The sequence below is a fragment of the Burkholderia ubonensis subsp. mesacidophila genome, from assembly GCF_002097715.1.
Classification (GTDB): Bacteria; Pseudomonadota; Gammaproteobacteria; order Burkholderiales; family Burkholderiaceae; genus Burkholderia; species Burkholderia mesacidophila.
Genome location: NZ_CP020737.1, coordinates 622,320 through 678,873, shown reverse-complemented (window position 1 = coordinate 678,873; position 56,554 = coordinate 622,320). Strand labels below are relative to the sequence as shown.

The window sequence follows — 56,554 nt, the reverse complement described above, 5'->3', positions numbered from 1 at the left end:
CTGATCGCCGGGATCCTGCTGCTCGACGTCGGCGTGCAGGGGATGCACATCTCGAACCAGAGCGTGATCTACGCGCTCGCCGGCGACGCGCGCAGCCGCGTGACGACGATCTACCTGACGAGCTATTTCATCGGCGGCGCATTCGGCTCGTTCGCGGCGAGCGTCGCGTTCGGCGCCGACGGGTGGCGCGGCGTCTGCATCGCGGGCGCGGCGCTGGCGGGCGTGCTCATCGTGTTGTGGGTCGCGTCGCAGCGGATCGGCGCCCGGCAGGCGACGCAGTAACCCGTTCTACGAAGACGTCACGCCGCCTCGTCCGCGAAATCGATCAGCACCTTCATCGCGCGCCGCCGGTCGCCCGCCAGCTCGAACGCGCGGCCCGCGTCGCGCATCGGGAACACGCCGGTCACGGCGGGCCGCAAATCGACGCGGCCTTCGTTGATCAGCTGCACGGCCAGCGCGAACTCCGAATGGAAGCGGAACGACCCGCAGATCGACAGCTCCTTCGCGACCACGACGTTCTGCGGCAGGCTCACGTCGCCGCCGAGCCCGAGCTGCACGACGACGCCGCGCGGGCGCATCACGTCGAGCCCGTCGCGCAGCGCGCGCGCATTGCCCGAGCATTCGAGCATCACGTCGAACGTGCCCTTGTCCGCGCCATGGCGCGCAACCCACTCCGTATCGGTCGCCGCGTTGATCGTGCGGTCGGCGCCGAGCGCGCGCGCGATCGCGAGCGGCTCGTCGACGACGTCGGTCGCGACCACTTCCGCCGCGCCGTGCGCACGGGCGGCCGCCACGGCCAGCGCGCCGATCGGCCCGCAGCCGGACACCAGCACGCGCCGGCCGATCAGCGGACCGGCGCGCGACACCGCATGCAGGCCGACCGCGAACGGCTCCGCGAGCGCGGCGAGCGACAGCGGCACGTGGTCCGCGACCTTCACGCACTGGCGCGCGTCGCACACCAGCGCATTGCGAAACGCGCCCTGCACGTGCGGCATGCGCATCGCGCTGCCGTAGAAGCGCATGTCGAGACACTGGTTCGGCAAGCCTTCCAGGCAATAGCGGCACGCGCCGCACGGCCGGCTCGGATTGACGGCGACGTGGTCGCCGACCTGCACCGACGTCACGTCCGGCGCGACCGCGGCCACCGTGCCGGCCACCTCGTGCCCGAGCACCATCGGCTGCTGCAGGCGCACCGCCCCGAAACCGCCGTGCCGGAAATAATGCAGGTCGGACCCGCAGATGCCGCCCATCGCGACGTCGACCCGCACCTGGCCCGGGCCGATCTCGCCCGGGTCCTGCTCCTCGAGCCGCAGGTCGTTCGGCCCGTGGATCACGAGACACATGCAACGCATACGCATGATGTTTTCCTCAGACAACCGGGGTCAGCAGCGGCGCGCCGGCGAAGTGCGCGCGCAGATTGTCGCGCACGCGCCAGCCCATTGCCTGGCGCGTCTCGACGGTGCCGCTCGCATGATGCGGCTGCAGCAGCACGTTCGGCAACGCGAGGAAGCGCGGGTCGATGCGCGGCTCGTTCCAGAACACGTCGAGCGCGGCGCCGGCAATCGCCCCGCGCTCGAGCGCGTCGATAAGCGCGGGCTCGTCGACGGTCGTGCCGCGCGACACGTTGATCAGGTAACCGTACTGCCCGAGCGCCTCGAGCACCGGCGCATCGACGAGATGGCGCGTCGACGCCCCGCCCGCGAGCGTCACGATCAGCACGTCGGACCAGCCGGCGAGCGCGCCGAGATCGCCGAAAAAGCGATGCGGGGTGTCGTCGCGCGGCGCGACGTCGAAGTAGCCGATTTCGACGTCGAAACCGGACAGCCGCCGTGCCAGGGTCGAGCCGATCCGGCCGAAGCCGACGATGCCGACGCGCTTGCCGTACAGGCGCGTGACGAGCGGCATATCGCCGTCGCGCCAGGCGCCTGAGCGCACGTACGCATCGCCGGCGCCGATCCGTCGCAGCAGCGCGAGCGCGAGCCCGACGCCGAGATCGGCGACGTCGCCCGTCAGCACGTCGGGGGTATTCGTCACGCGGATGCCGCGCTCGCGCGCGGCGGCGAGATCGATCGCATCGGTGCCGACGCCGTAGCACGCGATGATCTCGAGCTTCGGCAGCGCGGCGATCAGCGCCGCGTCGGCGCCGAGATCGCCGCGCGTCGCGATCGCGCGCACGCCGGCGCCATGCTCGGCCAGAAAGGCCGCGCGGTCGCGCGCCTCCCACAGGCGGAGAACGTCATAGCCGGCCGAAAGCCATTCGTTGTCCCAAGGCTGGTAAGGGCCGGTCATCAGCAGTCCGGGCCGCTGGGTCGATTCGTGCGCCATCTGCGCTTGCTCCTGTCGAGGTGAGGTTGAGGATGTCGGGCCGCGTCCGCCGGCGCGCAGCGACGGCTCACGCATGCCGCGCGAGCGCGTCGGCAGCCGGCGCGGGCGATGCCTGCGCGGCGTCGAGCGGATCGTCGAGATCGCGGTTCAGCGTTTCCGGCATCCGCGACGTGGCGAACAGCGTGATCAGGGTCAGCACGGCCAGATACGCGGCGATCGGCAACCATGCGCGCACGCCGGCCGCGTGGCTGCCGCCGTGCAGCGCGATCGCCGTCGCGATGATCGTCGCGCCGACGAGCGGCGCGACGCCGCCCGCCAGCACGGCGGACACCTCGCGCGAGAACGACACGCCCATGTAGCGATGCCGCGCGCCGAACAGCTCCGGCAGCAGCGCCGCCTGCGCGCCGAGCATCCCCCAGTTCGCGAAGCCCTGCGCGATCGAGATCGCGATCACGCTCGCGACCACGTTGCCCTGGCTGAAGATCCACCACACCGGAAACGCGAGCGCGAGCTGCAGCCACGCGAAGGCGCGGTACACGCGCACCCGGCCGAAGCGGTCGCCGAGACGGCCCGCGAGCGGCACCGTGGCCGCGCCGACGGCTGCCGCGCACACCAGCGCGAGCGCGCCGATCGGCCCCTTCATGCCGATCACGCCCGCGAGATAGCTGATCGCAAGCGCCTGGTAGATCGACGAGCCGCCGTTCTCGGCCATCCGCAGGCCGATGCCGATCAGCAGCGAGCGCTTCGAATGCGTGACCACGCTCTTCAGCGGATTCGCCGCGAGCTGCGCGCGCTTCTCGAGCCGCACGAAGGTCGGCGACTCGTGCAGCTTCATCCGCATGTAGATGCCGACCGCGACGATCACCGCGCTCAGCAGGAACGGCACGCGCCAGCCCCAGCTGTCGGTCACGCGGTCGAGGTTGGCGAGCAGCACGAAATACACGGCGGCCGCGAGCACGGTGCCGAGCTGGATGCCGAGGAACGGCAGCGATGCATACAGGCCGCGCTTGCCCGCGGGCGCGTATTCGGTCATCAGCACCGCCGCGCCCGCCTGCTCCGCGCCGGCGCCGAGCCCCTGCAGGATGCGCAGCAGCACGAGCAGCGCGGGCGCCCAGTAGCCGGCCGTCGCGAAGGTCGGCAGCGCGCCGATCAGCGTGCTCGCGACGCCCATCAGCAGCACGGTCGCGGTCAGCACGAACTTGCGGCCGATCCGGTCGCCGAGCATGCCGAATACGACGCCGCCGAGCGGCCGCACCGCGAAGCCGACGAAGTACGTGCCGAAGCTCGCGATCAGCCTCATCTCGGCCGTCTGCGCGGGAAAGAACAGCGGCCCGAAGATCAGCGCCGAGGCGAGCGTGTAGAGCGCGAAGTCGTAGTACTCGAGCGCGCTGCCGAGCGAGCAGGTCCATGCGGCGCGGTTGAGTTGCCGCGTGTCGATGCTGCGTCGCGCGTCGGTGCCGGCTGGCGTGCCGGGATCGATTGCGGAATGCGCGTCGCGGTCGGCGAGCGGCGGGGAAATGCGGGCCATCGTTGTCTCCTGTCTCCGTTCCGGATTCCGGATGCGTGGACGCAGCCGGGTCATCGGCCCGCTCGTGCGGCGGGCTTCGTGGATTCGGGCGCGTTGCTTGATCGCGTGTTGCCGTCGCCTGCGCGTGGCGCCCTGCACGCAGGCGGGTGAACGCTGCCGACGACCGGTCAGACGGCGCTCGTCATGCCGCCGTCGACGAACAGCGTCTGGCCGTTCACGAAATCGGACGCCGCGGACGCCAGAAAGATCGCCGCGCCGCACAGCTCGTCGACGCGTCCCCAGCGGCCGGCCGGCGTGCGCTTGCACAGCCAGTCGGAAAACGCCGGATCGTCGACCAGCGCGCGGTTCAGTTCGGTTTCGAAATAGCCGGGCGCGAGGCCGTTGGCCTGGATGCCGTGGCGCGCCCAGTCCGCGCACATGCCCTTCGTCAGCATCCGCACCGCGCCCTTGGTGGCCGCATACGGCGCGATCGACGGCCGCGCGAGCTCGCTCTGCACCGAGCAGATGTTGATGATCTTGCCGCGCCCGCGCGCGATCATGTGGCGCGCGACCGCCTGCGCGACGTTGAACACGCCGTCGAGGTTCACGCGCATCAGCGCATGCCAGTCGTCGGGATCGAACGCGTCGAGCGGCGCGCGGCGCTGGATGCCGGCGTTGTTCACGAGGATGTCGATCGCGCCGACGCGCGCCTCGAACTCGTCGATCGCCACACGCACCTGGCCATGCTCGGTCACGTCGAACACCGCGTAGTCGGCCTTGAAGCCCTCCTCGCGGAAATGCCGCGCGAGCGACGCCGCCTTGTCCTCATTACGATCGTTGATGACGATCGCCGCACCCGCTTCGGCCAGGCCGCGGGCGAGCGTCAGCCCGATCCCGCGCCCCGATCCGGTGATCAGCGCGCGGCGGCCGTCCAGGCGGAACCGGTCAAGCGCGTTCGTCATGTCTGTCTCCTCGTGCCAGTCGAGCCGGCCGCCCGTCGCAGCCGGTCTCGTGTTGCCCCTATCTTCGGCGCTCGGCCGGGCGCCGCGCCAATGGTCTTTTTTGATGTGGTTATCATGGAATCCGATCACCGGAATCCGCCGCCAGCCGGCCCGCCGCCCATGGAACTCAAGCAACTGCGCGCCTTCGTCACCCTCGCGGAAGAACTGCATTTCGGACGCGCGGCGCAGCGCCTGTTCATCGTGCAGTCCGCGCTGAGCATGCAGATCAAGGCGCTCGAGGAGGAACTCGACGCGCGGCTGTTCGAGCGCGACCGGCACAAGGTCGAACTGAGCGACACCGGGCGCGTGTTCCTGCCGGAGGCGCGCGCGACGCTGCAGCAGGCCGCGCGCGCCGAGCAGATCGCGCGGCTGTCGAGCCGCGGCGAGATCGGCACGCTGCGCATCGCGTTCGTGTCGTCGGTGCTGCCGGTGCTGCTGCCGGCGGTATTGCGGGAGATGCGCTCGCGCTATCCGCTGATCACGCTCGAACTGAAGGACATGCCGACGCCCGACCAGGTCGCGGCGCTGCGCGACCGCCGGATCGACTTCGGGATGATCCGCCTGCCGGCCGCGTATGCGGGCATCGACACGCGGGTGGTGCTCGAGGAAGGGTTCATCGTCGCGCTGCCGCTCGAGCATCCGCTTGCCGCGCGCGACGCCATCGCGCCGGCCGACCTGCGCGGCCATCCGGCGTTCGTGCTCGCGCGGCGCTATGCGCCCGGCTTCCACGACGACATGCTGCTCGCGCTGAGCCGCGCGGGCACGACGCTCGAGATCGCGCAGGAGTTCGGGGAATTCACGACGATGCTCGCGCTCGTCGCGGCGGGAATGGGGATCGGGCTGATCCCGGCGGAAGCGGCGAGCGCGCTGCCGCCGAACGTGCTCGCGCGGCCGCTCGATCTCGGCGGGCACCGCACCGGCATCGGCCTCGCGTGGACCGATCTCGACAGCCCGATCAAGCGGGCTTTCGTCGATACTGTCGAGCAGGTCGTGCCGAACGCGGATCGCTGACGGCGATGCGGGCATGGCCTCGGCGCATCGCCCCCCGAATGCAAAAAGGCCCGGCCGGCCAGAAGCCGAACCGGGCCCGAGCGCCACGCCAGCCGCCTTGCGGCGACCGTGCGCGTGCGGGATTACTTCGCGTTCGCGAATGCGACTGCCGTATCCAGCATGCGGTTCGAGAAGCCCCACTCGTTGTCGTACCAGCTCGACACCTTGACGAGACGGCCCGACACCTTCGTCAGCGTCGCGTCGAACGTCGACGAAGCCGGGTTGTGGTTGAAGTCGATCGACACCAGCGGCGCGTCGTTGTAGCCGAGGATGCCCTTCAGCGCGCCTTCCGACGCTTCCTTCATGATCGCGTTGACTTCCTCGACCGTCGTGTCGCGCTTCGCGATGAACGACAGGTCGACGATCGACACGTTGATGGTCGGGACGCGGATCGCGTAGCCGTCCAGCTTGCCGTTCAGTTCCGGCAGCACGAGGCCGACCGCCGAAGCAGCGCCCGTCTTCGTCGGGATCTGGCTGTGCGTAGCCGAACGCGCGCGGCGCAGGTCTTCGTGGTAGACGTCCGTCAGCACCTGGTCGTTCGTGTACGCGTGGATCGTCGTCATCAGGCCGGTTTCGAGGCCGATCTTGTCGTTCAGCGGCTTGACGAGCGGCGCGAGGCAGTTCGTCGTGCACGATGCGTTCGAGATGACCGTGTGCTCGGCCTTCAGCACGTCGTGGTTCACGCCGTAGACGATCGTCGCGTCGACGTCCTTGCCGCCCGGCGCCGAGATGATGACCTTCTTCGCGCCGCCCTTCAGGTGCGCGCTCGCCTTTTCCTTCGTCGTGAAGAAGCCCGTGCATTCCATCACGACGTCGACGCCCAGTTCGCCCCACGGCAGTTCTGCCGGGTTGCGGTTCGCCAGCACGCGGATCTTGTCGCCGTTGACGACCAGGTAATCGCCGTCGACCGACACTTCGCCCGGGAACTTGCCGTGCGCGGTGTCGTACTGGGTCAGGTGCGCGTTGGTCTTCGCGTCGCCCAGGTCGTTGATCGCGACGATCTCGAGATCGTGCTTCTTGCCGTTTTCATAGAACGCGCGCAGCGTATTGCGGCCGATGCGGCCGTAGCCGTTGATTGCGACGCGGATCGTCATGTCTATCTCCTGATGGCTGAAAAAATTCGTTTCGTGCAGCTTCACGGTGCGGCGCGCGCGTGGGGAGCGCGCGCGCCGCGAGTATTTTTAGGCCAGCACGGCCTTGGCCGTCTCGACGACCTTGTCGACGGTGAAGCCGAAGTGCTTGAACAGCACGCCGGCCGGCGCCGATTCGCCGAACGTGTCGATCCCGACGACGCCGCCTTCCAGGCCGACGTACTTGTGCCAGAAGCTCGTCACGCCCGCTTCGATCGCGACGCGGCGCACGCCGTGCGGCAGCACGCGTTCACGGTACTCGGCATCCTGGCGGTCGAACACGTTGGTCGACGGCATCGACACGACGCGCGCCGCGATGCCCTGCTGCGCGAGCGTCTCGACGGCCTTCATCGCGAGCTCGACTTCCGAGCCCGTCGCGATCAGGATGATCTTGCGCGCGACGATTTCCTCGTCCCAGTCGCGCAGCACGTAGCCGCCCTTCTCGATGTTCGCGATCTGCGCGTCGGTGCGCGGGTTGAACGCGAGGTTCTGACGGCTGAAGATCAGGCTCGACGGACGATCCGCGGCAACTGCGTGGGTCCACGCGACGGCCGTCTCGACCGTGTCGGCCGGACGCCACACGTCGTGGCTCGGAATCATGCGCAGGCTCGACACGTGCTCGATCGACTGGTGCGTCGGGCCGTCCTCGCCGAGGCCGATCGAGTCGTGCGTGAACACGTAGATCGACGGCACCTTCATCAGCGCGGCGACGCGCAGCGCGTTGCGGCTGTAGTCGGAGAACGTCAGGAACGTGCCGCCGAACGGCTTGTGGCCGCCGTGCAGCGCGAGGCCGTTGATCGCGGCGCTCATGCCGAACTCGCGCACGCCGTAGTTGATGTGGTTGCCAAGCTGGACGCCCGGGCCTTCCGCATTCGCGCGGACCGCCTTCGACGCCTTCCAGTTGGTCAGGTTCGAGCCGGTCAGGTCGGCCGAGCCGCCGAGCAGCTCGGGCAGCGCCGCGGCGAGGCCTTCGATCGCCTGCTGCGACGCCTTGCGGGTCGCGACCGTTTCGCCGCGCTCGTTCGCGCCGGCGATGATCGCCTTCGCCTTCTCCGCCCAGTCGGCGGGCAGCTTGTTGGCCATCCGGCGTTCGAATTCGGCCGCTTCCGTCGGATACTTCGCGCGGTATTGCGCAAACACCGCGTCCCAGTCGGACTCGGCGCGCTTGCCGGCTTCCTTCGCATCCCACGCCGCGTAGACTTCCTGCGGAACCACGAACGGCTCCCACTTCCAGCCGAGCGCCTCGCGCGTCTTCGCGATTTCTTCCGCGCCGAGCGCCGCGCCGTGCACGTCGTGGCCGCCCGCCTTGGTCGCCGCGCCCTGGCCGATCACCGTCTTGCAGCAGATCAGCGTCGGCTTGTCCGACAGCTTCGCCTTCGCGATCGCCGCGTCGACCGCGTCGACGTCATGGCCGTTCACGTTCGGGATCACGTTCCAGCCGTACGCCTCGAAACGCTTCGGCGTGTCGTCGTGGAACCAGTTCACGACGTCGCCGTCGATCGAGATGCCGTTGTCGTCGTACAGCGCGATCAGCTTGTTCAGCTTCAGCGTGCCCGCGAACGAGCAGGCCTCGTGCGAGATGCCTTCCATCAGGCAGCCGTCGCCGAGGAACACGTACGTGTGGTGATCGACGATCTTCGCGCCGTCGCGGTTGAACTCGGCGGCCATCAGCGCTTCGCCGAGCGCCATGCCGACCGCGTTCGCGAGACCTTGGCCGAGCGGGCCGGTGGTCGTCTCGACGCCCGGCGTGATCCCGTATTCCGGGTGGCCCGGCGTCTTCGAGTGCAGCTGGCGGAAGTTCTTCAGCTCTTCGATCGGCAGGTCGTAGCCGGTCAGGTGCAGCAGCGAGTACAGCAGCATCGAGCCGTGGCCGTTCGACAGCACGAAACGGTCGCGGTCGGCCCAGTGCGGGTTCGTCGGGTTGTGCTTGAGGTGGCGCGACCAAAGCGCGACGCCGATTTCGGCCATGCCCATCGGCATGCCGGGGTGGCCGGAGTTCGCTTGCTGGACGGCATCCATCGCGAGCGCGCGGATCGCGTTGGCCATCAGGGTGGTAGAGGCGGGAGACGAGGTCGTCATGTCGAGTCCGGAGATCGAGTCGAGAAAACGGGGCACGTGCGGTATCCGGAAGCTCGCTAGTCAGCCGCTCCCGGCGCGCAGTGCGGCGCCAGGGTGGACGCGAAGCGGACGGAGCCAACGGACGGGGCTGCAAAGCTCGACATTTTACCAGATGGGCCGACATTTCCCTTCCGATCGGTCAGCGTTCCGGCACGGTTTTCCGTCAAACTTCCCGCTGTCCGCTTCGCACCCTCCGTACGCCCTCTATAATTCAGACGTTGGAACTGCCCGCCCCCGCGCGGCCCGCCCGTGAGCACGACGCTTCTCTTTCACCCGACGCCTGACTCCGCCTACGGCTTTCCGCATGCGCGGCGGCTTGCGCACGTCGCATCCCCGCACCAGCAGATCGAGGTATGGGAGACCCCGCAGCTCGGCCGCCTGTTCACGCTCGACGGCCGGCCGATGACGTCGGTCGGCGACGAGTACATCTACCACGAGTGCATGACGCACCCTGCCGCGCTCGCGCATCCGTCGCCGCGCAAGGCGCTCGTGCTCGGCGGCGGCGACGGCGGCGCGGCGCGCCAGCTTCTCAAGCACGCGTGCATCGAGCGGATCGTGGTCGCGGAGCTCGACGACGAGGTCGTCGGCATGGCGCGCCGCTTCCTCGACGACGTGCACCAGGGCGCGCTCGACGACCCGCGCGTCGAGGTCGTGATCGGCGACGCCGCGCACTTCGTCGAGTCGACCGTCGAGCATTTCGATCTCGTCGTGTTCGACCTCACGCCGCCGGATTCGCCGGCGGCCGGCCTCTACACGCGCGACTTCTACACGCATCTCAAGCGGATCCTGACGCCGTGCGGCGCGATCACGATGCATCTCGGCTCGCCGGTCTTTCACGCGCCGCGCATCGCCGCGCTGCTTGCCGACCTGCGCGCGAGCTTCGCGGTCGTCGATCCGTTGTCCGCGCACGTGCCGCTGTACGGCTCGGTGTGGCTGATGGCGATCGCGAGCGACACGCTCGACGCCGCGTCGCTGTTCATGCACGACATCGAGGAACGCCTCGCGAGCCGCGGCGTCGAAGGGCTGCGCTACTACGACGCGCGGCTGCACCCGGCGCTGTTCGCGTTACCGCGCGCGCTGCGCGATACACTGGGCGCGCGCCGCTGATCGCTCGCGCCGTTCCGCTTTCCCCCTGCAGGAGACTTTCATGGCCGATCCACGTCCGGCCGACGTGCCTTGGTTGACGCCTTACCTCGCCGTGCGCAACGCGCACGCCGCCATCGATTTCTTCAAGGCCGCGTTCGGCTTCGAGCTGCGCGACGTGCTCGACGAGGACGGTGCGATCATGCACGTCGAGATGGTCTATCGCGGCCAGCTGATCGTGATGTTCGCGCCCGAAGGCGCCTTCGGCTCGACCGCACGCACGCCGCGCAGCGCAGGCGAGACGGCGCCGCAATCGTTCTATCTGTACGTCGACGACGTCGACGCGACCTGGCAGCGCGCGCTCGACGCCGGCGCGAAATCGTTGAGCGCGCCGCAGGACCAGTTCTGGGGCGACCGCTTCGCGCAGGTCGAGGATCTCGACGGTTACCGCTGGGCGCTCGCGCGCCGTCTCGAATCATGAGCGAAGCCACCACGACCGCGGCCGTGCCGCGCTTTTTCGTCGAGTCGGCGCTGAGCGCCGGCGCCGTGCTCGCGCTGCCTGCCGACGTCGCCCGTCATGCGCAGGTGCTGCGGCTGCAGCCGGGCGATGTGCTCGCGCTGTTCGACGGCACGGGCGGCCAGTACCGCGCACGGCTCGTCGAGATCGACAAGCGCAGCGCGGTTGCGCAGCTCGACGCGTTCGAGCCGGCGGAAGCGGAGCCGCCGTATCGCGTGACGCTCGCGCAGGGGATCGCCGGCGGCGACAAGATGGACTGGGTGATCGAGAAGGCGGTCGAGCTCGGGGTTGCCGCGATCGCGCCGCTGTCGACGTCGCGCGGCGTCGTGCGGCTGTCGGGCGAGCGCGCGGAGAAGCGTGTTGCGCACTGGCGCGGCATCGTGCGCGCGTCGTGCGAACAGTGCGGACGCAACCGCGTGCCGGATGTCGCGCCGGTGCGCGGCTTCGACGCGTGGCTCGATGCGCTGCCGGCCGCGCCGGCCGACGGCGAGCTGCGGCTGCTGCTGTCGCCGCGTGCAAGCATCCCGTTTGCGTCGCTGCCGGATACGCCGCCCGCGGCGCCGGTCACGCTGCTGATTGGACCGGAAGGCGGGTTGTCGCCCGACGAGGAACACGCGGCACGCGCGCACGGGTTCACGGCGCTGTCGCTCGGGCCGCGCGTGCTGCGCACCGAGACGGCCGGCGCGGCGGTGCTGGCCGCGCTGGCGGCGCGCTGGGGCGGGTGGTGACCGACGACGGCCGCGCCTACGCCTGCAGCACCCAAGCCGGCCGCGTCATTCGCCGCTACCCTCCATCCGCGGCATCCTGGCCGATTTGAAAATCGAGTCGGCCACGGCCTGGTACATGTCGCCGAAATACGGACTCGTCCACGAATAGCGCACGATGAAAGCGTCGACGGGCTCGCGGCGCGGGCAACGCATCGCTGCCCGCGCCGCAGACGCAAAAAAGCCCGCTCGAAGGCGGGCTTTCTTGTGCGGCCGACGCGTGCCAGGCGCTTATGCGAACGAATAGAACACGCGGAACGCGACCTTGCGCTCGGCCCAGAACTCGGCCGCCTCGCGGAACACGTCGAGCAGCGTTTCGCGGCCTTCCTTATCGAACTTCTGCGCGATCGGCAGCCCTTCGAGCACGATCACGAAACCGGGCTGCGCCCCCGCCTTCGCGACGAGATCGGTCAGGCAGTCGTACAGTGCGTCGTAGTTCTTGCCGAAGTGCTTCGGGAACAGGAACGACGTCGCGATCGTCTCCATCACTTCCTGCTTCGACTGGGCGGCGCCGCAATACGCATACAGGAAATGCTGGCCGAGCCGGCTGGCTTCGTCGGCGAGATCCTGCACGCGAAACGCGCGGATCGACTGCACGAGATTGGGTCGCACGGTCGTGAAAAGGCTCATAGGCTCCTCGTTCGATGAAAGCCCGGGGCTGGCTTCATGCTCCGCCGGCGCGTCGCCGGCCTGTACCGCCGCGCGCAGCTGCATCACGCGCTGAAACAGATTGCCGTCGCCGGCCGCGAACAGATCCGCCGCCGACGCCGCGTCGTGCGTGTAGATGGAGTCGCTCATGCCGTTCATCCCGAAGTCATTCAACAATACGTTTAAAACTGCTGTAGTGGTCGTCCGTGTAATAACAGTTGTCGACCCGGCGCAGCGGCCCGCCGCAGACGATCCGGCGCGCACCGCGATTGCGCGCGCGCGGGGTCGGCACGGTGTACTCGTGATAGAAGCCGCGTTTCGCCTTCGGCAGGATCCGCTCGCGGTTGCCGAACACGACGCCGTCTTTCTCGTACGGATAGGGACCGCCACCGGCGATCAGGCCGAGCGTGGTCACGGCCTCGCGCGGAAGACGGGCGGTCGGGATCGTGTCGAACCCGCCGGCGGCCACGTCGGCCGTAACGGCCTGCCGTGCGTAGGCGGCGGAAACCAGACTGCCCGTCGGCGTGCCGACGATACCCATCGCGAACAACGCGAAGACGGACGCGAGCGCGCCGTTGCGGAGCCACTTGCGTGCCATGAACCAGGGTTCCCGCTGTTAAATCAAGTAGTTGACGACCAACAAAGGCGTTAGCGTAGCGCTATTGTCCGCGCGAATCAATGTTCGTTTGGGGATTGAAAGCCTGACGGGATCGGGCCCCGGGCAATTTCTACCGAAACATGGTTACTTTTATCTTACATGAGATAAAATGGCGTCGGCATCTCTCGCATGGCAAGACCCTGCCTCCTTGCCACGCTCGAACCCGGAGTGGAGAGATGCTGCTGTTGCTTATGGGAAGCGCATGCGCGCCCTGCCCGGCGGCGTGCCCATTGCGGGCACGCCGTTTTTTTCTTTTATTTACAAATTCGCTTAACGCGTCGCGTTCACGTCGGCTACGAGCAGTGCAGCCATGTTGACGATCCGGCGCACCGTCGCCGATTCGGTCAGCACGTGCACCGGCTGCGCGGCGCCCAGCAGGATCGGCCCGATCGCGATGTTGTTGCCCGCGGCAGTCTTCAGCAGGTTGTACGCGATGTTCGCGGCGTCGATGTTCGGCAGGACCAGCAGGTTCGCTTCGCCTTCCAGCGTCGAATCCGGCAGGATCTCCTTGCGCAGCGCCGCGTCGAGCGCGACGTCGCCGTGCATTTCGCCGTCGACCTTCAGGTCCGGCGCGCGTTCCTGCAGGATCGCGAGCGTATCGCGCATCTTCTGCGCGGACGGCGCATTGCTCGTGCCGAAATTCGAGTGCGACAACAGCGCGACCTTCGGCTCGATGCCGAAGCGGCGCACTTCCTCCGCCGCCATGATCGTGATCTCGGCGAGCTGTTCCGGGGTCGGATCGACGTTCACGTGCGTGTCGACGAGGAAAATCTGGCGGCCCGGCAGCACGAGGCCGTTCATCGCCGCGTACACGCTGCAGCCCGCCCGCTTGCCGATCACCTGGTCGATGAAGTGCAGGTGGCGGTGCGTCGTGCTGATCGTGCCGCAGATCATCCCGTCCGCTTCGCCCTTCTTCACCAGCATCGCGCCGATCAGCGTGGTGCGGCGGCGCATCTCGACGCGCGCGAGCTGCTCGCTGATGCCCTTGCGCGCCATCATCTTCGCGTAGTCCTGCCAGAACTCGCGGTAGCGCTCGTCGTGCTCGGTGTTGACGACGGTGTAGTCGACGCCCGGCGTCAGGCGCAGGCCGTAACGCTGGATACGGTGCTCGATCACGGCCGGACGGCCGATCAGGATCGGTTTCGCGAGTTTCTCGTCGACGACGATCTGAACGGCGCGCAACACGCGCTCTTCCTCGCCTTCCGCGAACACGACGCGCTTCTTCTCGGCCGGCACGCTGCGCGCGAGCTGGAAGATCGGCTTCATCGTCGTGCCGCTGTGGTACACGAACTGCTGCAGGTGCTGCTTGTACGCGTCCATGTCCTCGATCGCGCGCGTCGCGACGCCGCCGTCCATCGCGGCCTGCGCGACAGCCGGCGCGATCTTCACGATCAGGCGCGGATCGAACGGCTTCGGAATCAGGTATTCGGGGCCGAACGACAGGTCTTGGATCCCGTACGCGGTCGCCACGATGTCGCTTTGCTCCTGCTGCGCGAGCTCGGCGATCGCGTTGACGGCGGCGATCTCCATTTCACGCGTGATCGTCGTCGCGCCGACGTCGAGCGCGCCGCGGAAGATGAACGGGAAGCACAGGACGTTGTTGACCTGGTTCGGATAGTCGGTGCGGCCGGTCGCGAGCACGGCGTCCGGCCGCACTTCGAGCGCGAGCTCGGGCAGGATTTCCGGCGTCGGGTTCGCGAGCGCGAGGATCAGCGGGCGCGCGGCCATGCCCTTGACCATCTCCTGCTTCAGCACGCCGGCCGCCGACAGGCCGAGGAAGATGTCCGCGCCGTCGATCACCTCGCCAAGCGTGCGCGCGTCGGTTTCGCGCGCGAAACGCTCCTTGTCCGGGTCCATCAGCTCGGTGCGGCCCTTGTAGACCACGCCGGCCAGGTCGGTCACCGTGATGTTCTCGAGCGGCAGGCCGATGTCGACCAGCAGGTCGAGACACGCGAGCGCGGCCGCGCCCGCGCCGGACGCGACCAGCTTGACTTCCTTGATGTCCTTGCCGACCACCTTCAGGCCGTTCGTGACGGCCGCGGCGACGACGATCGCGGTGCCGTGCTGGTCGTCGTGGAAGACCGGGATCTTCATCCGCTTGCGGGCTTCGCGCTCGACGATGAAGCAGTCCGGCGCCTTGATGTCTTCCAGGTTGATGCCGCCGAAGGTCGGCTCGAGCGCGGCGATCACGTCGACCAGCTTGTGCGGGTCGGACTCGTTCAGCTCGATGTCGAACACGTCGATGCCCGCGAACTTCTTGAACAGCACGGCCTTGCCTTCCATCACCGGCTTCGACGCGAGCGGCCCGATGTTGCCGAGGCCCAGCACCGCGGTGCCGTTCGTGACGACGCCGACCAGGTTGCTGCGCGCGGTGAAGCGGGCCGCGTTCAGCGGATTCTCGACGATCTCCTCGCACGCGAACGCGACGCCCGGCGAATAGGCGAGCGCCAGGTCGCGCTGGTTGATCATCTGCTTGGTCGGCGCAATCGCGACCTTGCCGGGGGTCGGGAATTCGTGGTAATCGAGAGCGGCTTCGCGGAGCTTGGCTTTGGAGGAGGCTTGCGTGGACATGTGTCTCGTGGCGTGCGGATTAGAATACCTAGTCGACGCATTGTAGCGCCAATCGATGTCGACAAACCCTCGATTCAGGTGCAACAGCCGCGACAAAAATGTACCGAACGGTGCAGGAACGCCGCCGTTCGCCTCGTACAATGCCGTTCACTCAACTGCTTCGGGTCCGTCCGCCGTGCCAGCCTCCCTCTCCGAGTTTTCGTTGATCGACCGCTTCTTCGCGCGCCGCGCGGCGCAGGGCGCACGCGCCGCGACGCTCGGGATCGGCGACGATTGCGCGCTGTTCGCGCCGCGATCCGGGAAATTACTCGCCATTTCGACGGACATGCTGGTCGAGGGCCGCCACTTCTTCCCCGATGTCGCGCCGCACGCGCTCGGCCACAAGACGCTCGCGGTCAACCTGTCCGACCTCGCGGCGATGGGCGCCGAGCCGCGCGCGTTCACGCTCGCGTGCGCGCTGCCGCGCGCCGACGCCGCGTGGCTCGAGGCGTTCAGCGACGGGCTGTTCGCGCTCGCGGAGCGGTTCGGCTGCGAGCTGATCGGCGGCGACACGACGAGCGGGCCGCTGAACCTGTGCGTGACCGTGTTCGGCGAAGTCGCGCCCGACGCCGCGCTGCGCCGCGATGCCGCGCGCGACGGCGACGACGTCTGGGTGTCCGGCACGCTCGGCGACGCGCGGGCCGGGCTCGGCGTCGCGCGCGGCGAATGGGCGGCCGGCGCGCAGGAGGCGGCCGCGTTCCGGGCGGCGCTCGAGCGCCCCGAGCCGCGCGTCGCGCTCGGCCTCGCGCTCGCGGGCGTCGCGCACGCGGCGCTCGACCTCTCGGACGGCCTCGCCGGCGACCTGCAGCACATCCTCGAGCGCTCGCGCGTGCGCGCGGACATCGACGCCGACGCGGTGCCGCGCTCGGCCGCGCTCGCGACGCTGCCGCCCGACGTGCAGCGCCGCTGCACGCTCGCCGGCGGCGACGACTACGAACTGTGCTTCACCGCGCCCGCGGCCGCCCGCGCGGCGGTCGAGGCGGCGGGCGCCGGCGCCGGCGTCGCGGTCACGCGAATCGGTACAATACGCGCGTTGTCCACGCCGTCGGAGCGGCCCGCGATCGCGTGGCGCGACGCCGCCGGCGCGCCCCTGGCCCTCACGTTGCACGGTTTCGACCACTTCCATGCAGACTGACCCGACGCCCCCGCGCGCCGCGGCCGACGCCGGCGCAACGCACCACGCGCCGACACGCGCCACCGTGCGCTTCATGTTCTCGCATCCCGCCCACCTGCTGTCGCTCGGGTTCGGCAGCGGGCTCGCGCCGCTCATGCCCGGCACGTGCGGCACGCTGTTCGGCTGGCTGACGTTCGTCGCGTTCAGCCGCTACCTGACGGTGCCCGAATGGTGGGCGCTGATCGCGGCCGGCTTCGTCGCCGGCATCTGGCTCACCGGTTTCACCGCGAAGAAGCTGGGCAACGCCGACCCGGGGCCGGTCGTCTGGGACGAGATCGTCGCGATCTGGATCGTGATGCTGTTCGTCACGCCGGCGACGTTCATCGGCCAGCTCTGGGCCTTCGTCGTGTTCCGCTGCTTCGACATGCTCAAGCCGCCGCCGATCCGCTACCTCGAACGCCGGATGAAGGGCGGCCTCGGCATCATGGCCGACGACCTGATCGCCGCGTTCATGTCGCTGCTCGTGATCGCACTGTGGCGCTCCTTCGCCGGCTGACCTTTCCGACTCCTGCCCTCCCCTTTCGCATGCCAACCGATTCCGTCGTCCATCAGCTTGCGATCCGCGCAGGCAACAAGCTGCGCGACGAGCACCTGCTGCTCGCGACCGCCGAATCCTGCACCGGCGGGATGATCGCCGCGGCGGTCACCGACATCTCCGGCAGCAGCCAGTGGTTCGAGCGCGGCTTCGTCACCTATTCGAACCAGGCCAAGAGCGAGATGATCGGCGTGCCGCCCGAGCTGATCGACAAGCACGGCGCCGTCAGCGAGCCGGTCGCGCGCGCGATGGCCGAAGGCGCGCTGCGCAACAGCCGCGCGCAGGTGTCGCTCGCGGTGACCGGCATCGCCGGACCCGCGGGCGGCAGCGAGAAGAAGCCGGTCGGCACCGTGTCGTTCGCGTGGAGCAACCGGCTGCATACCGACGCCGAGACGCTCGTGTTCAAGGGCGATCGCGAGCAGATCCGCACGCAGGCCGCCGTGCATGCGCTGCGCGGGCTGCTGAAGCTGCTCGAGGAGCGCGAGGGTTGATGCGCAAGCGGCCCGACGCGGGCCGCATGAGATGGGTCGCATGAGATGGGTCGCATGAGATGGGCCCATGATACGGGCCGCGATCGGCGGCCCGCCCCGCTCAACGATACGCGTTGATCGCGTCGCGGGTCTTCTGCGCGGCGAGCGCCGCGGCTTCGGCGAAATCCTCGTCCTTGCTCGCGTACAGGATCGCGCGCGACGAGTTGATCATCATCCCGGTGCCGTCGGCCGTGCGGCCTGCGCGGACGGTCGCCTGCACGTCGCCGCCCTGCGCGCCGATGCCCGGAATCAGCAGCGGCATGTCGCCGACGATCCCGCGCACGACTTCGATTTCGTTCGGGAACGTCGCGCCGACGACGAGGCCGAGCTGGCCGTTCTTCGCGTTCCACTTGTTCGCCGCGAGATCCGCGACGACCTGGTACAGCGGCCGCCCGTTCGTCTCCAGGAACTGCAGGTCGGAACCGCCCGGGTTCGACGTGCGGCACAGCACGATCACGCCCTTGCCTTCGTGCTCGAAATACGGCTCGACCGAGTCGAAGCCCATGTACGGGTTCACCGTCACCGCATCCGCGCGGTAGCGCTCGAACGCTTCGCGCGCGTATTGCTCGGCGGTGCTGCCGATGTCGCCGCGCTTCGCGTCGAGGATCACCGGCAGGCCCGGATGCTGCAGGTGGATGTGCGCGATCAGGCGCTCGAGCTGGTCTTCCGCGCGATGCGCGGCGAAGTAGGCGATCTGCGGCTTGAACGCGCTCGCGTACGGCGCGGTCGCGTCGACGATCTGCCGGCAGAATTCGAAGATCGCGTCGGGCTGGCCGTCGAACTGCACGGGAAAGCGCGACGGCTCGGGATCGAGGCCGACGCACAGCAGCGAATTCGTGCGCTGCCACGCGGCGCGCAGCGTTTCGATGAAAGTAAGCGGGGAAGACATGGCGGGTACTCGCGGCTAACCATTGGTAGACCGCCTATTTTACCTGCGTCGCCGGCGGCTTTCGCGTGCGGGCGCATCACCGCGCGCGCCGCTGCGCTCGACGGTGAACGCGAAGCGCCGCGCGAGCCGCTCGCCCGGCGCGAGCAGCGTCATCCCGTGCGCGGCCGCGCCGCCCGGCAGGTTCACCGCATTGATCGGATGATCGACCGGCTCGAAGCAGAAGAAATCCTCGCCGGGCGGCGTATAGAGCACGTACGCGTCGGCGTCGGCTGCGACGGTCAGCGTGAGCCCGCGGCGCGGCCAGCTCACCGTCGCATGGCCGCCCCAGCCGGTGAACGCATGGTTCACGAGCGTCGCCGGCAGCGGATACGCGACGCCGAACTGCCACGCCGGCGGCACGCTCACGTGCCGCACCGGCAGGAAGTCGGCGCCCGACAGCCACAGCCCGCCCGCCGCGGCGGCGAGCGCGGTCGCGTCGTCGCGCACCAGGAACGGGTGCACGCCGAGCCCGAACGGCAGCCGCGCGCGACCGGCGTTCTCGATCGTCAGCGCGATCGACAGCGTCGCGTCGTCGAGCACGAAGGTCTGCGTCGCGCGAAACGCATACGGCGCGCCGTCGCCGCGATCGAGCGACAGCCGCAGCGTCGTGTCGGTCGCGGCGTCGACCTGCCAGCGCGCGAGCCAGCCGTCGCCGTGGATCGGCAGCGGCTCGTCGACGCGATTGCGCGGCACCGCGACGCGGCGGCCGTCGCATTCGAAGCGCGCGCCGCCGATCCGGTTCGAGTACGGCAGCAGCGGATAGCACGCGAGCTCGTTCGGATCGGTCGCGGCGTCGGGCCGCTCGCAGGGGCGGAACACCGGCGTGAGCGCGCCGTCGTCGCGCCAGTCGAAGCGCGCGATCCCGCCGCCCAGATGCGGCAGCACGTCGACCCGCAGCGCCGCGTTCGACAGCGTGACGGCCGCCGCGTGCGACGCGCCGACGCCCTGCGCGAGCGCGGCGGTCTGCGGTCCGGCGCTGACCGGCTGCGCGGCGGCGGCGAGGCGCACGCGGCGCGATTGCGTCGCCGTCGACGAATCATGCGAGGACGTAGCGGTCATGAGGGGCTCCTTCGTCGAAGTGTCGGTTCGCGTCGCGCGGCCGCCAGTCAGGCCCAGCCGCCGTCGACGACCACGTCCTGCGCGGTGATCATCCGGCTGTCGTCGGCCGCGAGGAACAGCGCCATGCGCGCCAGATCGGCGGGCAGCAGCTCGGCGTCGAGGCACTGGCCGGCCTTGATCGCCGCGCGGCCCGCGTCGTCGAGCCACAGCCGGCGCTGCTTGTCGGTCATCACCCAGCCCGGCACCAGCGAATTGACGCGGATGCCGAACGGGCCGAGGTCGCGCGCGAGCCCGCGCGTGAGCCCCTGCACGGCCGCCTTCGCGGTCACGTACACGGGGTAGCCGCCGTTCTTCAGCATCCAGCTGATCGAGCCGAGATTGATGATCGCGCCGCCGCCGAGCTGCTTCATGTCGTCGATCACCGCCTGCGCGGCGAAGAACTGGTGGCGCAGGTTCACCGCGATGCCCGCGTCGAACGATTCGGGCGTCACGTCGCCGATCGTGTGGCGGACGTCGTTCGCCGCGTTGTTGACGAGCACCGCAATTGCGCCGTTCTGTGCGCGGATCGCGTCGATCGTGCGGCGCAGCGCGGCGATGTCGGTGAGGTCGCACTCGGCGAACAGCGGCGCGTGGCGCGCATGCGCGAGACGCGCGGCGAGCGCGTGGCCCGCCGCGGCGTCGAGATCGACGAACGCGACGCACGCGCCCTGCTCCGCGAAGTGCTCGACGAACGCGGCGCCGATGCCGGTCGCGCCGCCGGTGATCAGCACGGTGCGGTCGGCGAGGCTCGGATAGCGCGCGTAGCGCGCGGACGATTCGTTATGCATATCGGTCGGCTCCATCGGTTCAGTCGCGCCCGCCGCGGTTCTTCAGCTGGTCGAGCAGCACGGCCGCGAGCAGGATCGCGCCGCGCACCAGGTATTGATAGAACGCGTCGATGTTCAGCAGGTTCATCACGTTCTCGACGGTGCCCATGATCAGCACGCCGATCACGACGCCCGAGATCGTCGCGCGCCCGCCCAGCAGCGACACGCCGCCGAGCACGCACGCGGAGATCACGTTCAGCTCGAAGCCCTGCGCGGCGTTCGGCTGGCCCGACGTGATGCGCGACGCGAGGATCACGCCCGCGAGCGCCGTCACCGCGCCCTGGATCAGGAAGATCCAGACGCGCGTGCGCTCGACGTTGATCCCCGCGAGCCGCGACGCTTCCGGGTTGCCGCCGATCGCGAGCGTGTTGCGGCCGTACACGGTCTGGTTCAGCAGCACGCCGAACACGACGAAGCACAGCAGCGTGACCCAGATCGGCAGCGACACGCCGAACAGCGTGAGCCCGCCGAGCGCGATGAAGGTGTCCGACGACACGCCCACCGCCTGCCCTTTCGACACGATGAAGCCGAGCCCGCGCACGATCTCCATCGTCGCGAGCGTCGTGATCAGCGCGTTGATCCGCAGGTACGCGATCACCGCGCCGTTCACGAAGCCGATCGCGGCGCCAGCGGCGACCGCGGCGAGGATCGCGACGAACGTGTTGTCGGTCGCGTTGAGCACCATCGCGCACAGCACGCCCGAGAACGCGACGGTCGAGCCGATCGACAGGTCGAAGTCGCGCGACGCGAGACAGAACATCATCGTGCACGCGACCATCCCGATCTGCGAGATCGACAGCGCGAGGCCGAGCATGTTGTCGATCGAGAAGAAGTGGTCGACGGTCAGCGACATCGTCACGAACATCGCCGCGAAGATCGCGATCAGGCTGTAGTCGGTGAGCTGCTGCCACCATTTCTGGCGGTCGGTCTGCGGGGCCAGTGCATCGGCCGACGGCTTCACGGCGGCACTGGCGAGGTTTTCCCTGACTTGCATGGTGGTGTCTCCTGCTCCTGCATCGTGCGGCGCGGCGGCCGCACGCAATCGAATGTGTGGATTCAGGCCGCCTGCGCGGCGCTCGTCTGCGGCAGCGCGAGGCTCAGCACCGCATGCTCGTTCGCCTGCGCGCGCGGCAGCTCGCCCGCGATGCGCCCTTCGCGCATCACGACGATGCGGTCGGACACGCCGAGCACTTCCGGCAGTTCCGACGACACCATCACGATCGCGCAGCCGCGCTCCGCGAGCCGGTAGATCACGTCGTAGATCTCGTGCTTCGCGCCGACGTCGATGCCGCGCGTCGGCTCGTCGAGGATCACGACCTTCAGGTCGGGCTCCGCGAGCCAACGCGACAGGATCGCCTTCTGCTGGTTGCCGCCCGACAGGAAGCGGATCTTCTGGCGGCGGCTCGGCGTCTTGATCTTCAGCCGCTGGATGAAGCGGTCGGCGGTTTCGCTCTCGGTCCTGCGGTCGATGAACAGGCCCGCGCGCAGCGAATGGCGGCGGCAGCTGATGTTGATGTTCTCCGCGACCGACGCCATCGCGATGATCCCTTCCTCCTTGCGGTCCTCCGGGCACAGCACGATGCCGTGGCGGATCGCGTCGCCGGTACGCTTCACGTCGATGCGCGCGCCGTCGAGCGCGAGCGCGCCCGCCCGCTTGCGGTCCGCGCCGTACACGAGCCGCATCAGCTCGCTGCGCCCCGCGCCGACGAGCCCGAAGAAGCCGACGATCTCGCCCGCGCGCACCGCGAAGCTCGCCGGCTCGCGCAGCGCGTCGCCTTCGATCCCGTCGACCGACAGGCGCACGTCGCCGAGCGCGCGCGGCGCATAGTGATAGATGTCGGCGATCTCGCGCCCGACCATCTCCGCGACGAGGCGCTCGCGCGGCACGTCGGCGAGCGACGCGTGCGACGCGATCCTGCGGCCGTCGCGGAAGATCGTGCACGCGTCGCACAGCCAGTAGATTTCGTCCATCCGGTGCGAGATGTAGATCAGCGCGCGGCCGTCGGCGCGCAGGTCGTCGACGAGCTTGAACAGCACCTCGGTCTCGCGGTGCGACAGCGAGCTCGTCGGCTCGTCGAGCGCGATCACGCGCGCGTTGCGCAGCAGCGCCTTGCAGATCTCGACCATCTGCCGCTGCGCGATCGACAGCCGGCCGAGCTTCGCGTCCGGATCGAGATCGACGCCCATCGCGGCGAGCCGCTCGCGCACGTAGCGCTTCGCCTCGCCCTTCCTCACCCAGCCGAACGCATTCGGCAGGCGGCCGAGCAGCAGGTTCTCCGCGACCGTCAGGTCCGGCACGTACTGCAGTTCCTGGTGGATCACCGCGATGCCGGCCGCGATCGACGCGGCCGCATTCGGAAAATGCACGGGCCGGCCGTCGACCAGCACGCTGCCCGCATCGGGCTGATATTCGCCGCCGAGAATCTTCAGCAGCGTCGACTTGCCCGCGCCGTTCTCGCCCATCAGGCCGTGCACCTCGCCCGCACGCACGTCGAACGAGATGCCGTCGAGTGCGCGCACGCCGGGAAACACCTTGCCGATATTGTCAAAACGCAGTGCCGCTGACACTTCGCCTCTCCAGTTACGATCGATCGACCGTCGGCCGCCGCAGCGTGCGGCAGCCGACCGGGACGGTTACTTCGACGCGAGCCCCATCTCGTCGCGCACCTTGCCGACGTTCTCGCGCGTCGCGAGCATGCCGGTCGTCAGCGTGAGCGCGGGCGGCGCCTTGCCCTGCGTGATCCACGCGTACATCAGGTCCGAGGTTTCCTCGCCGTGGCGTTTCGGGCTGATGATCACGGTGCCGAAGAAGCCGGTCGGCTGCGGCTTCTTGAATTCGTTCAGCGCCGAGTCGGAGCCGCCGATGCCGATGCCGATCATGTCGGCCGCCTTGAAGCCGCGCCCTTCGGCCGCGCGCACCGCGCCGAGCACCGCTTCGTCGTTGAGGCCGTACGCGACCCAGTGCTTGAACTGCGGGTTCTTCGTGAGCGCGATGTTCGCGGCGTTGAACGCGTTCTCGGTGTCGGTCTTCGCCTGCGGCGCGGCGATCACGTTCGCCTTCGGGAAGCCCGCGGCGACGAGCGCGTCGGTCGCGCCGGCGGTGCGGTCATGCGCGGTCGGCAGCTGCTCGTAGGTGATGTCGATCGCGCCGACCTCCTTCATGTTCCAGCCGCGCTTGCGGATCTCGGCCGCGATGCCGTCGCCGACCTGCTTGCCGATGTTGTACGCGGAGATGCCCATGTGCGGCACGGCCTCGAGCGGCTTGCCGGCGCCGTCGACGAGGCGGTCGTCGACCGTCATCATCTTCAGCCCGTGCGACTTCGCCTTCGCGACGATGCCCGGCCCGAGCTTCACGTCGGGCGTGCAGATGATGAAGCCCTGCGCCTTCTGCGCGGCGAGGTTGTCGATCGCGCTCATCACCTTCTCGCCGGACGGCGCGCCGATCTTCACGAGCGTGAAGCCCTTGTCCTTCGCGGCGTTCTCCGCGAACTTCCACTCGTCCTGGAACCACGGCTCCTCCGGCTGCTTCACGAGGAAGCCGATCTTGACCGGGTCGGCCGCGTGCGCGAGCGGGCTGCCCATCAGCACCGCGGCGGCGGCGGCGAGCGTGACGAACGATCTGCGTTTCATCTCCAGTGTCTCCTTGTCTTCATCGATCGGAATACGGCCGCTTATTTGTGTCGACGCAGCACGCACGCGGCCATCTCGCGCTGCGGTCTTTCGATTCGGTCCTTCAGTCGTGGTACAGCGCCGCGCGCCCGCCATCGACGGTGATGCAGGTCGCGTTGATGAACGGCGCCTCGTCCGACGCGAGGAAGACGGCCGTCATCGCGACTTCCTCCGGCCGGCCGATCCGCTTCATCGGCTGCAGCGCGAGCGTGTCGGCTCGCGCTGCAGCCGGGTCCGGCTGCGCGCTCCACCAGTCGCGCGTGAGCTGCGTGTCGACATAGCCCGGCGCGATCGCGTTCACGCGCACGTTGCGCGCCGCGTATTCGATGCCGAGCGCGCGCGTGAGGCCGAGCACCCCGTGCTTCGCGACCGGGTACGGAAAGCAGCCCGGAATGATCCGGAACGCATGCGTCGACGCGATGTTCACGATGCTGCCGCGCCCGCGCGCCACCATGCCCGGCAACGCCGCGCGGCAGCCGTGCCACACGCCGTCGAGATCGACCGCGAAGCAGCGGCGCCAGTCGTCGTCGGTCATCGTCAGCGGATCGCAGAACACGTTGACGCCCGCGTTGTTGACGAGCACGTCGAGCGGCCCGAGCGTCGCTTCGGCCTGCGCGAGCGCGTCGCGCACCGCGTCCGGGTGCGTGACGTCCGCGTGCAGCGGCAGCACCTGCGCACCGTCGATCTCGCGTGCGATCGCGTCCGCGGCCGTGCGCGCCTGCGGAAGATCGACGTCGACGAGCGCAACCGCCGCGCCTTCGCGCGCGAACGCATGCGCGATCGCTGCGCCGATGCCGCGGCCCGCGCCCGTCACCATCGCGACCTTGCACGCGAGGCGACCCATCACGCGGCTCCGCCGCGCGCGGCGCGCAGCCCGGCCTGGAACGCGCGCGCGTTGGCCGCGGTCGTGTCGGCGGACTGGCCGGGCCGGTACAGCGCGGAGCCGAGGCCGAAGCCGTTCGCGCCGGCCGCGAGGAACGGCTGCATGTTGTCGGGCGTGACGCCGCCGACCGGCACCAGCGGCACCGCGCGATCGATCACCGCGCGCCACGCCTTCACGATCGTCACGCCGAGCTGCTCGGCCGGGAACATCTTCAGCACGTCCGCGCCGTTCGCGAGCGCGGCGAACGCCTCGGTCGGCGTCGCGACGCCGGGCGCGCTCGCGAGGCCCAGCTCCCGCGCGCGGCGGATCACCGCGCCGTCGCTGTGCGGCATCACGATCAGCGCGCCGCCCGCATCCCGCACGCGGTCGACGTACTCGGGCCGCAGCACGGTGCCGGCGCCGACGATCGCGTCGTCGGGCAGCGCGCGGCGCAGCGCCGTCATGCTGTCGAACGGCTCGGGCGAGTTGAGCGGCACTTCGACGATCCGGAAACCCGCTTCATAGAGCGCGTGACCGTGCGCCGGCGCGTCGTCGGGCGCGATGCCGCGCAGGATCGCGATCAGCGGGCACGCGGCGAACGCCCGCATCAGCGCGGGATGCGGCGCATACGGCGCGGGCAGCGTGAGTTCGGACGACATGGATGACTTTCCTCCGCAAACGGTTGGGTTCATAGATCGGCGCTGACCGGCGCGCCGTCCGCGCGCACGAGCCCGGCGCGCGACGCGATCCGCCACAGCCCGCGCTCGGTCGCGTTGGCGACGACCCGCGCATGCGGGCAGCCGAACGCCTGCAGCGCGGCCGCGTAGCGCGCGCACAGCGCGTCGTCGCCGATCAGCAGCAGCGGCTGGTTCGCGAGCGCGACGCCGCGTTCCGCGAGCATCGCGTCGAGCGCATTCAGTTCGTGGCCGATCAGCAGGCCGGACAGGTAGTCGCCCTGCGCTTGCGGCGCGAGACGACCGGTGAGGCCCAGCGTGCGCGTGCTGAAAATCGTCGCGAGCAAGCCGGCCCGCTGCGCGCCGCGCGCGACCGACACGCCGCGCAGGAATGCCGCGCGATCGGGTTCCTCGGGCGAGCGCATCGTGCGGCCGAGGATCGTGTGATCGCGCAGCGCGCCAAACAGCTCGCCCGTCATGAAGGTCTGGAAGCGCTCGATGAGCCCGTCCTTCACCCACGCCCATTTCGCATGCGTGCCCGGCAGGCCGATCAGTACCCCTGAATGATCTGATTCAAACGAAGAACCGTCAGTGAGCACGCCGACGATCTGCGTTTCTTCGCCGCGCATCACGTCGGGCAGTTCGCCCGTCGCGATCACGCCCGGCACGATCGACACCGTCGCGCCGCGCGCGCTTTCGATCGTGACGATGCCGGCGACCAGCGCGTCGGCGCCCGCCGGCGCTTCGACGTAAGGCGCCTCGCGCCAGCCCTGCGCGCTGCCGACCATGCCGGCGGCAAGCACCGGCACGCCGGGCGCGCGGTCGAGCCAGTCGCCGCACGCGTCCTCGAACGCGGCGTCGAACGCGCGCGCACCGCCGGCCGGCACGTGCATCACGCCCGCCGCGCGGCTTCGCGTCGCGAGCAGCGCGCCGTGCGCGTCATACAGGTACGCACGCAGCGACGTCGTGCCCCAGTCGAGCGCGATCAGCGACGGGGCGGCAGTGAAGGTTTCCGGAGCGATCCGGGTCGGGTTCGTCATCGTTTGATCCTGCGGGTACCCTGCGGCGGGCTCCAGCCCAGCTCCGCGGAAATGGCTCGCGCTTCGCGCTGCACGAGCGGAATCAGTTCGTCCATCCGGTCGTGCGGCATGTACGGAATCGTGCTCGCGACCGACACCGCCGCGACGATCGCGCCGGACGCATCGCGGATCGGCGCGGCGACGCAGCGGATCGACGCTTCGTTTTCCTCCAGATCGAACGTGTAGCCGCCCGCCGCGTAATACGCCATGCGCTGCAGGAACGCGCTTGCGTCGGGGTGGCGGTCCGGCTTGAAATTCACGCCGGCGAGCGCGCGCCGCGCGGCTTCGAACAGCGCGCGCCACGTGTCGGGCTCGAGGTCGAGCATCATCGCCTTGCCGATGCCGGTCGACGCGAGCGGCATCCGGTGGCCGACGCGCGAGCGCATCTCGAGCCCGCGCGTGCCGGGAATCTTGTCGATGTAGAGCACGTCGTCGCCGTCGCGCACGCCGAGGTGGATCGTGTCGAGCGTCGCTTCGGCGAGCGCCTCCAGATGCGGCCGCGCGACCGCGGTCAGCGGCATCTGCTCGAGCGCGATCGTGCCAAGCTCGATCAGCTTCGGGCCGAGCAGGTAGCCACCCTGCACCTGGCGCAGGTAGCGCGCCTGCACGAGGCTGCTGACGAGACGATGCGTGGTGCTGCGCGTCGTGCCGAGCGCCGCGCCGATCGCGCGCATGTCGCGCGCGCCGTTCGCGATCGCCTCGAGGATCGCGAGGCCGCGCAGGAGCGTCTGCGTGCCGGCCTGCTGCGCGGCCAGATCGAGCGGCGTGCTGGTCGCGCCGATGCTGTCGGTGAGCGGCGGCGCGCCGTCCGGCGCCGGACGGCGGATGTCGAGGGCAAAGGGTACGGGCATCTTGGTCATGGGCGGGCTGTCTCCAGCGGAATCGGTCATGCCGCTGCGCGCGCCGGACCGTGATCCGGCGCCGCGGCGAAGCGGCGGTCGATGCACCGAGGAAAGCGCCCGGCGAACGTCATGGAAAGTGTCTCCGTGTGCGTCGGGCGCCGCGCGATGCAGGAGTCCGAAGCCTGTCGATGTGCTTCGGATTGTAGGAGTGCGCGCATTCAGCTCCAATATTTGAATGCGTTGTCCAGATACTGAGATATTGCGGCGTGCAACCACGTGACACCGGGATTCGCGGCGTTAACGCGCGGCCACGATGCATGACCACGATGTAATACGGGGGCGGAACCCGCATTCGCTGCAGGTTCCGCCCCCGTTAGTCGTGCTCGCGATGTGGTTACTGCTGGCTCGCGTCGCGCGTCTGCATGTAGCGCTGCACGTCGCTGAACGACACGCGCCCGCTGCCGGTCGAGTCGATCTGCCGGAAGTGGTTCGCGACGTAGCCGAGTCCGGCCGCGCGCGCCTGCGCTTCGGTCACCGAGCCGGTGTTCTGCGTGTCGGCCGCGCGGAACTGCCGGGCGAGCTTGGCCACCACCTGCGCGTGCAGCGCGGCGCCGGTCGTCTGCGTGCCCGCGGTCGGCTTGCGCGCGGCCGGCGGCACGTACGGATCGCCGAGCTGCGCCTGGCGGGACCGCACGGGTGCGGCGGCGTCGCTCGCCTGCGCGAACGCGCAGAGCGAGGTGACGAGACTGCCGCAGGCGAGCGCCGCGGCGATGACGATAAATCGCTTCTTCATGTCAGGCTCCAGTCTGGAATGAGGTCGTCGACAGCCGGCGGCTCGCGCCGTGGCGCGCGCCGCCGGTCCGCGCATCGGGTCAATGCGCGATCGCGTTGTAGAAGGTCACGAGGTCGGCCTTCTCCTGCGGACGCGACGTATCGTCGAGATAGACCATGTGTCCACCCTGATAGTCCTTGATCGTCAGGTTCGGCTGCGACCCGAGCCGCGCGAGATCGAGCTCCGTCTGGTAGAACGGCGTCGCGATGTCGTGGTACCCGTTCAGCGACAGCACCTTCAGCGCCGGATTCAGCGTCAGCGCCGCGGCAAGGTCGGGGATCGTGTCGGGCATCGCGAGGCCGTCGTGGCTCCAGTCCCACGTCTGGATCGCATTGCTGCTTACAGAATAGGCCGATTGCGCCGTGTACTTCAGCTCGTTCGGCAGATAGCGGCCGATCGTGTCGGTGAACGGCTTCGTGATGAACGTGCTCGACGGATCGCCTTCCGACGCGAGCGGGCTCGACACCGGTACGTTCACGCGTGCGTCATAGCGGCCGATCAGCGTGCCCGGGATCAGCGACAGCTGGTAGCTGTTGTCATACGAGGTCGGGACCACGTTGAAATCGGCGCGCCACATCGGCGCCTTCGCGCCGGTGGCATTCGCCATCGTCGTGATGAGGCTGCCCGGGGGCGCCGTATGGTTCGCGAGGTAGGCGTTCACTGCCGGCACGTAGGTGCCCGCCGTCAGCAGACGCATCTGGTCCGCGTACTGCGGCATGCTGGACGGGTTCGGATTGTCGAGCTGGTAGTACGCGCCGACCTGGCCGTAGCTCGGCACGAAGCCCGCGCAGCTCACCGGGCTCGAACCGTTGTTCGAGCTGCCGATGTTGTTGCTCGCCATGTCGCAGTTGCTGTTGTAGTCGAGGATCGACGACTGCAGCACGATGCCCGTGAGATTCACGCCGGCGCTTTCGAGCAGGTTCGCGAGCACGTCGGTGCGCGGCGTCCCGTACGATTCGCCGAACAGATATTTCGGCGAGCTGCCGCGCTGGTTCACCGCCAGGTAGCGGGTCACGAAGTCGCGGAATGCGCCCGCGTCCTCGTCGACGCCCCAGAACGACTGGTTCGTGTTCGGCGCAACCGCTTCCGAGAAGCCGGTGCCGATCGCGTCGACGAACACGAGGTCGGTCGTGTCGAGCAGGCTCTCCGCGTTGTCGACGAACGGGAACGACGACGTGTTCGCGTTCGGGTCGCCGGTCTGGACGCGCCGCGGGCCGAACGAGCCGAGATGCAGCCACACCGATGCGGAACCCGGCCCGCCGTTATAGAAGAACGTGACCGGCCGCTGCGCCGCCGGCTGGTTGTCGGCCGTATACGCGACGTAGAAGAACGACGCCTCGGGCGCGCCCGTCTGCGGATTGCGCGCGGTCAGGTGGCCGGTGGTGGCCGTGTAGCGGATCGTCTTGCCGTTCAGCGTGATCTGGTGATGCGTGACGGCGGCGCGTTCGAGCGCGGCCGACGCGGTGATCGACGCGCCCGGGTCTGACGAATAGCGGTTGGGATCGTTGTAAGGCTTGTCCGCCGTGGAAGCGGTATCGGCTGAGCTGTCGGCGCTTGCGGAGCTGGAGGCCGACGTCACGTCGTCTCCATTGCACGCCGCCAGGATCAGCGAAGCGAGAACTGCACCCAATAACAACTTCGCTTTGCTCGCTGGCATCGTTGTTTTCCTTCTCTCGAATGTTGTTGTGTCGAGCGGTCGGATAGGCCGCCCCCCGCCTCGAAGGCACGGCCGATAGGCCGAGGCGCAGGCCAATATACGTGAGCCGTTCCGCTTTGAAAAATTTGGAAATATTCGAAGGAAATTCGATGCGGCGCGGAGCTTTCAGAAATGATTCGACTTCCGAAACGTTGCATTTCGCGCGGCTTTCAACAAGCTGCGTGTTTATTCGAATCCGCTAAAAATTGCCGGGTTTTTCGTTGCGCCAGCAACCAAACAGGGACCGAACACGGGTATTGGTCAGCGAACTGAAATAGAGGAATTCGTCTAGATAATGCGTGCGCAATGCTTGATGGCGCGCATGCGTTGCAGCGCAAAAATGAGGCAGGAACCGCTGAATTGCCGCTCGTGCAGAACGAGCGGCGCGCTTACTCCGACTGCGGCAGCGCGGCCGCGCCCATGCGCCGCGCGATGACGGCCGCGCGCTGCGCCTGGTAGGCGGTGCCGCGATGCGCGTCGAAATAGCGCGGCTTCGGCAGCATGACCGCGAGGCGTGCGGATTGCCACGCGCCGAGCCGGCTGGCCGGAATCCGGTAGTAGTAGCGCGCGGCCGCCTCGGCGCCGTACACGCCCCGCCCCCATTCGACGGTATTCAGATAGATCTCGAAGATCCGCTCCTTGTCGAGCAGCGTCTCGAGCATCCACGTGATGATCAGCTCCTGGCCCTTGCGGACGTAGCTCTTCTCGCGCGACAGGAACAGGTTGCGCGCGAGCTGCTGCGTGATCGTCGAGCCGCCGGCGACGATGCGGCCCCGCGCCTTGTTCTTCTCCCACGCCTGCAGGATCGCGTCGGCGTCGTAGCCGTTGTTGGTCGCGAAGGTCGCGTCCTCCGACGCGATGAGCGCGCGCTTCAGGTTGCGCGAGATCTGGTCGTACGGCACCCATTGATGCCGGATCGACGCCGGGGGATTGTCGCGCGACAGCCACCATGCGTCGGTGCGCATGAATGCGGTCGAGCCCGGGTTCACGACCGACCAGATCGCGATCTGCGCGAAATAGTAGAGCTGCGTCACGAGCCACGCGCCCGCAAACACCGAGCCCGCGTAGACGAGCCAGCGCACCGGGCCGACCGCCCGCTCGCGCCGCTGCGCACCGCTTACCGCGACCACCTGCCGCCGGCCCCGCTCAATGGGCGGCGAGCGCCTGGCGCAGCGCCGCGAGCACCGGCGCGCTGTCCGGCCGCACGCCGCGCCAGACGAAGAACGATTCGGCCGCCTGCTCGACGAGCATCCCGAGCCCGTCCGCCGCACGCGCGCCGAGCGACGCCGCGTGCTGCATGAACACGGTCGGCTGCGCGCCGTACATCATGTCGTACGCGAGCGTATCCGGGCCGAACGCGGCCGGGTCGCATTCCGGCAACGCGGCGTCGAGGCTGCCCGCGGTCGCATTGACGATCACGTCGTACGGCTCCGCACGCACCGTGTCCGGGCCGCCGCCCGCGAGCGTGCAGCCCGCGTCGTGCGCGGCCTGCGTGAACTGGCCGACGAGCACTTCCGCCTTGCTGGCCGTGCGGTTCACGATCGTGATCGACAGCGGCGCGCGATCGAGCATCGGCAGCACGACGCCGCGCGCGGCGCCGCCCGCGCCGAGCAGCAGGATGCGCGCGCCGGCGAGGCGCACGCCGAGATTCGTCTCGATGTCGCGCACCAGGCCGACGCCGTCGGTGTTGTCGCCGAAGATGCCGTCGGCGTCGAAGCGCAGCGTGTTCACCGCGCCCGCGGCCGCCGCGCGCGGCGACAGCGTGTCGGCGAGCGCGTGCGCGTCCAGCTTGAACGGCACCGTCACGTTCGCGCCGCGGCCGCCTTCGCCAATGAACGCGCGCACGGCGGGCTCGAAGCCGTCGACCGGCGCGAGCCGGTGCTCATAGACGACCGGCTCGCCGGTCTGCGCGGCGAACTGCGCGTGGATGAACGGCGACTTGCTGTGCGCCACCGGGTTACCGAACACGACGTAGCGGTCGGGCCCGCGCGTCGACGCGGCCGGATTCATGATGCGCGCTCCTCCTCGTTGCCGTTGCTTTCGGCTGCGGCGCCATCGCCCTGCGCAGGGCCGGCATCCGCCTCGGCGAGCGCTTCGGCCTCGGCTTGCGCCGACGCGTCGTCCGCGTCGAGCAGCACGTCGTCGCCGTTCTCGCCGTCTTCCTCTTCTTCGGCCGCTTCGCCGCCCGACACGACCGGCGCGTCGAGCACGTTGAGCAGCCGCACGGATGCCTCGATCGTCAGCTCGTCGATCGACATCACGTCGAGCAGCACGCGGGTGCCGCGCGCATGCACGCCGAGCGCCGGCACGTGCAGCAGCAGCGGCACGTCCTCCAGACGCACGAGGTCGCCCTTCACGACGCTCGCGACGACCTGCTTCTTGCCTTCCTGGACGAGCCAGCGCAGGCACCAGAAATATTCCATCCGGCGCTGGTAGTCGGCGTACGCGGAATAGGTGTCGTCGAAGCCCTGCACGACCGCGTAGAGGTCGGCGTCCTTCGGCTTGAACGGCGCGGCGAGCTTCGCGGTGACGCCATGCTGCACGCACGCGAGCAGCTGCCACTGGTTGACGAGGTCGACGTAGCGGCGCAGCGGCGACGTGCTCCACGCGTACTGCGGCACGCCGAGGCCTTCGTGCGGCGCGGCGCTCGTCTGCATGCGCGTGCGCTTCGGGCCCGGCGCGCCGAAGCCCCGCTGGGAGCGATAGATGCCGGGCACCGTGTGGTCGTGCAGGAACGCGCCCCACGTCGAGTTCGCGAGGATCGCGAGCTCCGACACGATCAGGTCGAGCGGCGAGCCGCGCCGGCGCGGCGTGATCGTCACGTGTTCGCCGTCGACGTAGAAGTTGTAATCGGTGTTGCGCTGCACTTCGCGCTTCAGGCCGTAGCCCGCGCGCGCCAGCTGGCGCTTCTCGAACAGCGCCTGCGCGAGCGGCCACAGCACCGCGATGTCGTCCTTGTGCGGATAATCGCCGCTGCCGTCGGCGAGCGTCTCTTCGGTGACGAGCTCGTCGAGCGTGTTGTGGCGCAGGTTGTTCTTGACGAACACGAGTTCCGCGCGCGTCTCGTTCGCGACGATCTCCTGCGTCTCGCGGTTCACGATGATGTACAGCGACAGCGCCGGGCGGTAGTCGCCCTCCTTCAGCGTGAACACGTCGACGACGTCGTCCGGCAGCATCGTGATCTTGTCGCCGGGCATGTAGACGGTCGACAGGCGCGTGCGCGCGATCGCGTCGACCGCGTCGCCGCGCACGACGCCGAGCGCCGGCGCCGCGATGTGGACGCCGATCCGCGCGCGGCCGTCGGCCAGGTGCTCGACCGAGAACGCGTCGTCGATTTCGGTCGTCGTGATGTCGTCGATCGAGAAGGCATTGACGTCGGCGCGCGGCAGGTCGTCCGGCAGGCTGCCGACCGCCACCGGCGGGAAGCCCGTGCCGTGCGGGAAGAATTCGGCGAGGAAGCGCGCCTCGTGCAGCGCGCGCGCCGACGCGATGCCGCCGCAGTCGAGCATCAGCCGCGCCGGCGATACGCCGCGCGCGCCGGCCGCCGCCTCGAGCGCCTTGTATTCGATCGCGTTCTTGTCCGGGCGCGTCAGCAGCCCGAGCACCTTGCCGTCGAACGCGGCGGGCAGCTTGCCGGCCTTCAGCTCTTCCTCGTACTGCGCCTGCACGAGCGCCTGCTGGCGCTTGCGCTCGAGCGACGCGAGCGCCATCTTCAGCTGCTCTTCCGGCGCGCGCTGGTACTGCCCGCGCCCCTTGCGGCGGAAGTAGACGGGCGAGCCGTGCAGGCGCAGCGCGAGCGCCGCGCGCTCGACCGGGCCGTAGGTCTCGCCGAAGTATTCCGCGGCGAGCGCCGTATACGCGAATTCCTCCGCCGGCGCGCATTCCCACAGGAAATCCAGGTCGATCTGCTGCGCGGCCGCGTCGGCCTGCTGCATCAGCTCGCTCGCGGCCGGCTTCTCGAATTCGATCAGCACGTCCTTCGCGCGCACCTTCGCGCGCCGCCCGCCGGGCAGCTCGACCTGAAACGCATCGCCCTGGCGCGACAGCACGCTGCCCGCCTTGAAACTGCCCGATTCCTCGAAGAAAACGTTCACTCAGTACTCTCGTTCAGACTGCCGGGCGCCGCCGTCGAACGACGACGCCTCGTGATAATGGGATTCGATGGCCCGCGGCCGGCTTACGTCGCCCGCCCGTCGCAAAACGCGAGAACGTCGTCGACATAGTCGGCAAATTCGCTGATCCCGTGATCGCTGCCGGCGATCACGCGGGTTTTTGCACCGGGGTAATGGGCGAGCATCTCGCGGTAGTCGAGCACTTCGTCGCCGGTCGCCGCGAACAGATAGTAGCGCTCGGGACGCGTGATCGCCGCCACGCGCAATGCGTTCAATTCGTCCAGATGATGCCGCTCGACGACGATCGTGCCGCCGCCGTGCCACAGCGGCTGCTCGCCGAGATACTGCTCGAGGTCGCGCTGCGGCTCGGTGGCGGGATTCAGCACCACCGCCTTCCAGCCGTGCTTCTCGGCGAGCCAGGTCGCGTAATAGCCGCCGAGCGAGCTGCCGATCACCGTCACGTCGCGCGTGCCGGCGACCTCGGCTTCCGCCGCCGCGATCGCCGCGAGCGGCGACATCGACAGCGACGGGCAGCGCCATTCGCCGGTGCGGCCCAGTTCGGCCATGCGTGCGGCGAGCAGCCGCGACTTCGCCGATTCCGGCGACGAGCGAAAGCCGTGCAGATATAGGATCACGCGCGGCTCCCGCCGGTGTCGAGCGCGTCGAGCAGCTTCTGGTGGACGCCGCCGAAACCGCCGTTGCTCATCACGAGCACGTGGTCGCCCGGACGCGCGGCCGCCACGACCGCCTTCACCAGTTGGTGGAGATCGTCGAACGCATGGGCTTTGTCGCCGAGCGGCGCGAGCGCTTCGCCGAGGTTCCAGCCGAGCGCGTCGCGGCCGGCCGGCGCGCCGTAGCCGAACACGAGGTCGGCATCGGCGAGGCTCGCCGGCAATTGCGACTTCATCACGCCGAGCTTCATCGTGTTCGAACGCGGCTCGAGCACCGCGAGGATGCGGGTGTTTTGCCCGCCGATGCGCGCACGAAGGCCGGCGATCGTCGTTTCGATCGCGGTCGGATGGTGCGCGAAGTCGTCGTAGACGGTCACGCCGTTCACGCTGCCGCGCACTTCCATGCGCCGCTTCACGTTGCGGAACGACGCGAGGGAAGCTGCCGCCTGCGCCGGCGGCACGCCGACGTGGCGCGCGGCGGCGATCGCCGCGAGCGCGTTCATCCGGTTGTGCTCGCCCTGCACCTGCCACGCGACTTCGCCGAACCGCTCGCCGCGCCAGTAGACGGCAAAGCGTTCGTCGACCGCCACGCCGTCCTCGGCCGCCAGCGCCTGCCAGCCGCCGTCGACGCCAAAGCGCTCGACCTCGCTCCAGCAGCCGCGCGCAAGCACTCGTTCGAGCGCGTCCTCGCGGCCGTTCGAGACGAGCCGCCCGACACCCGGCACGGTGCGCACGAGATGATGGAATTGCGTCTCGATCGCGGCGAGATCCGGAAAGATGTCGGCGTGATCGAACTCGAGATTGTTCAGCACCGCGGTGCGCGGCCGGTAATGGACGAACTTCGAGCGCTTGTCGAAGAACGCGGTGTCGTATTCGTCCGCCTCGATCACGAAGAAGCTCGAGTCGGTCAGCCGCGCCGATACGCCGAAGTTCAGCGGCACGCCGCCGATCAGGAAGCCCGGGTTCAGGCCCGCGTCCTCGAGCAGCCATGCGAGCATCGACGACGTGGTCGTCTTGCCGTGCGTGCCCGCGACCGCGAGCACCCACTTGCCGGCGAGCACGTGCTCGCCGAGCCACTGCGGGCCCGACACGTACGGCAGGCCGCGATCGAGGATCGCCTCCATCAGCGGGTTGCCGCGCTTCACGACGTTGCCGATCACGAACAGGTCCGGCTTCAGGTCGATCTGTTCGGCGCTGTAGCCCTCGATCAGTTGGATGCCCTGCGCCTCGAGCTGCGTGCTCATCGGCGGATAGACCCCTGCGTCGCAGCCGGTGACCGTGTGCCCCGCCGCGCGCGCGAGTACGGCCAGACCGCCCATGAAGGTGCCGCAGATGCCAAGAATATGGATGTGCATAGAGGAATGCTTTCGCGCCGCCGGGGCGCCGTCGATTCGGAAAGTGGATGGGCGAGGCGCCGGACAGGCCGCGCGGCCGGCGCGCCTCGCCGGCCGCTATTGTAACTGACGGCCTGCCGCGCCCGGCGGCCCATGCGCCGGACGCCGCCGCCGCGACTGGCGGCAAGCGGCCGCACCACCATCGGCTGCGGCGTCGATCGAGTATGATTGCCGCATCATGTCTCGCAAACCCTTAGTCGACCCGCGGCGCGTCCGCGAGGAAATTGCCCAGGCCGCCGCGCGCCTGATCGCGGAGGACGGCCTGGACTACGCCGGCGCGAAGCGCAAGGCCGCGCGCCAGCTGCTCGGCGACGCGCGCGTTGCCGGCGAATGGTTGCCGGATAACGACCAGATCGAGGAGGAACTGCGCGAGTATCTCGCACTGTTCCAGAGCGACACGCAGCCGGACGAGCTGCGGCGGCTGCGCGAGGTCGCGCTCGACTGGATGCGCCGGCTCGCCGATTTCAATCCGTATGTGACGGGCGCGGTACTGAACGGCACCGCGAACGCGCATTCGGATATCCACCTGCAGACGTTTACTGATAATCCGAAGGATGTCGCGATTTCGCTGCTGAACCAGAATGTCCAGTACGACGTGTCCGAAACCCGGCACTTCGCCGGTCGCGGCGACGTCGAGACGCTGAGCTTCCTGTGGCGCGGCCGGCGCGGCGACGAGCCGGTCGGCATCCACGTCGCGCTGTATGCGAGCGACGACCTGCGCGGCGCGGTAAAGGCCGACGCGCGCGGCCGGCTGCCGCGCGCCGACGCAACCGCTTTGCGCGCGCTCCTCGCGGCCAGCGACACCTCTTCAGAACCCACTTGATTCGATGATGAACATGAAACGCATGCTGACGCTCGCCGTCGTGGCCGCGGTCGCCGTCGCGGGCGGCCTCTCCGCCGGCCACTGGTTCCGGGGCGGCCCGGTCGAGAATGTCGCCGAGGCGGCGCCCGCCCCGGGCGACGCGGTCGGCCAGCTGTGGGCCGCCGCGCTGACCGACGCAGACGGCAAGCCGGCGACGCTCGCGTCGTTCAAGGGCCAGAAGGTCGTCGTCAATTTCTGGGCGTCGTGGTGCGGCCCGTGCGTCCAGGAAATGCCGGAGCTTGTCGCGCTGTCGCATGAATACCGGCAGAAGGGCATCCGTTTCATCGGGATCGGCGTCGATTCCGGACAGAACGTGAAGAACTTCCTGCAGAAGGTGAAGGTCGACTACCCGGTGTTCGTCAGCGGCTATGCGGGCGCCGATCTGGCCCGCAATTTCGGGAACACGGCCGGCGCGCTGCCGTTTACGGTCGTCATCGACGAGCATGGCAAAATCCGCGAGACGAAATTAGGACAAATCCAACCCGCGGAGCTGAAAAAGACCCTCGACGCGCTTTGAGCCGTCCGACGAACGTGCTGCACGTTGTCGGCGATTTGGATAGCGATCGCATCATATTCGCGTGAATTCGCGAACACTTTGTCGGCGCGCCGGTAAATCTTGCCGGCGCCGCGCGGCCGGCCGTTCGGCGAAACTGGACAAATTTCTCTAAATAGCGCTAAAGTTCGCGCAATTCCGCAGAAATAGAAGCGACCATGACACGATTGCTGGTGCTGCACGGCCCGAACCTGAACCTTCTCGGCACCCGGGAACCGGAGGTGTACGGCCGCGTCACGCTGGCGCAGATCGATCAGGCGCTTGCCGCGCGGGCGCAGGAAGCGGGTGTCGAGCTGACGTCGTTCCAGAGCAACCATGAAGGCGCGCTCGTCGACCGCATCCAGGCCGCGCGGGATGAACAAACCGATTTCATTCTGATCAATCCGGCCGCGTATACGCATACGAGCGTCGCGATCCGGGACGCGCTCGCAGGCGTGGGCATCCCGTTCGTCGAGATTCACCTGTCGAACGTGCACCGCCGCGAGGCGTTCCGGCATCACTCCTACTTTTCCGACCAGGCCGAAGGCGTCATCTGCGGGCTCGGCTGGAAAGGTTACCTGTACGCGCTCGAATACGCGCTCGACAAGCTGCAAGGCGCGTCGCGCGGCTGATTTCACGATCTAGATTCAGCGCCGGCTCCAACCGGCGCTTTCACGTATTGAAAGGGGAATTCCCGATGGATCTTCGTAAGCTGAAAACTCTGATCGACCTCGTCTCCGAATCCGGCATCTCCGAGCTGGAAGTAACGGAAGGCGAAGGCAAGGTGCGCATCGTCAAGAACGCGCCGCCGGTCTATGTGCAGCCGACGGGCGGGTATGTCCCGCAAATCAGCGCGCCCGCGCAGGCGGTATCGCTGGCGACCGAGGGCGCCGCTGCCGCGCCGGCCGCAGGCGCCGCTGCTGCGCCCGCCGTGCCGCAGGGCCACGTCGTGACGTCGCCGATGGTCGGCACGTTCTACCGCGCGCCGTCGCCGGGCGCCGATCCGTTCGCCCAGGTCGGCGACACGGTCAAGGAAGGCCAGACGCTCTGCATCATCGAAGCGATGAAGCTCCTCAACGAGATCGAGTCCGACAAGGCCGGCGTGATCAAGGAAATCCTCGTCGAGAACGGCCAGGCCGTCGAATACGGCCAGCCGCTTTTCGTGATCGGCTAAAGTCCGCCGCGCGGCCGCTGCGCCGCGCGCCGCCGATGCTCTCCAGGCGCCATTCGCGCGCCCCTCGAAGAGACGAATACTCGCTATGTTTGAAAAAATCCTCATTGCCAACCGCGGTGAAATCGCGCTGCGCATTCAGCGCGCGTGCCGCGAGCTCGGCGTCAAGACGGTGGTCGTCTACTCGGAAGCCGACAAGGAAGCCAAGTACGTGCGCCTCGCGGACGAAGCCGTCTGCATCGGCCCGGCCCCGTCGAACCTGAGCTACCTGAACATGCCGGCGCTGATCAGCGCCGCGGAAGTCACCGACGCCGAGGCGATCCACCCCGGCTACGGCTTCCTGTCGGAAAACGCCGACTTTGCGGAACGCGTCGAGCAATCGGGCTTCACGTTCATCGGCCCGCGTCCGGAGACGATCCGCCTGATGGGTGACAAGGTCACCGCCAAGCAGACCATGATCAAGACCGGCGTGCCGTGCGTGCCGGGTTCGGAGGGCGCATTGCCCGACGATCCGAAGGAGATCGTGAAGATTGCCCGCTCGATCGGCTACCCGGTCATCATCAAGGCGGCGGGCGGCGGCGGCGGCCGCGGGATGCGCGTCGTGCACACCGAAGCGGCGCTCGTCAACGCGGTGAACATGACCCGCGAGGAAGCCGGCCGTGCGTTCGGCAATCCGCAGGTCTACATGGAGAAGTTCCTCGAGAACCCGCGCCACATCGAGATCCAGGTGCTGTCCGACGCGCACAAGAACGCGCTGTGGCTCGGCGAGCGCGACTGCTCGATGCAGCGCCGCCACCAGAAGGTGATCGAGGAAGCGCCGGCGCCCGGCATCCCGCGCCGCCTGATCGACCGCATCGGCGACCGCTGCGCGGACGCGTGCAAGAAGATGGGCTACCTCGGCGCGGGCACGTTCGAGTTCCTGTACGAGAACGGCGAGTTCTACTTCATCGAGATGAACACGCGCGTGCAGGTCGAGCACCCGGTGTCGGAACTGATCACGGGCGTCGACATCGTGCAGGAACAGATCCGCATCGCGGCCGGCGAGAAGCTCACGCTGCGCCAGCGTGACGTCCAGTTCCGCGGACATGCGATCGAATGCCGGATCAACGCCGAAGATCCGTTCAAGTTCACGCCGTCGCCGGGCCGGATCACGTCGTGGCACACGCCGGGCGGCCCGGGCGTGCGCGTCGACTCGCACGCCTACAATGGCTATTTCGTGCCGCCGAACTATGATTCGATGATCGGCAAGCTGATCACCTACGGCGCGACCCGCGAGCAGGCGATCAGCCGGATGCGCATCGCGCTGTCGGAAATGGTGGTCGAAGGCATCCAGACCAACATCCCGCTGCACCGCGAGCTGATGATCGACTCGAAGTTCGTCGAAGGCGGCACCAGCATCCACTACCTCGAAAACCGGCTCGCGCAGAAGCAGCAGGTCGCACCGGAAGAAGCGTAACGCATGAGCTATCGCGAACTCGTCGTTGAACTGGCCCGGGAGCACGCGGAGGCGCTGTCCGACGCGCTGCTCGAGCTGGGCGCGTTGTCGGTGTCCGTCGAGGACGCCGACGCGGACACGCCTGACGAGCAGCCGCTGTTCGGCGAGCCGGGCCTCGTGCCCGAGCGCACCGCATGGCAGCACTCGCGCGTAATCGCGCTGCTGCCGCCCGAACACGATCCCGCCGTGCTGCTCGCGGCGGCCGCGAACGACGTCGGCCTTGCGGCGACACCGGCGTTCAGCGTGCGCGAAGTCGAGGAACAGGACTGGGTGCGGCTCACGCAATCGCAATTCGAGCCGATTCCGATCGGCGAGCGGATCTGGGTCGTGCCGTCGTGGCACGATGCGCCCGATCCCGATGCGCTCGTGCTCGAACTCGACCCCGGTCTCGCGTTCGGCACCGGCAGCCACCCGACGACGCGCCTCTGCATGGAATGGCTCGAGCAAACGGTGCAGCCCGGCCAGTCGGTGCTCGACTACGGCTGCGGCTCCGGGATTCTCGCGATCCTCGCGAAAAAATGCGGGGCGAACCCTGTCATCGGCATCGACATCGATCCGCAAGCGGTCGAATCGGCGCGGCAGAACAGCGAGCGCAACCGCGCGGACGTCACGTACGGCCTGCCGGACGCGTGCCCTGCCGGCGAATTCGACATCGTCGTCGCCAACATCCTGTCGAATCCGCTGAAACTGATGGCCTCGATGCTCGCGTCGAAGGTGAAGCCGGGCGGGCGCATCGCGCTGTCGGGCGTGCTCGCGCGCCAGGCGGACGAAGTCGCGGCAGTCTATGCGCGCTACGTCGACATCTCGGTCTGGCGCGAACACGAAGGTTGGGTATGCCTTGCCGGAACCCGGCGCGAAAGCCATTAGAATAGCGCTGTCCTTCACTCCGGCCAGCAGGCCGCCCGGCTCGACATGCTTCTTGCGACGCGCTGCCCCCATTGCGAAACCGTCTTCCGCCTGCAGCAGGAACAGCTCGTGCTGCACGGCGGGCTGGTGCGCTGCGGGCACTGCCGGCAAATCTTCGACGCGGCGGAATCGCTCGTCCACGAGCATGCGCCGCAGCCGGAGCCGGCGCTCGGCGGCAACGCGGATCATGAAGCCGTTGTCGCGCAGGCGGCCGGCGCCGAGCGCGCGGTTGCCGTAGAAGCGGCCAGGGTCGAAGCGCCTGTTGACGAAGCGCCTTCGACCAAGGCCTCCGCTGTTGAAGCGCCCACGGTCGAAACACACGCCGTCGAGGCCCCTGCGGTCAAAGCGCTCGCTGATGAAGCGACTGCAATCGAATCTCCGGCTGCCGAAGCGCCTGCTGCCATCGTAACTCCTTCGCTCGAATCACTCGCCGATGAAGCGACTGCTTTCGAAGCGGCTGCGGCCGAATCTCCGGCTATCGAAGCGCCTGCCGTCGAAACACCTGCGCTCAAAGCGCACGCTGATCAAGCGACTGCTTTCGCAGCGGCTGCGGCCGAATCTCCGGCTATCGAAGCGCCTGCCGTCGAAACACCTGCGCTCAAAGCGCACGCTGATCAAGCGACTGCTTTCGCAGCGGCTGCGGCCGAATCTCCGGCTATCGAAGCGCCCACCGTCGAAACACCTGCGCTCAAATCACTCGCCGATGAAGCGACTGCTTTTGAAGCGGCTGCGACCAAATCTCCGGCTATCGAAGCGCCCACCGTCGAAACACCTGCGTTCAAAGCACTCGCCGATGATGGGACTGCTGTCGATGCGCCTGCGATCAAGGCACCCGCTGACGAGGTGCACGGGATCGAATCCTCGGCTATCGATGCGCCGGCCGCCGAAACGCCCACTGCCGCAAGCCCCGCTGCCGAGACCGAAGCGCATCACGCTGCGGACTTGCCCGCGCCCCTCTCGCCGCGGCTGTTCGTCGACAACGCGCCCGGCGAACACCTGACGCATGCCGACTTCCGTCCGGATCACTGGGACATGTGGGCGCCGTGGCTCGACGGCAACGTCGATCCGTCGTTGCAGCACAGTGGCCAGAACATCAGCGCCGAACCGCTGATTCCCGTCGCGCTGCCCGACGCGAATGCCGCGCTCGAAACCGCACCGGGCGTCGTCCGCCTGACTGCAACGCCGGAACCGTCCCCCGTTTCTCCAGCAGCCGCGGCCGCGCAGCCGCTGGCACCGTCGGCATCCGCGGACCGCGGCCCGGCGCATGACGCACCACGCGACGTGCGCGAGCCGCGCCTCGCCGCCGAAGCGCCGTTCACGACGACGCGCGAACCTGCGCCGACCACTGACGAACACTCGCCGCTCGCCGCCACGCACGACAAGCACGAGCCCCGCTTCGCGGCCAACGCCCCCTCGTCCGACGACACCGATCGCGCCTCCACCCGCACGCAACGCGAACCGCATTTCGCCGGCGCGGCGGCCCCCGAGCCGTTCTCGGCCATCCCGGCCACCGACGACGACCGTCCGCCCTTCGCCGTCACGCGCGAGGCCCGCGCGCCGCAGCGCCGCGGCCTGCTCGGCGGCTTTTTCGGCGGCCTCGTGGCCGCGACGCTCGCCGTGCTGCTGGCGCTCCAGCTCGCATGGTGGCAACGCGAAACGCTGATGATCTACTGGCCGGTCACGCTCGGCTGGTTCCAGCGCGTCTGCGTGCCGCTCGGCTGCACCGTCGCGCCGCCGCGCGCGATCGACGGGCTGCGGCTCGACGCGACCGACCTGCGCCAGGTCGACGGCCCGCGCGTGCTCGAGCTGAAGGCGCCGCTGACGAACCGCTACCGCGTCGCGCTCGCGTACCCGTCGCTCGAGCTGACGCTGCTCGACGACACCAATCACGTCACCGTGCGCCGCGTGCTCGCCCCGCGCGACTACGTCCGGCCGGGCACGCCGATCAACGCCGGCTTGCCGGCCGGCGCGACGCAGACGATGATCGTCCGCCTCGAGACGAATGGCGCACCCGCGTCGAATTTCCGCGTCCAGATCTTCTATCCGTGACGCCCCGCGGCGCGCCGATGCGCGCCTGTTTCAAGTTTCAACCCGCGCGTCCTGACGACGCGCTACTTCGGAGCACGAACATGAGCAAAGTTACGCTGGGTGGCAACCCGATCGACATCGCCGGCACGTTCCCGTCCGCCGGTTCGCAAGCCCCCGACTTCTCGCTGGTCGGCAAGGATCTCAACGACCTGTCGCTCGCCAGCTTCGCCGGCAAGCGCAAGGTGCTGAACATCGTGCCGAGCCTCGACACCCCGACCTGCGCGACGTCGACCCGCAAGTTCAACGAAGCCGCATCGTCGCTCGACAACACCGTCGTGATCGTCGTGTCGGCTGACCTGCCGTTCGCGGCGACGCGCTTCTGCACGACCGAAGGCCTCGCTAACGTGCTGACCGCATCGACGTTCCGCACCGGCCGCGCATTCGCGAACGCGTACGGCGTCGACGTGACGAGCGGCCCGCTGAACGGCCTGACCGCGCGCGCCGTCGTCGTGCTCGACGCGCAGGACAAGGTGATCCACGCGCAGCTCGTCGGCGAGATCAAGGACGAGCCGAACTACGACGCTGCGCTCGCTGCACTGAAGTAAGCCGTTTTCCCGCTCCCCCCTGTCGCGCCGCGCCCTTTTCGCGCGGCGCTTTCACGCAGGGTCCCTCATTTCTACAGGAACGCACACCTTGGCTACGCTGATTTGCGGCTCGATCGCCTACGACTCCATCATGACCTTTGAAGGGCGGTTCCGCGAGCACATCCTGCCCGACCAGGTGCACCTCATCAACCTGAGCTTCCTCGTGCCGACGATGCGTCGCGAATTCGGCGGCTGCGCGGGCAACATCGCCTATGCGCTGCATCTGCTCGGCGGCGACGCACGGATGATGGGCACGCTCGGCGCGCTCGACGCGCAACCGTATCTCGAGCGGCTCGACCGGCTCGGCATGCGCCGCGACCACGTTCGCGTGCTGCCCGACATGCACTCGGCGCACGCGATGATCACGACCGATCTCGACAACAACCAGATCGCGGCGTTTCACCCGGGCGCGATGATGCAGTCGCACCTGAACCACGTGGGCGACGCGCAGGACATCACGCTGGCGATCGTCGGCCCGGACGGCTTCGACGGGATGGTGCAGCATACGGAAGAGCTCGCGAAGGCCGGCGTGCCGTTCGTGTTCGACCCGGGCCAGGGCCTGCCGCTGTTCGACGGCGCGACGCTGCGTCGCAGCATTGAACTTGCGACCTACGTTGCGGTCAACGACTACGAGGCCAAGCTGGTGAGCGACAAGACGGGATGGTCCGAAGACGAAATCGCCAGCCGGGTCGACGCGCTCGTCATCACGCGCGGCGAGCATGGCGCGACAATCCGCCATAAGCAGGGCGTGGAGCAGATCCCCGTCGTGCCGGCCGAGCGTATCGCCGATCCGACGGGCTGTGGCGACGCCTTCCGGGGCGGTCTGCTGTACGGCATCGAAAAGGGCCTCGACTGGGCAACCACGGGGCGCCTGGCCAGCCTGATGGGCTCGATCAAGATCGCCCACCAGGGGCCGCAATCCTACTCGCTGACCCGCGCCGAAATCGACACACGCTTCGAGACTGCATTCGGCTACAGTCTCAAATGAATTTTGTGGGAGAGCAACAATGTTGACGAAGAACACCCTCACGCTCGGGGCCATGCTGGCCGCCACGCTGACGCTGGCCGGCTGCTTCACGCCGCCGGGCTCGGCCGACGTCTATAGCGTCGGCCAGGCGCAGCGCGAACAGACCGTCCGCATGGGCACGGTCGAAAGCGTCCGCGCGGTTCGCATCCAGTCCGACGGCGGCGGCAGCGCGATCGGCACGCTCGGCGGCGGCGCACTCGGCGCGGTCGCCGGCAGCGCGATCGGCGGCGGCAAGGGCTCGATCATCACCGCGATCGCAGGCGGCCTCGCCGGCGCGGTCGCAGGCAATGCGATCGGCGAAAACCTCAGCACCGCGAACGGTGTGGAAATCACCGTGCGCCTCGACAACGGCGACCTGCGCTCGATCACGCAAGCGGCGAGCGGCGAGGCGTTCCGCGCCGGCGAACGCGTGCGGCTGCTGTCGAGCGGCGGCGTCACGCGTGTCACGCACTAACCGGTATCCTCAGCACGCGGCGCAAGCCGCGGTCGAACGCATGCGCGAAGCTGCGCATGCGTTTTTTTTCGCCCGTACGTCCCGGGCTGCCGCGCGCGGGCAAAAAAAATCCCGCCACCTGGGCCAGGTGGCGGGACTGATTGAGTAGCGCTACTCAACCCGCGGACACTGCATGAGTGTCCGAGTGGCAAAGCGATCCGCGATTACGGACGGCTGCCGGTCGGGAACGGCCATGCTGCTGCCGGGTTGAGCGCGGTCTTCACGCCCGATGCCGGTGCAACCGATGCCGTCGACGCGGTCGTAGCCGGTGCGGCCTTCTTCACGACAGCCTTCTTCGGAGCGGCAGCCTTCTTCGGAGCTGCGGCTGCCTTCGGAGCTGCGGCTGCCTTCGGAGCTGCAGCCGCCTTCGGAGCTGCGGCCGCCTTCGCGGGGGCAGCCTTCTTGGCGGGCGCTGCCTTCTTAGCAGCAGCCTTCTTCGCCGGCGCCGCCGTCTTCGCAGCGGCCTTCTTCGCCGGTGCAGCCTTCTTCGCAGCGGCCTTCTTCGCCGGTGCTGCCTTCTTCGCAGCGACCTTCTTCACTGCAACCTTTTTCGCAGCAACCTTCTTCGCTGCTGCCTTCTTCGCCGGCGCCGCCTTCTTAGCAGCAACCTTCTTCACCGCGACCTTCTTCGCAGCAACCTTCTTCGCTGCTGCCTTCTTCGCCGGTGCCGCCTTCTTCGCAGCGACCTTCTTCACTGCGACCTTCTTCGCAGCAACCTTCTTCGCTGCTGCCTTCTTTGCCGGTGCCGCCTTCTTCGCAGCAACCTTCTTCACCGCGACCTTTTTCGCAGCAACCTTCTTCACTGCAGCAGCCTTCTTCGCCGGCGCAGCAGCCTTCTTTACAACGGTCTTCTTCGCAACTGCCTTTTTCGCAGCCGGTTTCTTCTTGGCGGTAGCCATGTTTTTTCTCCTTCAGGTTCAGATGAGAGTCAGTTCAAACTACACCCTTCGTCAAAACCCGCTTCCCGCGGACGCTGTTCAGGACGTGCGCTTCGAAGCGGGCTATTCATCGGCGTACGCGGATACCACACGCTTACGCTAATGAATACGGTATGGCGCGCGTGACCATCGGGCCTCGCGCGCCAAATCAAGTCGGTGGCCGGCGCGCCTCGCGCCGCCACCCCAGATCGCTTGATCAAGCGGACCGCCACACGGCTGTCCGCTTTTTCCGGAGGGAAGTTTGCCCATCCCACTGAAGGGTTCGCAAAGTGCCTGTCGTGTCGTTGGGCCGTTAAGGCACCGGGCGTGCTTTGCATCAGGCGTTCTTGCTCCTAAACCTTGCGCCGGCGCCGTGCGGCGGCCGGCTTCTCATCGTCGTGACGTGGTCGCTGCTGCGGGTCATTCCCAGGACAGCGCGCCCCCCGTCTGATACTCGATCACACGCGTCTCGAAGAAGTTGCGTTCCTTCTTCAGGTCGATCATCTCGCTCATCCACGGGAACGGGTTTTCCTCGTTCGGATACAGCGGGTCGAGGCCGATCTGCTGGCAACGGCGGTTGCAGATGAAGCGCAGATAGCTCTTGAACATCGACGCGTTCAGACCCAGCACGCCGCGCGGCATCGTGTCTTCGGCGTAACGGTATTCGAGATCGACAGCCTGCTTGAACAGCTCGCGGATATCCGCACGGAATTCCGCGGTCCAGAGATGCGGATTCTCGAGCTTGATCTGGTTGATCAGGTCGATGCCGAAGTTGCAGTGCATCGACTCGTCGCGCAGGATGTACTGATATTGCTCTGCAGCACCCGTCATCTTGTTCTGGCGGCCGAGCGCGAGGATCTGCGTGAACCCGACATAGAAGAACAGGCCTTCCATGATGCAGGCAAACACGATCAGCGACTTCAGCAGCTTCTGATCCGCCTCGAGCGTGCCGGTCTTGAAGGCCGGGTCCGTCAGCGTATGGATGAACGGGATCAGGAATTCGTCCTTCGCACGGATCGACGCGACTTCGTGATACGCGTTGAAGATCTCGCCTTCGTCGAGACCGAGCGATTCGACAATATATTGATACGCGTGCGTGTGGATCGCCTCTTCGAACGCCTGGCGCAGCAGGAACTGCCGGCACTCCGGCGCCGTGATGTGGCGGTACGTGCCGAGCACGATGTTGTTCGCCGCGAGCGAGTCGGCCGTCACGAAGAAGCCGAGGTTGCGCTTGACGATGCGGCGCTCGTCCTCGGTCAGCCCGTTCGGATCCTTCCACAGAGCGATGTCGCGGGACATGTTGATTTCCTGCGGCATCCAGTGGTTCGCGCAACCGGCCAGATACTTTTCCCACGCCCACTTGTACTTGAACGGCACCAGCTGATTGACGTCAGTCTGGCCGTTGATGATGCGCTTGTCGGCGACATTCACGCGCGCTTCCGAACCAGCAGCGGGTGCCGCCGGTGCGTGCGGTGCGACCGCGAGATCGCCTTCGAAAATGTCACGAGCCTGTTGGGCGGCAGGCGCTGCGGCCTGCATTCCGACAGCCATTCCTGCGGGGGTGCGCATCGCGTTCTGCTGCGCTCCGCTCGCGGGAGTTACGGCAGTCTTCTCGTCATCCCAGTTGAGCATAAATTCTCACCATCAATTTAGAACGGTTTGTACCATCTTTTCCTGAGCGATAAAAGGGTTCGCTCACGAAAATTCCCTTTTTCGATTCGCGTTGCGACCTCGATACAACACTTTGAGCAACGCATCGTCGTTCATGCAGCGCGCGACGTGTGTCGCACATGTATCGCGAGGTGCGCTCGACGCATCGAACGCCGATCGAAACGTGACGCCGTCGGGGCTGCTTCGATCGCTTGTCACTGCCTGCAACGCGCTTGCCGCGTTACAGATTCCTTATCATTTTTTTAGTAGAGAGCGGCGCGCACTTCAACCTTTATCGGTTGCCGTGCGCGCCGCCCGGGGCCTTGCCGAGTCAGTCGCGCCGCGTTACTGGCACGCTTCGCACTCGTCGAAGCCCGGGTCGCCCGGACGCATCATGCACACCGGACCTTCCGCCTCGACCGGCGCCGCATTCACCGTGCCCGCCGACGACGCTTCGCCGCCCGTTGCACCGAAGCCGCCCGCCGCGCCCTGCGCGCCACCACCTGCACCACCGCTCGTCGGCACCGCGTTCAGCGCGCCGTGCGCGACCGTCGACTTCTCGACGTGCGTCGCCGCCATCGTGCGCAGGTAGTACGTCGTCTTCAGGCCGCGCAGCCACGCGAGCTTGTAGACCTCGTCGAGCTTCTTGCCCGATGCGCCGCCCATGTAGATGTTCAGCGACTGCGCCTGGTCGATCCACTTCTGACGGCGCGACGCCGCCTCGACCAGCCACGTCGGATCGACCTCGAATGCGGTCGCGTAGATCGCGCGCAGGTCGGCCGGAACGCGGTCGATGCGCGACAGCATGCCGTCGAAGTACTTCAGGTCGGCGACCATCACCTCGTCCCACAGGCCGCGCTCCTTCAGGTCGCGCACCAGGTACTCGTTGACCACCGTGAACTCGCCCGACAGGTTCGACTTCACATACAGGTTCTGGAAGGTCGGCTCGATGCATGCCGACACGCCGATGATGTTCGAGATCGTCGCCGTCGGCGCGATCGCGACGCAGTTCGAGTTGCGCATGCCGTGCGCGGCGATCCGCGAACGCAGCTCCGACCAGTCGAGCGACTCGGACGTGTCGACCTCGACGTAGCCACCGCGGGCTTCCGTCAGCAGCTTCAGCGTGTCCTGCGGGAGGATGCCGCGATCCCACAGCGAGCCGCGGTAGCTCGAGTAGCGGCCGCGCTCCTCGGCCAGCTCGGTCGACGCGTAGTACGCGTAGTAGCAGACCGCTTCCATCGAGCGGTCGGCGAACTCGACCGCCGCTTGCGACGCGTACGGCGTGCGCAGCAGATGCAGGCAGTCCTGGAAGCCCATGATGCCCATGCCGACCGGACGGTGCTTCAGGTTCGAGTTACGCGCCTTCGGCACCGCGTAGTAGTTGATGTCGATCACGTTGTCGAGCATGCGCATCGCGACGCTGACCGTGCGCTTGAGCTTGTCGTGGTCGAGCGCGTAGCTGCCGTCCGCCTGCTTCACGAGGTGGGCGACCAGGTTCACCGAGCCCAGGTTGCAGACCGCGATCTCGGTGTCGCTGGTGTTCAGCGTGATTTCCGTGCACAGGTTCGACGAGTGGACGACGCCGACGTGCTGCTGCGGAGAGCGCACGTTGCACGGATCCTTGAACGTGATCCACGGGTGGCCGGTCTCGAACAGCATGCCGAGCATCTTGCGCCAGAGCTGCTGCGCCGGGATCTTCTTGAACAGCTTGATCTCGCCGCGGGCGACCTTGTCTTCGTAAGCCGTGTAGGCCGTCTCGAACTCGGCGCCGAACTTGTCGTGCAGGTCCGGGCAGGTCGACGGCGAGAACAGCGTCCAGTCGGCGCCTTCCATCACGCGCTTCATGAACAGGTCGGGAATCCAGTTCGCCGTGTTCATGTCGTGCGTGCGGCGGCGATCGTCGCCGGTGTTCTTGCGCAGCTCCAGGAATTCCTCGATGTCGAGGTGCCACGACTCCAGGTACGCGCAGACCGCGCCCTTGCGCTTGCCACCCTGGTTGACCGCGACTGCGGTGTCGTTGACGACCTTAAGGAACGGAACCACACCTTGCGACTTGCCGTTCGTACCCTTGATATGCGAGCCGAGCGCACGCACGCGGGTCCAGTCGTTGCCGAGGCCGCCGGCGAACTTCGACAGCAGCGCGTTTTCCTTCAGCGCCTCATAGATGCCGTCCAGGTCGTCAGCGACCGTCGTCAGGTAGCACGACGACAGCTGCGAGCGGTGGGTGCCCGAGTTGAACAGCGTCGGCGTCGAGCTCATGAAGTCGAAGCTCGACAGCACGTTGTAGAACTCGATCGCACGCGCTTCGCGGTCGATCTCGTTCAGCGACAGACCCATCGCGACGCGCATGAAGAACGCCTGCGGCATTTCGATGCGGCTGCCGTCGACGTGCAGGAAGTAGCGGTCGTACAGCGTCTGCAGGCCGAGGTAGCCGAACTGCAGGTCGCGGCTCGCGTCGAGCGCGTCGCCGAGGCGCTTCAGGTCGAACTGCAGCAGCTTGTCGTCGAGCAGCCCGGCGTCGACGCCGCGCTTCAGGAACTGCGGGAAGTACTCCGTGTAGCGGGCCGACATCTCGGCCTGGACCACTTCCTCGCCGAGGATCTCGCGGCGGATCGTGTGCAGCAGGATGCGCGCCGTGACCTGGCTGTACGCCGGGTCCTTCTCGATCATCGTGCGCGCGGCCAGGATCGCCGAGTCGTAGACCTGGCTCATCGGCACGCCGTCGTACAGGTTCTTCACCGTCTCCGCGACGATCGGGTCAGGGTTAACCGCAGCGCCGAGGCCGTCGCACGCGGACACGATCAGCGCGCGCAGCGCGTTCAGGTCCAGCGGACGGGTCACGCCTTTGTCGACGACGTTGATGGCGCCGCCGCTCGATTCGACCGCCGGCGCTTCCTCGCCCGCGTGCTGGCGCTCGAGGTGACGCTTCTCGCGGTACAGCACGTACGCGCGCGCGACGTTGTGCTCGCCGCCGCGCATCAGCGCGAGCTCGACCTGGTCCTGGATGTCCTCGATATGGAACGTGCCGCCGTTCGGGCGGCTGCGCACGAGCGCGCGCACCACGTTGTGCGTCAGCTGCTCGACCAGTTCGCGCACGCGTGCCGAGGCCGCGCCCTGCCCGCCATTCACGGCCAGGAAAGCCTTGGTCACCGCGATCGCGATCTTCGAAGGCTCGAACGACACCACGCTGCCGTTACGGCGGATCACCTTGTAGTCGGCGAACGTGGCCTGCGGCGCGAGCGCCTGCGCGCCTTGTTCGGTCCCGCCGAGAGGGCGGCTCGACGCGCTCTCGAATTGGGACGTCGCGTTGTCGGTGGTTTGCATGTGCAAAGCTCCTGGTGTTGGGTGATGCGGGGGAACCGCAGATTAAAACGATCGCTGCGCAATGTGGTGCGCGAGCGTTAAGACGCGAGCGACGCGTCGAGGGGGCCGGTTCGGTCGTCGTGATGCACGTGATCCGGTCTGGTGCTTCGTCATGTGTCCTGCGCCCCGTCGACACTTGCTGCGCTGATCGCGACGCCCGGACCGCCGGCCTGACGCGTCGCCCTGAGAACTCTGTCCGCCGGCGTTGCCCGCCGGTCCGTGCCGTCCGGGTTTGCCCCGCGGCACACACTATATCTAGTGCAGAACTGCTCAACTGGCACCAAGTATAGTGGACATTCGAACGACGTCCAACCAGAGAATTTGCGATAGAGCCCTTGACATCGCGAACGGTCAGACGCGACAAGGCATTCGCCGGGAAAATAGCCCCCGCGCGTCAAAAAACCCCGCGATCAGTGCTGCCGGAAAGGAAAGTATTCGGCAGAAAAACCGGCATCGCTCGCGAAGCGTTGCCAATCGAAGTGCGGGCCGGGGTCGGTCTTGCGGCCCGGCGCGACGTCGGAATGACCGGCGAACGCGGCGACCGGATAGCGGGCCGCGAGCCCGCGCGAGAGCGCGCCGAGCGTCGCGTACTGGGCGGCTTCGAACGGCACGTCGTCCGCGCCCTCGAGCTCGATGCCGATCGAAAAATCGTTGCAGCGCGGCCGGCCGAAGAACTCGGACGCGCCCGCGTGCCAAGCCCGCTCGTCGCACGACACGAACTGCACGAGCTCGCCGTCGCGACGGATCAGGAAATGCGCGGACACCCGCACGCCGCGCAGGTGGGCATCGTAATAGGGGTGCGCGTCGCAGTCGAGTCGGTTCAGGAACAGCGCCTCGATCGCGTCGCCGCCGAATTCGCCGGGGGGCAGGCTGATGTTGTGGACGACGACGAGCGTCGGCACGGCACCCGCGGGCCGCGCCTCGAAGTTCGGCGACGGCGCATGGCGCGCGTCGCGCACCCAGCCGTTCGCGTCGATCGACAGCGACCGCGCGCCGCTCATCGCGAGCCGCGGTCGTTCACGCGCGCGGCGTGGCGCTGCGCGTGCTCGGCGCTGCAGAAGTATTCGCCGCCCGCGGCGACCGCGTCGCCCTTCGGCGCGTGCACGCCGCACTCGGCGCAGCGCACCATCGGCTCGGGAAGCGACTGCGCATCGCCCGCGCGCGCGCCGCCGCCGTAGCCCTGCGCGCCGGCGCCCGGCCCCGCTTCACGGCCGGCGCCCTGCCCGGCCCGCGCCTGCGCCTGCGCCTGCGCCTGGCGCAGCTTGCGCGCGACCCACGAGGTCGCGAAGAACACGAGGATGAGGAGAAGAATCTGTCGCATCGGGAATCAGCCGGTCAAACCACGGAGCGGTGCAGCAGCACCTCGAAAACGAACCGGCTGCCGACATACGCGAGCAGCAGCGCGGCGAACGACACGAGCACCCAGCGCGCGGCGCCCCGCCCGCGCCAGCCCGACGTCCTGCGCGCGACCAGCAGCCCGCCGAACATCAGCCAGGACAGGATCGCGAACACGGTCTTGTGGTCGAGCCGCATCGCGCGCGCATCGACCTGCTCGCTGAACAGGATCCCGGACGCAAGCGTCAGCGTGAGCAGCACGAAGCCCGCGCCGATCAGGCGGAACAGCAGCTTCTCGAGCGTGAGCAGCGGCGGCAGCGTCTCGAGCCAGCTCGCGATCCAGCCCGTCGAGCCGTCGCGCCCGCCGCTTCGGAGCGACTGCAGGCGCCGCTCGACCATCAGCATCAGCACCGCGTGCAGCGCCGCGATCGCAAACAGGCCGTACGCGATGTTCGCGATCAGGAAGTGCAGCTTGAACAGCGGCGCTGCGGCATAAGGCAGCACCCGCACGCCGCCGAACACCAGCGGCAGCAGCGACGCGCCGCACGCGAGCGGCAGCACGAGCAGCCGCAGGCTGTCGAGCGGGAAGAAGAAGCTCTCGATCCAGTAGATGCCGGCGCCGAGCCAGAACATCGCGGACAGCGCGAACGCGAAACCGAACACCATCGCGTCTTGCGGGAAGATCGTCATGTGCAGCAGCACGCCATGCGCGACGAGCGCGGCGAACAGCAGCGCGCGGCCGGGCCCGCTCATCCCGGAGACGGCGGAAGCCGGAACCGGCACGGCCGGCACGCTCGCGACGAGCGGCGACGCCGCGCCCTGGCGGTGCGTGCGCCAGCCGGCGACGGCGAGGCCGCCGTACAGGAATGCGGTGAGGGCATACAGTACAATATCCATGTTCGAAGTTTACACTAGGCCCCCTTCCCGCGACGGCTCCCTTGTTGAGTTCCGCCGCGCCTTCGGGCCCCACTGTCCATCGCTCCCCATGCTCGACAATCTCACTCAACGGATGGCGCGCGTCGTCAAGACGCTGCGCGGCGAGGCCCGGCTCACCGAGGCGAACACCCAGGAGATGCTCCGCGAGGTGCGCCTCGCGCTGCTCGAGGCCGACGTCGCGCTGCCCGTCGTCCGCGAATTCATCGCCAAGGTCAAGGAAAAGGCGCTCGGCGAGGAAGTGATCAGCAGCCTGTCGCCGGGCCAGGCGCTCGTCGGCGTGGTCCAGAAGGAGCTGACCGCCGTGATCGGCGGCGACTACGAGGGCAAGGCCGCGGAGCTGAACCTCGCCGTCACGCCGCCCGCCGTGATCCTGATGGCCGGCCTGCAGGGCGCCGGCAAGACGACCACCGCCGGCAAGCTCGCGAAGCTCTTGCGCGAGAAGTACAAGAAGAAAGTGCTGACGGTGTCGTGCGACGTATACCGCCCCGCCGCGATCATGCAGCTGAAAACGGTGAGCGAACAGGTCGGCGCCGATTTCTTCCCGTCGACGCCGGACCAGAAGCCTGTCGACATCGCGCTCGCCGCGGTCGACTGGGCCAAGCGCCACTACCATGACGTGCTGATCGTCGATACGGCCGGCCGTCTCGGCATCGACGAAGCGATGATGCAGGAGATCGCCGCGCTGCACGGCACGCTGAAGCCGGCCGAAACGCTGTTCGTCGTCGACGCGATGCTCGGCCAGGACGCCGTCAACACCGCGAAGGCGTTCAACGATGCGCTGCCGCTCACCGGCGTCGTGCTGACCAAGCTGGACGGCGACTCGCGCGGTGGCGCCGCGCTGTCCGTGCGCCACATCACCGGCAAGCCGATCAAGTTCGTCGGCGTCGCCGAGAAGCTCGACGGCCTCGAGATCTTCCACCCGGACCGGATGGCGAACCGGATCCTCGGCATGGGCGACATCCTCGCGCTCGTCGAGGAAGCGCAACGCGGCGTCGACGTGCAGGCCGCGCAGAAGCTCGCCGACAAGGTGAAGAAAGGCGGCGACTTCGACCTGAACGATTTCCGCGCGCAGATCTCGCAGATGAAGAACATGGGCGGCCTGTCGTCGCTGATGGACAAGCTGCCCGCGCAGTTCCAGCAGGCAGCCGCCGGCGCCGACATGGGCCAGGCCGAAAAGCAGATCCGCCGGATGGAAGGGATCATCAGCTCGATGACGCCCGCCGAGCGCGCGAAACCCGAGATCATCAAGGCGACGCGCAAGCGCCGCATTGCTGCCGGCGCGGGCGTGCCGGTGCAGGAAGTCAACCGGATGCTGAACCAGTACGACCAGATGCGTACGATGATGAAGAAGCTGAAGGGCGGCAACATGCAGAAGATGATGCGTGGCCTGAAGGGCATGATGCCCGGCCTGCGCTGATTCCGCCCGTCGGCCGGCGCGCGGGTTTTTGCTGTAGCGCGCGCCGCCCGATCTGCTTCATTCTTATTTGTATACCGACTGCCCGCCAGAACTCATGAACCGCGAAGAAGCCCTCCACATTTTCGAACACTCCGAAGAGATTGTCTCGGCGGACGCCGTCAACGCGTCGATCGCCCGGATGGCCGACGCGATCCGCGTCGAGATCGGCGACGCGTTCCCGCTCGTCCTCTCGGTGATGGGCGGCGCCGCGGTGTTTACCGGGATGCTGCTGCCGCATCTCGATTTCCCGCTGGAATTCGACTACATCCACCTGACCCGCTACCGCAACACGACGCAGGGCAGCCCGGAGATGCACTGGCGCGTCGCGCCGCGCGAATCGGTGAAGGACCGCATCGTGCTCGTGCTCGACGACATCCTCGACGAAGGCGAGACGATGGCCGCGATCCGCGACCGCATTCTCGACATGGGCGCGAAGCGCTTCATGTCGGCCGTGCTGTGCGAGAAGACGCTCGCGAAGGCCAAGCCGCTGCACCCGGATTTCTGCGGCTTTGCCGTGCCCGACCGCTACGTGTTCGGCTGCGGGATGGACGCGAAGGGCTACTGGCGCAACCTGCCGACGATCCGCGCACTGACCGCGAACGCCTGACGCCCGCACGGTCCGCATAAAAAAGCGGCGCTCCGGTTCTTCCGGAGCGCCGCTTTTTACATTGGGGCGTCGCCGCGCCTTAAAGCTGGTGCACGAATACGCGAATGCCGCCCAGCATCATCTCGACCGAGATCGCGACGAGCACGAGGCCCATCAGCCGCTCGAACGCGGCGACCGTCCGCTCGCCGAGCCATTGCTGGATCCGCTCGGCCAGCACCAGCGTGACCGCGCAGACGATCATCGTGACCGTCAGCGCGCCCGCCCACTCGAGCATCTTGCCGGGCGCCTGCGACGTCAGCAGCATCACCGTCGCGAGCGCCGACGGCCCGGCCAGCGCCGGAATCGCGAGCGGCACGATGAACGGCTCGCCGCCCGCGCGCGGATCGTTGCCCAGCGCGCCATCCGGATGCGGGAAGATCATCCGCAGCGCGATCAGGAACAGCACGATGCCGCCGCCGATGCGCAGCGACAGGTCGGTGAGGTTCATCATCCGCAGGAAGCGGTCGCCCACGACCATGAAGAACAGCAGGATCACGAACGCGATCCCCACTTCGCGCAGGATCAGCTTCACCCGCCGCTCGCGCGGCACACTCCGCATCGCCGAGATGAACAGCGGAATGTTGCCGAGCGGATCGGTGATCAGCAGAAGGAGCACGGTGGCCGACAGGAAGGTGTATTCCACCGTGTCCTCCGGTCGGCCGGCTTAGCGCGCGAGCGCGGCGCGGACCTTCTCCACGACCGCCGCCGCGGCCGTGTCGGCCGGCAGCAGCGTCGCTTCGGTGTCGCGGCGGCCCTGGT

The 56,554-nt window shown here is 68.1% G+C and carries 54 protein-coding genes and 2 pseudogenes (2 of these 56 only partly in view); 21 read left to right on the top strand and 35 right to left on the bottom strand.

The window, feature by feature from the left end:
* Positions 1–282 carry the 3' end of an MFS transporter gene (locus B7P44_RS03255; RefSeq protein ID WP_084900609.1) on the top strand. The gene continues 921 nt to the left of window position 1, outside the view, so 282 of the gene's 1,203 nt are visible here — the last part of the coding sequence; the start codon falls outside the window, past its left edge; it ends in the stop codon at positions 280–282.
* A gap of 17 nt (positions 283–299) precedes the next feature.
* Here the strand turns inward: B7P44_RS03255 and B7P44_RS03250 are convergent, their stop codons facing one another.
* The 4 genes from B7P44_RS03250 to B7P44_RS03235 all read right to left on the bottom strand — a co-directional run bounded on the left by B7P44_RS03250 (position 300) and on the right by B7P44_RS03235 (position 4,794).
* A complete protein-coding gene (locus B7P44_RS03250; protein WP_084906360.1) occupies positions 300–1,358 on the bottom strand; it encodes an L-idonate 5-dehydrogenase in 1,059 nt (352 codons plus the stop codon).
* A gap of 10 nt (positions 1,359–1,368) precedes the next feature.
* Positions 1,369–2,325: a 2-hydroxyacid dehydrogenase gene (locus B7P44_RS03245; RefSeq protein ID WP_084900607.1), complete on the bottom strand. Its 957-nt coding sequence runs from the start codon at positions 2,323–2,325 to the stop codon at positions 1,369–1,371.
* A 67-nt stretch (positions 2,326–2,392) separates the two neighbouring features.
* Positions 2,393–3,853 (bottom strand): MFS transporter, encoded by a 1,461-nt coding sequence (locus B7P44_RS03240; RefSeq protein ID WP_084900604.1) that lies wholly within the window; start codon positions 3,851–3,853, stop codon positions 2,393–2,395.
* A gap of 167 nt (positions 3,854–4,020) precedes the next feature.
* A complete protein-coding gene (locus B7P44_RS03235; protein WP_084900602.1) occupies positions 4,021–4,794 on the bottom strand; it encodes an SDR family NAD(P)-dependent oxidoreductase in 774 nt (257 codons plus the stop codon).
* A 159-nt stretch (positions 4,795–4,953) separates the two neighbouring features.
* On the opposite strand from B7P44_RS03235, the gene B7P44_RS03230 reads away from it, so the two are divergent.
* Positions 4,954–5,844 carry a LysR family transcriptional regulator gene (locus B7P44_RS03230; RefSeq protein ID WP_084900600.1) on the top strand — a complete coding sequence of 297 codons (891 nt, stop codon included), beginning with the start codon at positions 4,954–4,956 and terminating at the stop codon, positions 5,842–5,844.
* A gap of 122 nt (positions 5,845–5,966) precedes the next feature.
* On the opposite strand, the gene gap is transcribed toward B7P44_RS03230, so the two are convergent.
* Together gap and tkt are read right to left on the bottom strand one after the other, a co-directional pair.
* Entirely contained in the window at positions 5,967–6,977 is a 1,011-nt protein-coding gene (gene gap / locus B7P44_RS03225) for a type I glyceraldehyde-3-phosphate dehydrogenase (protein ID WP_006485712.1), read from the bottom strand.
* A gap of 87 nt (positions 6,978–7,064) precedes the next feature.
* Positions 7,065–9,137: a transketolase gene (gene tkt, locus B7P44_RS03220; protein ID WP_084900598.1), complete on the bottom strand. Its 2,073-nt coding sequence runs from the start codon at positions 9,135–9,137 to the stop codon at positions 7,065–7,067.
* A 243-nt stretch (positions 9,138–9,380) separates the two neighbouring features.
* Between tkt and speE the strand changes: the two genes are divergently transcribed.
* Genes speE through B7P44_RS03205 form a run of 3 tightly spaced genes read left to right on the top strand, consistent with a single transcriptional unit; the run spans position 9,381 to position 11,459 of the window.
* Entirely contained in the window at positions 9,381–10,238 is an 858-nt protein-coding gene (speE, locus tag B7P44_RS03215; RefSeq protein ID WP_084900595.1) for a polyamine aminopropyltransferase, read from the top strand.
* Between the two features lie 40 nt (positions 10,239–10,278).
* Entirely contained in the window at positions 10,279–10,695 is a 417-nt protein-coding gene (locus tag B7P44_RS03210; protein ID WP_084900593.1) for a VOC family protein, read from the top strand.
* A complete protein-coding gene (locus B7P44_RS03205; protein ID WP_084900590.1) occupies positions 10,692–11,459 on the top strand; it encodes a 16S rRNA (uracil(1498)-N(3))-methyltransferase in 768 nt (255 codons plus the stop codon). The genes B7P44_RS03210 and B7P44_RS03205 overlap by 4 nt, the downstream gene beginning before the upstream one ends.
* 267 nt (positions 11,460–11,726) lie before the next feature.
* Here the strand turns inward: B7P44_RS03205 and B7P44_RS03200 are convergent, their stop codons facing one another.
* The 3 genes from B7P44_RS03200 to B7P44_RS03190 all read right to left on the bottom strand — a co-directional run bounded on the left by B7P44_RS03200 (position 11,727) and on the right by B7P44_RS03190 (position 15,372).
* Positions 11,727–12,293: a barstar family protein gene (locus tag B7P44_RS03200; RefSeq protein ID WP_084906358.1), complete on the bottom strand. Its 567-nt coding sequence runs from the start codon at positions 12,291–12,293 to the stop codon at positions 11,727–11,729.
* Between the two features lie 16 nt (positions 12,294–12,309).
* Entirely contained in the window at positions 12,310–12,741 is a 432-nt protein-coding gene (locus B7P44_RS03195; RefSeq protein WP_084900588.1) for a ribonuclease, read from the bottom strand.
* 330 nt (positions 12,742–13,071) lie between these two features.
* Positions 13,072–15,372 (bottom strand): NADP-dependent malic enzyme, encoded by a 2,301-nt coding sequence (locus B7P44_RS03190; RefSeq protein ID WP_084900585.1) that lies wholly within the window; start codon positions 15,370–15,372, stop codon positions 13,072–13,074.
* A 175-nt stretch (positions 15,373–15,547) separates the two neighbouring features.
* Here B7P44_RS03190 and thiL point away from each other — a divergent pair, with 175 nt between their 5' ends.
* From thiL to B7P44_RS03175, 3 genes are read left to right on the top strand one after another with little or no spacing between them, the layout of a single operon-like run.
* A complete protein-coding gene (gene thiL, locus B7P44_RS03185; RefSeq protein WP_084900583.1) occupies positions 15,548–16,546 on the top strand; it encodes a thiamine-phosphate kinase in 999 nt (332 codons plus the stop codon).
* Complete coding sequence (locus tag B7P44_RS03180) at positions 16,536–17,081, top strand: phosphatidylglycerophosphatase A family protein (protein ID WP_084900580.1); 546 nt, start codon at positions 16,536–16,538, stop codon at positions 17,079–17,081. Before thiL ends, B7P44_RS03180 begins: the two co-directional genes overlap by 11 nt.
* Before the next feature lie 29 nt (positions 17,082–17,110).
* On the top strand, positions 17,111–17,611 hold the full coding sequence (locus B7P44_RS03175) for a CinA family protein (protein WP_084900578.1): 501 nt from the start codon (positions 17,111–17,113) through the stop codon (positions 17,609–17,611).
* Positions 17,612–17,711: 100 nt separating this feature from the next.
* Here the strand turns inward: B7P44_RS03175 and pyrF are convergent, their stop codons facing one another.
* The 17 genes from pyrF to mpl all read right to left on the bottom strand — a co-directional run bounded on the left by pyrF (position 17,712) and on the right by mpl (position 36,295).
* Complete coding sequence (pyrF, locus tag B7P44_RS03170) at positions 17,712–18,539, bottom strand: orotidine-5'-phosphate decarboxylase (RefSeq protein WP_084900575.1); 828 nt, start codon at positions 18,537–18,539, stop codon at positions 17,712–17,714.
* A gap of 39 nt (positions 18,540–18,578) precedes the next feature.
* Positions 18,579–19,637 (bottom strand): aldose 1-epimerase, encoded by a 1,059-nt coding sequence (locus B7P44_RS03165; protein WP_084900572.1) that lies wholly within the window; start codon positions 19,635–19,637, stop codon positions 18,579–18,581.
* 47 nt (positions 19,638–19,684) lie between these two features.
* On the bottom strand, positions 19,685–20,464 hold the full coding sequence (locus B7P44_RS03160) for an SDR family NAD(P)-dependent oxidoreductase (protein ID WP_084906356.1): 780 nt from the start codon (positions 20,462–20,464) through the stop codon (positions 19,685–19,687).
* A gap of 19 nt (positions 20,465–20,483) precedes the next feature.
* Positions 20,484–21,497: an L-arabinose ABC transporter permease AraH gene (gene araH / locus B7P44_RS03155; protein WP_084900570.1), complete on the bottom strand. Its 1,014-nt coding sequence runs from the start codon at positions 21,495–21,497 to the stop codon at positions 20,484–20,486.
* Between the two features lie 62 nt (positions 21,498–21,559).
* The gene (araG, locus tag B7P44_RS03150; protein ID WP_084900567.1) at positions 21,560–23,071 is read right to left on the bottom strand and encodes an L-arabinose ABC transporter ATP-binding protein AraG; all 1,512 of its coding nucleotides are present in this window, start codon (positions 23,069–23,071) and stop codon (positions 21,560–21,562) included.
* Positions 23,072–23,137: 66 nt separating this feature from the next.
* Complete coding sequence (locus tag B7P44_RS03145) at positions 23,138–24,133, bottom strand: arabinose ABC transporter substrate-binding protein (RefSeq protein WP_084900564.1); 996 nt, start codon at positions 24,131–24,133, stop codon at positions 23,138–23,140.
* Positions 24,134–24,236: 103 nt separating this feature from the next.
* Entirely contained in the window at positions 24,237–25,016 is a 780-nt protein-coding gene (locus tag B7P44_RS03140) for an SDR family oxidoreductase (protein WP_084906352.1), read from the bottom strand.
* Complete coding sequence (locus tag B7P44_RS03135; RefSeq protein WP_084900562.1) at positions 25,016–25,693, bottom strand: 2-dehydro-3-deoxy-6-phosphogalactonate aldolase; 678 nt, start codon at positions 25,691–25,693, stop codon at positions 25,016–25,018. The genes B7P44_RS03140 and B7P44_RS03135 overlap by 1 nt, the downstream gene beginning before the upstream one ends.
* 29 nt (positions 25,694–25,722) lie before the next feature.
* Positions 25,723–26,748 carry a 2-dehydro-3-deoxygalactonokinase gene (locus tag B7P44_RS03130; protein ID WP_084900559.1) on the bottom strand — a complete coding sequence of 342 codons (1,026 nt, stop codon included), beginning with the start codon at positions 26,746–26,748 and terminating at the stop codon, positions 25,723–25,725.
* Positions 26,745–27,647 carry an IclR family transcriptional regulator gene (locus B7P44_RS03125; RefSeq protein WP_084906354.1) on the bottom strand — a complete coding sequence of 301 codons (903 nt, stop codon included), beginning with the start codon at positions 27,645–27,647 and terminating at the stop codon, positions 26,745–26,747. Before B7P44_RS03125 ends, B7P44_RS03130 begins: the two co-directional genes overlap by 4 nt.
* A 376-nt stretch (positions 27,648–28,023) precedes the next feature.
* Complete coding sequence (locus B7P44_RS03115) at positions 28,024–28,422, bottom strand: EF-hand domain-containing protein (protein ID WP_084900557.1); 399 nt, start codon at positions 28,420–28,422, stop codon at positions 28,024–28,026.
* Positions 28,423–28,501: 79 nt separating this feature from the next.
* Positions 28,502–30,118: a S10 family peptidase gene (locus B7P44_RS03110; protein WP_084900554.1), complete on the bottom strand. Its 1,617-nt coding sequence runs from the start codon at positions 30,116–30,118 to the stop codon at positions 28,502–28,504.
* 428 nt (positions 30,119–30,546) lie between these two features.
* Positions 30,547–31,287, bottom strand: coding sequence for a monofunctional biosynthetic peptidoglycan transglycosylase (gene mtgA / locus B7P44_RS03105; protein WP_084900552.1), 741 nt, complete (start codon positions 31,285–31,287; stop codon positions 30,547–30,549).
* A 16-nt stretch (positions 31,288–31,303) separates the two neighbouring features.
* Positions 31,304–32,167 carry a shikimate dehydrogenase gene (gene aroE / locus B7P44_RS03100; RefSeq protein ID WP_084900549.1) on the bottom strand — a complete coding sequence of 288 codons (864 nt, stop codon included), beginning with the start codon at positions 32,165–32,167 and terminating at the stop codon, positions 31,304–31,306.
* The gene (locus tag B7P44_RS03095; protein ID WP_084900546.1) at positions 32,164–34,251 is read right to left on the bottom strand and encodes an RNB domain-containing ribonuclease; all 2,088 of its coding nucleotides are present in this window, start codon (positions 34,249–34,251) and stop codon (positions 32,164–32,166) included. The genes aroE and B7P44_RS03095 overlap by 4 nt, the downstream gene beginning before the upstream one ends.
* 83 nt (positions 34,252–34,334) lie before the next feature.
* Positions 34,335–34,904, bottom strand: a complete 570-nt coding sequence (locus tag B7P44_RS03090; protein WP_084900544.1) for a YqiA/YcfP family alpha/beta fold hydrolase — start codon at positions 34,902–34,904, stop codon at positions 34,335–34,337.
* Complete coding sequence (gene mpl / locus B7P44_RS03085) at positions 34,901–36,295, bottom strand: UDP-N-acetylmuramate:L-alanyl-gamma-D-glutamyl-meso-diaminopimelate ligase (protein WP_084900541.1); 1,395 nt, start codon at positions 36,293–36,295, stop codon at positions 34,901–34,903. The genes B7P44_RS03090 and mpl overlap by 4 nt, the downstream gene beginning before the upstream one ends.
* Positions 36,296–36,512: 217 nt before the next feature.
* Between mpl and B7P44_RS03080 the strand changes: the two genes are divergently transcribed.
* The 11 genes and pseudogenes from B7P44_RS03080 (at position 36,513) to B7P44_RS03035 (ending at position 45,453) form a co-directional block, all read left to right on the top strand.
* Positions 36,513–37,157 (top strand): UDP-N-acetylmuramate--alanine ligase, encoded by a 645-nt coding sequence (locus B7P44_RS03080; protein WP_084900539.1) that lies wholly within the window; start codon positions 36,513–36,515, stop codon positions 37,155–37,157.
* Positions 37,158–37,164: 7 nt separating this feature from the next.
* The gene (locus B7P44_RS03075) at positions 37,165–37,713 is read left to right on the top strand and encodes a TlpA family protein disulfide reductase (protein WP_084900536.1); all 549 of its coding nucleotides are present in this window, start codon (positions 37,165–37,167) and stop codon (positions 37,711–37,713) included.
* A 194-nt stretch (positions 37,714–37,907) separates the two neighbouring features.
* Entirely contained in the window at positions 37,908–38,360 is a 453-nt protein-coding gene (gene aroQ, locus B7P44_RS03070) for a type II 3-dehydroquinate dehydratase (protein ID WP_029226401.1), read from the top strand.
* 65 nt (positions 38,361–38,425) lie between these two features.
* Positions 38,426–38,902 carry an acetyl-CoA carboxylase biotin carboxyl carrier protein gene (accB, locus tag B7P44_RS03065; protein ID WP_084900532.1) on the top strand — a complete coding sequence of 159 codons (477 nt, stop codon included), beginning with the start codon at positions 38,426–38,428 and terminating at the stop codon, positions 38,900–38,902.
* Between the two features lie 85 nt (positions 38,903–38,987).
* Complete coding sequence (gene accC, locus B7P44_RS03060) at positions 38,988–40,355, top strand: acetyl-CoA carboxylase biotin carboxylase subunit (protein ID WP_084900529.1); 1,368 nt, start codon at positions 38,988–38,990, stop codon at positions 40,353–40,355.
* Between the two features lie 3 nt (positions 40,356–40,358).
* Complete coding sequence (gene prmA, locus B7P44_RS03055; protein WP_084900527.1) at positions 40,359–41,261, top strand: 50S ribosomal protein L11 methyltransferase; 903 nt, start codon at positions 40,359–40,361, stop codon at positions 41,259–41,261.
* Positions 41,262–41,306: 45 nt separating this feature from the next.
* Positions 41,307–41,471, top strand: a pseudogene (locus B7P44_RS37900) (zinc-ribbon domain-containing protein); the annotation flags it as partial.
* Between the two features lie 840 nt (positions 41,472–42,311).
* Positions 42,312–43,349, top strand: a pseudogene (locus B7P44_RS35865) (DUF3426 domain-containing protein); the annotation flags it as partial.
* An 80-nt stretch (positions 43,350–43,429) separates the two neighbouring features.
* Positions 43,430–43,933 (top strand): thiol peroxidase, encoded by a 504-nt coding sequence (gene tpx, locus B7P44_RS03045; RefSeq protein ID WP_084900522.1) that lies wholly within the window; start codon positions 43,430–43,432, stop codon positions 43,931–43,933.
* 88 nt (positions 43,934–44,021) lie between these two features.
* The gene (locus B7P44_RS03040; protein ID WP_084900520.1) at positions 44,022–44,960 is read left to right on the top strand and encodes a carbohydrate kinase family protein; all 939 of its coding nucleotides are present in this window, start codon (positions 44,022–44,024) and stop codon (positions 44,958–44,960) included.
* A 19-nt stretch (positions 44,961–44,979) separates the two neighbouring features.
* Positions 44,980–45,453: an outer membrane lipoprotein gene (locus B7P44_RS03035; RefSeq protein WP_084900517.1), complete on the top strand. Its 474-nt coding sequence runs from the start codon at positions 44,980–44,982 to the stop codon at positions 45,451–45,453.
* A 203-nt stretch (positions 45,454–45,656) separates the two neighbouring features.
* Here the strand turns inward: B7P44_RS03035 and B7P44_RS03030 are convergent, their stop codons facing one another.
* The 7 genes from B7P44_RS03030 to B7P44_RS02990 all read right to left on the bottom strand — a co-directional run bounded on the left by B7P44_RS03030 (position 45,657) and on the right by B7P44_RS02990 (position 53,654).
* The gene (locus B7P44_RS03030; RefSeq protein WP_084900514.1) at positions 45,657–46,391 is read right to left on the bottom strand and encodes a histone H1-like DNA-binding protein; all 735 of its coding nucleotides are present in this window, start codon (positions 46,389–46,391) and stop codon (positions 45,657–45,659) included.
* Positions 46,392–46,420: 29 nt separating this feature from the next.
* Positions 46,421–46,747, bottom strand: coding sequence for a hypothetical protein (locus B7P44_RS03025; protein ID WP_084900511.1), 327 nt, complete (start codon positions 46,745–46,747; stop codon positions 46,421–46,423).
* Between the two features lie 82 nt (positions 46,748–46,829).
* Entirely contained in the window at positions 46,830–48,041 is a 1,212-nt protein-coding gene (locus B7P44_RS03020) for a ribonucleotide-diphosphate reductase subunit beta (protein ID WP_084900508.1), read from the bottom strand.
* A gap of 363 nt (positions 48,042–48,404) precedes the next feature.
* A complete protein-coding gene (locus B7P44_RS03010) occupies positions 48,405–51,383 on the bottom strand; it encodes a ribonucleoside-diphosphate reductase subunit alpha (protein WP_084900503.1) in 2,979 nt (992 codons plus the stop codon).
* 449 nt (positions 51,384–51,832) lie between these two features.
* Positions 51,833–52,423: a 1,6-anhydro-N-acetylmuramyl-L-alanine amidase AmpD gene (gene ampD / locus B7P44_RS03000; protein WP_084900501.1), complete on the bottom strand. Its 591-nt coding sequence runs from the start codon at positions 52,421–52,423 to the stop codon at positions 51,833–51,835.
* Entirely contained in the window at positions 52,420–52,743 is a 324-nt protein-coding gene (locus B7P44_RS02995) for a PP0621 family protein (RefSeq protein ID WP_084900498.1), read from the bottom strand. The genes ampD and B7P44_RS02995 overlap by 4 nt, the downstream gene beginning before the upstream one ends.
* Positions 52,744–52,757: 14 nt before the next feature.
* Complete coding sequence (locus tag B7P44_RS02990) at positions 52,758–53,654, bottom strand: cytochrome C assembly family protein (protein ID WP_084900496.1); 897 nt, start codon at positions 53,652–53,654, stop codon at positions 52,758–52,760.
* 88 nt (positions 53,655–53,742) lie between these two features.
* Between B7P44_RS02990 and ffh the strand changes: the two genes are divergently transcribed.
* Together ffh and B7P44_RS02980 are read left to right on the top strand one after the other, a co-directional pair.
* Positions 53,743–55,110: a signal recognition particle protein gene (gene ffh / locus B7P44_RS02985; protein WP_076475313.1), complete on the top strand. Its 1,368-nt coding sequence runs from the start codon at positions 53,743–53,745 to the stop codon at positions 55,108–55,110.
* Positions 55,111–55,204: 94 nt separating this feature from the next.
* Positions 55,205–55,756: a hypoxanthine-guanine phosphoribosyltransferase gene (locus tag B7P44_RS02980; protein WP_084900493.1), complete on the top strand. Its 552-nt coding sequence runs from the start codon at positions 55,205–55,207 to the stop codon at positions 55,754–55,756.
* Positions 55,757–55,835: 79 nt separating this feature from the next.
* Here B7P44_RS02980 and B7P44_RS02975 read toward each other — a convergent pair whose 3' ends face one another.
* The gene (locus tag B7P44_RS02975) at positions 55,836–56,438 is read right to left on the bottom strand and encodes a MarC family protein (RefSeq protein WP_042583062.1); all 603 of its coding nucleotides are present in this window, start codon (positions 56,436–56,438) and stop codon (positions 55,836–55,838) included.
* Positions 56,439–56,459: 21 nt separating this feature from the next.
* Positions 56,460–56,554, bottom strand: partial view of a proline--tRNA ligase gene (locus B7P44_RS02970; RefSeq protein ID WP_084900490.1) — the 3' portion only. 1,642 nt of this gene lie beyond the right edge of the window; the window shows 95 of its 1,737 coding nt (coding positions 1,643–1,737); its start codon lies off the right edge, out of view — the gene reads right to left on this strand; it ends in the stop codon at positions 56,460–56,462.

Coding starts and splice junctions, on each gene's coding strand:
- B7P44_RS03250 (WP_084906360.1), bottom strand. CDS start 1,358: ATGCGTATGCGTTGCATGTGTCTCGTGATCCACGGGCCGAACGACCTG.
- B7P44_RS03245 (WP_084900607.1), bottom strand. CDS start 2,325: ATGGCGCACGAATCGACCCAGCGGCCCGGACTGCTGATGACCGGCCCT.
- B7P44_RS03240 (WP_084900604.1), bottom strand. CDS start 3,853: ATGGCCCGCATTTCCCCGCCGCTCGCCGACCGCGACGCGCATTCCGCA.
- B7P44_RS03235 (WP_084900602.1), bottom strand. CDS start 4,794: ATGACGAACGCGCTTGACCGGTTCCGCCTGGACGGCCGCCGCGCGCTG.
- B7P44_RS03230 (WP_084900600.1), top strand. CDS start 4,954: ATGGAACTCAAGCAACTGCGCGCCTTCGTCACCCTCGCGGAAGAACTG.
- gap (WP_006485712.1), bottom strand. CDS start 6,977: ATGACGATCCGCGTCGCAATCAACGGCTACGGCCGCATCGGCCGCAAT.
- B7P44_RS03210 (WP_084900593.1), top strand. CDS start 10,279: ATGGCCGATCCACGTCCGGCCGACGTGCCTTGGTTGACGCCTTACCTC.
- B7P44_RS03205 (WP_084900590.1), top strand. CDS start 10,692: ATGAGCGAAGCCACCACGACCGCGGCCGTGCCGCGCTTTTTCGTCGAG.
- B7P44_RS03200 (WP_084906358.1), bottom strand. CDS start 12,293: ATGAGCGACTCCATCTACACGCACGACGCGGCGTCGGCGGCGGATCTG.
- B7P44_RS03195 (WP_084900588.1), bottom strand. CDS start 12,741: ATGGCACGCAAGTGGCTCCGCAACGGCGCGCTCGCGTCCGTCTTCGCG.
- B7P44_RS03190 (WP_084900585.1), bottom strand. CDS start 15,372: ATGTCCACGCAAGCCTCCTCCAAAGCCAAGCTCCGCGAAGCCGCTCTC.
- B7P44_RS03180 (WP_084900580.1), top strand. CDS start 16,536: ATGCAGACTGACCCGACGCCCCCGCGCGCCGCGGCCGACGCCGGCGCA.
- B7P44_RS03175 (WP_084900578.1), top strand. CDS start 17,111: ATGCCAACCGATTCCGTCGTCCATCAGCTTGCGATCCGCGCAGGCAAC.
- pyrF (WP_084900575.1), bottom strand. CDS start 18,539: ATGTCTTCCCCGCTTACTTTCATCGAAACGCTGCGCGCCGCGTGGCAG.
- B7P44_RS03165 (WP_084900572.1), bottom strand. CDS start 19,637: ATGACCGCTACGTCCTCGCATGATTCGTCGACGGCGACGCAATCGCGC.
- B7P44_RS03160 (WP_084906356.1), bottom strand. CDS start 20,464: ATGCATAACGAATCGTCCGCGCGCTACGCGCGCTATCCGAGCCTCGCC.
- araH (WP_084900570.1), bottom strand. CDS start 21,497: ATGCAAGTCAGGGAAAACCTCGCCAGTGCCGCCGTGAAGCCGTCGGCC.
- B7P44_RS03145 (WP_084900564.1), bottom strand. CDS start 24,133: ATGAAACGCAGATCGTTCGTCACGCTCGCCGCCGCCGCCGCGGTGCTG.
- B7P44_RS03140 (WP_084906352.1), bottom strand. CDS start 25,016: ATGGGTCGCCTCGCGTGCAAGGTCGCGATGGTGACGGGCGCGGGCCGC.
- B7P44_RS03135 (WP_084900562.1), bottom strand. CDS start 25,693: ATGTCGTCCGAACTCACGCTGCCCGCGCCGTATGCGCCGCATCCCGCG.
- B7P44_RS03130 (WP_084900559.1), bottom strand. CDS start 26,748: ATGACGAACCCGACCCGGATCGCTCCGGAAACCTTCACTGCCGCCCCG.
- B7P44_RS03125 (WP_084906354.1), bottom strand. CDS start 27,647: ATGACCAAGATGCCCGTACCCTTTGCCCTCGACATCCGCCGTCCGGCG.
- B7P44_RS03115 (WP_084900557.1), bottom strand. CDS start 28,422: ATGAAGAAGCGATTTATCGTCATCGCCGCGGCGCTCGCCTGCGGCAGT.
- B7P44_RS03110 (WP_084900554.1), bottom strand. CDS start 30,118: ATGCCAGCGAGCAAAGCGAAGTTGTTATTGGGTGCAGTTCTCGCTTCG.
- aroE (WP_084900549.1), bottom strand. CDS start 32,167: ATGAATCCGGCCGCGTCGACGCGCGGGCCCGACCGCTACGTCGTGTTC.
- mpl (WP_084900541.1), bottom strand. CDS start 36,295: ATGCACATCCATATTCTTGGCATCTGCGGCACCTTCATGGGCGGTCTG.
- B7P44_RS03080 (WP_084900539.1), top strand. CDS start 36,513: ATGTCTCGCAAACCCTTAGTCGACCCGCGGCGCGTCCGCGAGGAAATT.
- B7P44_RS03075 (WP_084900536.1), top strand. CDS start 37,165: ATGAACATGAAACGCATGCTGACGCTCGCCGTCGTGGCCGCGGTCGCC.
- aroQ (WP_029226401.1), top strand. CDS start 37,908: ATGACACGATTGCTGGTGCTGCACGGCCCGAACCTGAACCTTCTCGGC.
- accB (WP_084900532.1), top strand. CDS start 38,426: ATGGATCTTCGTAAGCTGAAAACTCTGATCGACCTCGTCTCCGAATCC.
- accC (WP_084900529.1), top strand. CDS start 38,988: ATGTTTGAAAAAATCCTCATTGCCAACCGCGGTGAAATCGCGCTGCGC.
- prmA (WP_084900527.1), top strand. CDS start 40,359: ATGAGCTATCGCGAACTCGTCGTTGAACTGGCCCGGGAGCACGCGGAG.
- tpx (WP_084900522.1), top strand. CDS start 43,430: ATGAGCAAAGTTACGCTGGGTGGCAACCCGATCGACATCGCCGGCACG.
- B7P44_RS03035 (WP_084900517.1), top strand. CDS start 44,980: ATGTTGACGAAGAACACCCTCACGCTCGGGGCCATGCTGGCCGCCACG.
- B7P44_RS03030 (WP_084900514.1), bottom strand. CDS start 46,391: ATGGCTACCGCCAAGAAGAAACCGGCTGCGAAAAAGGCAGTTGCGAAG.
- B7P44_RS03025 (WP_084900511.1), bottom strand. CDS start 46,747: ATGCAAAGCACGCCCGGTGCCTTAACGGCCCAACGACACGACAGGCAC.
- B7P44_RS03020 (WP_084900508.1), bottom strand. CDS start 48,041: ATGCTCAACTGGGATGACGAGAAGACTGCCGTAACTCCCGCGAGCGGA.
- B7P44_RS03010 (WP_084900503.1), bottom strand. CDS start 51,383: ATGCAAACCACCGACAACGCGACGTCCCAATTCGAGAGCGCGTCGAGC.
- ampD (WP_084900501.1), bottom strand. CDS start 52,423: ATGAGCGGCGCGCGGTCGCTGTCGATCGACGCGAACGGCTGGGTGCGC.
- B7P44_RS02995 (WP_084900498.1), bottom strand. CDS start 52,743: ATGCGACAGATTCTTCTCCTCATCCTCGTGTTCTTCGCGACCTCGTGG.
- B7P44_RS02990 (WP_084900496.1), bottom strand. CDS start 53,654: ATGGATATTGTACTGTATGCCCTCACCGCATTCCTGTACGGCGGCCTC.
- ffh (WP_076475313.1), top strand. CDS start 53,743: ATGCTCGACAATCTCACTCAACGGATGGCGCGCGTCGTCAAGACGCTG.
- B7P44_RS02980 (WP_084900493.1), top strand. CDS start 55,205: ATGAACCGCGAAGAAGCCCTCCACATTTTCGAACACTCCGAAGAGATT.